The 55,014-nt window shown below is 60.2% G+C and carries 59 protein-coding genes (2 of these 59 only partly in view); 26 read left to right on the top strand and 33 right to left on the bottom strand.

Features of this window, described 5'->3' with window-relative positions:
• The 12 genes from ACN0SY_RS18890 to ACN0SY_RS18835 form a co-directional block, all read right to left on the bottom strand.
• Window positions 1-350: the beginning of an LrgB family protein gene (locus ACN0SY_RS18890; RefSeq protein ID WP_417689941.1), read on the bottom strand. Its footprint begins 370 nt before the window's first position; only the first 350 of its 720 coding nucleotides appear in the window; its start codon is at window positions 348-350; its stop codon lies beyond the left edge, outside the window.
• Window positions 343-846, bottom strand: coding sequence for a CidA/LrgA family protein (locus tag ACN0SY_RS18885; protein WP_417689939.1), 504 nt, complete (start codon window positions 844-846; stop codon window positions 343-345). The genes ACN0SY_RS18890 and ACN0SY_RS18885 overlap by 8 nt, the downstream gene beginning before the upstream one ends.
• A gap of 34 nt (window positions 847-880) precedes the next feature.
• Window positions 881-1,495, bottom strand: a complete 615-nt coding sequence (locus ACN0SY_RS18880; RefSeq protein WP_417689937.1) for a YeeE/YedE thiosulfate transporter family protein — start codon at window positions 1,493-1,495, stop codon at window positions 881-883.
• Between the two features lie 11 nt (window positions 1,496-1,506).
• The gene (locus ACN0SY_RS18875; RefSeq protein ID WP_417689935.1) at window positions 1,507-2,022 is read right to left on the bottom strand and encodes a YeeE/YedE thiosulfate transporter family protein; all 516 of its coding nucleotides are present in this window, start codon (window positions 2,020-2,022) and stop codon (window positions 1,507-1,509) included.
• 118 nt (window positions 2,023-2,140) lie between these two features.
• On the bottom strand, window positions 2,141-4,015 hold the full coding sequence (locus tag ACN0SY_RS18870) for a diguanylate cyclase (protein WP_417689933.1): 1,875 nt from the start codon (window positions 4,013-4,015) through the stop codon (window positions 2,141-2,143).
• Window positions 4,016-4,148: 133 nt separating this feature from the next.
• Window positions 4,149-4,646, bottom strand: coding sequence for a L,D-transpeptidase (locus tag ACN0SY_RS18865; protein WP_417690066.1), 498 nt, complete (start codon window positions 4,644-4,646; stop codon window positions 4,149-4,151).
• A gap of 198 nt (window positions 4,647-4,844) precedes the next feature.
• Window positions 4,845-5,945, bottom strand: a complete 1,101-nt coding sequence (locus ACN0SY_RS18860) for a branched-chain amino acid ABC transporter substrate-binding protein (protein ID WP_417689931.1) — start codon at window positions 5,943-5,945, stop codon at window positions 4,845-4,847.
• Window positions 5,946-6,109: 164 nt separating this feature from the next.
• Window positions 6,110-6,478, bottom strand: a complete 369-nt coding sequence (locus tag ACN0SY_RS18855) for a DUF6867 family protein (protein WP_417689928.1) — start codon at window positions 6,476-6,478, stop codon at window positions 6,110-6,112.
• A gap of 9 nt (window positions 6,479-6,487) precedes the next feature.
• Window positions 6,488-7,219 (bottom strand): ABC transporter ATP-binding protein, encoded by a 732-nt coding sequence (locus ACN0SY_RS18850; protein ID WP_417689926.1) that lies wholly within the window; start codon window positions 7,217-7,219, stop codon window positions 6,488-6,490.
• Window positions 7,209-8,060, bottom strand: a complete 852-nt coding sequence (locus tag ACN0SY_RS18845) for an ABC transporter ATP-binding protein (RefSeq protein ID WP_417689924.1) — start codon at window positions 8,058-8,060, stop codon at window positions 7,209-7,211. The genes ACN0SY_RS18850 and ACN0SY_RS18845 overlap by 11 nt, the downstream gene beginning before the upstream one ends.
• Window positions 8,057-9,391, bottom strand: coding sequence for a high-affinity branched-chain amino acid ABC transporter permease LivM (gene livM / locus ACN0SY_RS18840; protein WP_417689922.1), 1,335 nt, complete (start codon window positions 9,389-9,391; stop codon window positions 8,057-8,059). The genes ACN0SY_RS18845 and livM overlap by 4 nt, the downstream gene beginning before the upstream one ends.
• Window positions 9,392-9,394: 3 nt before the next feature.
• Window positions 9,395-10,330: an ABC transporter permease subunit gene (locus ACN0SY_RS18835; protein ID WP_417689920.1), complete on the bottom strand. Its 936-nt coding sequence runs from the start codon at window positions 10,328-10,330 to the stop codon at window positions 9,395-9,397.
• A gap of 379 nt (window positions 10,331-10,709) precedes the next feature.
• Here ACN0SY_RS18835 and ACN0SY_RS18830 point away from each other — a divergent pair, with 379 nt between their 5' ends.
• Window positions 10,710-11,246: a flavin reductase gene (locus ACN0SY_RS18830; protein WP_417689918.1), complete on the top strand. Its 537-nt coding sequence runs from the start codon at window positions 10,710-10,712 to the stop codon at window positions 11,244-11,246.
• Window positions 11,247-11,326: 80 nt separating this feature from the next.
• On the top strand, window positions 11,327-12,331 hold the full coding sequence (locus ACN0SY_RS18825; RefSeq protein WP_417689916.1) for a P1 family peptidase: 1,005 nt from the start codon (window positions 11,327-11,329) through the stop codon (window positions 12,329-12,331).
• Between the two features lie 87 nt (window positions 12,332-12,418).
• Here the strand turns inward: ACN0SY_RS18825 and ACN0SY_RS18820 are convergent, their stop codons facing one another.
• Window positions 12,419-15,937 (bottom strand): indolepyruvate ferredoxin oxidoreductase family protein, encoded by a 3,519-nt coding sequence (locus ACN0SY_RS18820; RefSeq protein ID WP_417689914.1) that lies wholly within the window; start codon window positions 15,935-15,937, stop codon window positions 12,419-12,421.
• Window positions 15,938-16,085: 148 nt separating this feature from the next.
• Here ACN0SY_RS18820 and ACN0SY_RS18815 point away from each other — a divergent pair, with 148 nt between their 5' ends.
• The gene (locus ACN0SY_RS18815) at window positions 16,086-16,565 is read left to right on the top strand and encodes an Lrp/AsnC family transcriptional regulator (RefSeq protein ID WP_417689912.1); all 480 of its coding nucleotides are present in this window, start codon (window positions 16,086-16,088) and stop codon (window positions 16,563-16,565) included.
• A gap of 78 nt (window positions 16,566-16,643) precedes the next feature.
• Here the strand turns inward: ACN0SY_RS18815 and ACN0SY_RS18810 are convergent, their stop codons facing one another.
• Window positions 16,644-17,486, bottom strand: a complete 843-nt coding sequence (locus ACN0SY_RS18810) for a 3-keto-5-aminohexanoate cleavage protein (protein WP_417689910.1) — start codon at window positions 17,484-17,486, stop codon at window positions 16,644-16,646.
• 95 nt (window positions 17,487-17,581) lie between these two features.
• Window positions 17,582-18,829: an NAD(P)/FAD-dependent oxidoreductase gene (locus tag ACN0SY_RS18805; RefSeq protein WP_417689908.1), complete on the bottom strand. Its 1,248-nt coding sequence runs from the start codon at window positions 18,827-18,829 to the stop codon at window positions 17,582-17,584.
• Between the two features lie 139 nt (window positions 18,830-18,968).
• On the opposite strand from ACN0SY_RS18805, the gene ACN0SY_RS18800 reads away from it, so the two are divergent.
• Window positions 18,969-19,922 carry a sodium:proton symporter gene (locus ACN0SY_RS18800; protein ID WP_417689906.1) on the top strand — a complete coding sequence of 318 codons (954 nt, stop codon included), beginning with the start codon at window positions 18,969-18,971 and terminating at the stop codon, window positions 19,920-19,922.
• A gap of 172 nt (window positions 19,923-20,094) precedes the next feature.
• A complete protein-coding gene (gene rpe / locus ACN0SY_RS18795; protein WP_417689904.1) occupies window positions 20,095-20,766 on the top strand; it encodes a ribulose-phosphate 3-epimerase in 672 nt (223 codons plus the stop codon).
• 67 nt (window positions 20,767-20,833) lie between these two features.
• Here rpe and ACN0SY_RS18790 read toward each other — a convergent pair whose 3' ends face one another.
• Entirely contained in the window at window positions 20,834-21,172 is a 339-nt protein-coding gene (locus tag ACN0SY_RS18790) for a hypothetical protein (protein ID WP_417689902.1), read from the bottom strand.
• 246 nt (window positions 21,173-21,418) lie between these two features.
• Here ACN0SY_RS18790 and ACN0SY_RS18785 point away from each other — a divergent pair, with 246 nt between their 5' ends.
• The 5 genes from ACN0SY_RS18785 to ACN0SY_RS18765 all read left to right on the top strand — a co-directional run bounded on the left by ACN0SY_RS18785 (window position 21,419) and on the right by ACN0SY_RS18765 (window position 25,210).
• The gene (locus tag ACN0SY_RS18785; RefSeq protein WP_417689900.1) at window positions 21,419-21,865 is read left to right on the top strand and encodes a hypothetical protein; all 447 of its coding nucleotides are present in this window, start codon (window positions 21,419-21,421) and stop codon (window positions 21,863-21,865) included.
• Between the two features lie 93 nt (window positions 21,866-21,958).
• A complete protein-coding gene (purB, locus tag ACN0SY_RS18780; RefSeq protein ID WP_417689898.1) occupies window positions 21,959-23,266 on the top strand; it encodes an adenylosuccinate lyase in 1,308 nt (435 codons plus the stop codon).
• Between the two features lie 190 nt (window positions 23,267-23,456).
• Complete coding sequence (locus ACN0SY_RS18775) at window positions 23,457-23,903, top strand: BA14K family protein (RefSeq protein WP_417689896.1); 447 nt, start codon at window positions 23,457-23,459, stop codon at window positions 23,901-23,903.
• 155 nt (window positions 23,904-24,058) lie between these two features.
• The gene (locus ACN0SY_RS18770; RefSeq protein ID WP_417689894.1) at window positions 24,059-24,616 is read left to right on the top strand and encodes an RBBP9/YdeN family alpha/beta hydrolase; all 558 of its coding nucleotides are present in this window, start codon (window positions 24,059-24,061) and stop codon (window positions 24,614-24,616) included.
• A gap of 156 nt (window positions 24,617-24,772) precedes the next feature.
• Complete coding sequence (locus tag ACN0SY_RS18765) at window positions 24,773-25,210, top strand: BA14K family protein (RefSeq protein WP_417689892.1); 438 nt, start codon at window positions 24,773-24,775, stop codon at window positions 25,208-25,210.
• Between the two features lie 53 nt (window positions 25,211-25,263).
• On the opposite strand, the gene ACN0SY_RS18760 is transcribed toward ACN0SY_RS18765, so the two are convergent.
• Window positions 25,264-26,040, bottom strand: coding sequence for an HpcH/HpaI aldolase family protein (locus ACN0SY_RS18760; RefSeq protein WP_417689890.1), 777 nt, complete (start codon window positions 26,038-26,040; stop codon window positions 25,264-25,266).
• Window positions 26,041-26,195: 155 nt separating this feature from the next.
• Entirely contained in the window at window positions 26,196-26,519 is a 324-nt protein-coding gene (locus ACN0SY_RS18755; RefSeq protein WP_417689888.1) for a DUF1476 domain-containing protein, read from the bottom strand.
• Between the two features lie 302 nt (window positions 26,520-26,821).
• On the opposite strand from ACN0SY_RS18755, the gene purC reads away from it, so the two are divergent.
• The 5 genes from purC (at window position 26,822) to ACN0SY_RS18730 (ending at window position 29,174) form a co-directional block, all read left to right on the top strand.
• Window positions 26,822-27,619, top strand: a complete 798-nt coding sequence (gene purC / locus ACN0SY_RS18750; RefSeq protein ID WP_417689887.1) for a phosphoribosylaminoimidazolesuccinocarboxamide synthase — start codon at window positions 26,822-26,824, stop codon at window positions 27,617-27,619.
• Between the two features lie 157 nt (window positions 27,620-27,776).
• Complete coding sequence (gene purS / locus ACN0SY_RS18745) at window positions 27,777-28,016, top strand: phosphoribosylformylglycinamidine synthase subunit PurS (protein ID WP_417689885.1); 240 nt, start codon at window positions 27,777-27,779, stop codon at window positions 28,014-28,016.
• Window positions 28,017-28,145: a phosphoribosylformylglycinamidine synthase-associated small membrane protein gene (locus ACN0SY_RS18740; RefSeq protein WP_417689883.1), complete on the top strand. Its 129-nt coding sequence runs from the start codon at window positions 28,017-28,019 to the stop codon at window positions 28,143-28,145.
• A 43-nt stretch (window positions 28,146-28,188) separates the two neighbouring features.
• On the top strand, window positions 28,189-28,857 hold the full coding sequence (gene purQ, locus ACN0SY_RS18735) for a phosphoribosylformylglycinamidine synthase subunit PurQ (RefSeq protein ID WP_417689881.1): 669 nt from the start codon (window positions 28,189-28,191) through the stop codon (window positions 28,855-28,857).
• Window positions 28,858-28,919: 62 nt separating this feature from the next.
• On the top strand, window positions 28,920-29,174 hold the full coding sequence (locus ACN0SY_RS18730) for a DUF2164 family protein (protein ID WP_417689879.1): 255 nt from the start codon (window positions 28,920-28,922) through the stop codon (window positions 29,172-29,174).
• A 7-nt stretch (window positions 29,175-29,181) separates the two neighbouring features.
• Here the strand turns inward: ACN0SY_RS18730 and ACN0SY_RS18725 are convergent, their stop codons facing one another.
• A complete protein-coding gene (locus tag ACN0SY_RS18725; protein ID WP_417689877.1) occupies window positions 29,182-29,988 on the bottom strand; it encodes a helix-turn-helix domain-containing protein in 807 nt (268 codons plus the stop codon).
• Between the two features lie 123 nt (window positions 29,989-30,111).
• On the opposite strand from ACN0SY_RS18725, the gene ACN0SY_RS18720 reads away from it, so the two are divergent.
• Together ACN0SY_RS18720 and ACN0SY_RS18715 are read left to right on the top strand one after the other, a co-directional pair.
• Window positions 30,112-30,648, top strand: a complete 537-nt coding sequence (locus ACN0SY_RS18720) for a peroxiredoxin-like family protein (protein ID WP_417689875.1) — start codon at window positions 30,112-30,114, stop codon at window positions 30,646-30,648.
• Between the two features lie 119 nt (window positions 30,649-30,767).
• Entirely contained in the window at window positions 30,768-31,724 is a 957-nt protein-coding gene (locus ACN0SY_RS18715; protein WP_417689873.1) for a calcium/sodium antiporter, read from the top strand.
• A gap of 26 nt (window positions 31,725-31,750) precedes the next feature.
• Here the strand turns inward: ACN0SY_RS18715 and ACN0SY_RS18710 are convergent, their stop codons facing one another.
• Window positions 31,751-32,149 carry a hypothetical protein gene (locus tag ACN0SY_RS18710; RefSeq protein ID WP_417689872.1) on the bottom strand — a complete coding sequence of 133 codons (399 nt, stop codon included), beginning with the start codon at window positions 32,147-32,149 and terminating at the stop codon, window positions 31,751-31,753.
• Window positions 32,150-32,336: 187 nt separating this feature from the next.
• Complete coding sequence (locus tag ACN0SY_RS18705; protein WP_417689870.1) at window positions 32,337-32,558, bottom strand: DUF1127 domain-containing protein; 222 nt, start codon at window positions 32,556-32,558, stop codon at window positions 32,337-32,339.
• 106 nt (window positions 32,559-32,664) lie between these two features.
• Between ACN0SY_RS18705 and ACN0SY_RS18700 the strand changes: the two genes are divergently transcribed.
• The 4 genes from ACN0SY_RS18700 to grxD all read left to right on the top strand — a co-directional run bounded on the left by ACN0SY_RS18700 (window position 32,665) and on the right by grxD (window position 37,275).
• Window positions 32,665-34,173 carry a PLP-dependent aminotransferase family protein gene (locus ACN0SY_RS18700; RefSeq protein ID WP_417689868.1) on the top strand — a complete coding sequence of 503 codons (1,509 nt, stop codon included), beginning with the start codon at window positions 32,665-32,667 and terminating at the stop codon, window positions 34,171-34,173.
• A gap of 172 nt (window positions 34,174-34,345) precedes the next feature.
• Window positions 34,346-36,544, top strand: a complete 2,199-nt coding sequence (purL, locus tag ACN0SY_RS18695; protein WP_417690064.1) for a phosphoribosylformylglycinamidine synthase subunit PurL — start codon at window positions 34,346-34,348, stop codon at window positions 36,542-36,544.
• Between the two features lie 84 nt (window positions 36,545-36,628).
• A complete protein-coding gene (locus ACN0SY_RS18690) occupies window positions 36,629-36,862 on the top strand; it encodes a BolA family protein (RefSeq protein ID WP_417689866.1) in 234 nt (77 codons plus the stop codon).
• A gap of 80 nt (window positions 36,863-36,942) precedes the next feature.
• Window positions 36,943-37,275 carry a Grx4 family monothiol glutaredoxin gene (gene grxD / locus ACN0SY_RS18685; RefSeq protein WP_417689864.1) on the top strand — a complete coding sequence of 111 codons (333 nt, stop codon included), beginning with the start codon at window positions 36,943-36,945 and terminating at the stop codon, window positions 37,273-37,275.
• 83 nt (window positions 37,276-37,358) lie between these two features.
• Here grxD and ACN0SY_RS18680 read toward each other — a convergent pair whose 3' ends face one another.
• Entirely contained in the window at window positions 37,359-37,850 is a 492-nt protein-coding gene (locus ACN0SY_RS18680) for a DUF3280 domain-containing protein (protein WP_417689862.1), read from the bottom strand.
• 332 nt (window positions 37,851-38,182) lie between these two features.
• On the opposite strand from ACN0SY_RS18680, the gene ACN0SY_RS18675 reads away from it, so the two are divergent.
• Window positions 38,183-38,455: an antitermination protein gene (locus tag ACN0SY_RS18675; RefSeq protein WP_417689860.1), complete on the top strand. Its 273-nt coding sequence runs from the start codon at window positions 38,183-38,185 to the stop codon at window positions 38,453-38,455.
• A gap of 30 nt (window positions 38,456-38,485) precedes the next feature.
• Here the strand turns inward: ACN0SY_RS18675 and ttcA are convergent, their stop codons facing one another.
• Window positions 38,486-39,424, bottom strand: a complete 939-nt coding sequence (gene ttcA / locus ACN0SY_RS18670) for a tRNA 2-thiocytidine(32) synthetase TtcA (RefSeq protein ID WP_417689858.1) — start codon at window positions 39,422-39,424, stop codon at window positions 38,486-38,488.
• A 205-nt stretch (window positions 39,425-39,629) separates the two neighbouring features.
• The gene (rpsD, locus tag ACN0SY_RS18665; protein WP_417689856.1) at window positions 39,630-40,247 is read right to left on the bottom strand and encodes a 30S ribosomal protein S4; all 618 of its coding nucleotides are present in this window, start codon (window positions 40,245-40,247) and stop codon (window positions 39,630-39,632) included.
• 586 nt (window positions 40,248-40,833) lie between these two features.
• On the opposite strand from rpsD, the gene ACN0SY_RS18660 reads away from it, so the two are divergent.
• A complete protein-coding gene (locus tag ACN0SY_RS18660; protein ID WP_417689854.1) occupies window positions 40,834-42,630 on the top strand; it encodes an EAL domain-containing protein in 1,797 nt (598 codons plus the stop codon).
• A gap of 38 nt (window positions 42,631-42,668) precedes the next feature.
• Here the strand turns inward: ACN0SY_RS18660 and murI are convergent, their stop codons facing one another.
• The 7 genes from murI to ACN0SY_RS18625 form a co-directional block, all read right to left on the bottom strand.
• Window positions 42,669-43,502: a glutamate racemase gene (gene murI / locus ACN0SY_RS18655; protein ID WP_417690062.1), complete on the bottom strand. Its 834-nt coding sequence runs from the start codon at window positions 43,500-43,502 to the stop codon at window positions 42,669-42,671.
• Window positions 43,483-44,307, bottom strand: a complete 825-nt coding sequence (locus tag ACN0SY_RS18650) for an RNA methyltransferase (protein ID WP_417689852.1) — start codon at window positions 44,305-44,307, stop codon at window positions 43,483-43,485. The genes murI and ACN0SY_RS18650 overlap by 20 nt, the downstream gene beginning before the upstream one ends.
• A 54-nt stretch (window positions 44,308-44,361) precedes the next feature.
• Window positions 44,362-44,898 carry a GNAT family N-acetyltransferase gene (locus ACN0SY_RS18645; RefSeq protein ID WP_417689850.1) on the bottom strand — a complete coding sequence of 179 codons (537 nt, stop codon included), beginning with the start codon at window positions 44,896-44,898 and terminating at the stop codon, window positions 44,362-44,364.
• Window positions 44,895-45,473, bottom strand: a complete 579-nt coding sequence (locus ACN0SY_RS18640) for a helix-turn-helix domain-containing protein (RefSeq protein ID WP_417689848.1) — start codon at window positions 45,471-45,473, stop codon at window positions 44,895-44,897. Before ACN0SY_RS18640 ends, ACN0SY_RS18645 begins: the two co-directional genes overlap by 4 nt.
• A 122-nt stretch (window positions 45,474-45,595) precedes the next feature.
• Window positions 45,596-46,084 (bottom strand): ferritin-like domain-containing protein, encoded by a 489-nt coding sequence (locus ACN0SY_RS18635; RefSeq protein WP_417689846.1) that lies wholly within the window; start codon window positions 46,082-46,084, stop codon window positions 45,596-45,598.
• A gap of 138 nt (window positions 46,085-46,222) precedes the next feature.
• Window positions 46,223-47,485 (bottom strand): beta-ketoacyl-ACP synthase II, encoded by a 1,263-nt coding sequence (gene fabF / locus ACN0SY_RS18630; RefSeq protein WP_417689844.1) that lies wholly within the window; start codon window positions 47,483-47,485, stop codon window positions 46,223-46,225.
• 81 nt (window positions 47,486-47,566) lie between these two features.
• Window positions 47,567-48,016: a MarR family winged helix-turn-helix transcriptional regulator gene (locus tag ACN0SY_RS18625; RefSeq protein ID WP_417689842.1), complete on the bottom strand. Its 450-nt coding sequence runs from the start codon at window positions 48,014-48,016 to the stop codon at window positions 47,567-47,569.
• A gap of 236 nt (window positions 48,017-48,252) precedes the next feature.
• On the opposite strand from ACN0SY_RS18625, the gene ACN0SY_RS18620 reads away from it, so the two are divergent.
• Entirely contained in the window at window positions 48,253-50,469 is a 2,217-nt protein-coding gene (locus ACN0SY_RS18620) for an NADP-dependent isocitrate dehydrogenase (protein WP_417689840.1), read from the top strand.
• Window positions 50,470-50,566: 97 nt separating this feature from the next.
• Here the strand turns inward: ACN0SY_RS18620 and ACN0SY_RS18615 are convergent, their stop codons facing one another.
• Window positions 50,567-51,313, bottom strand: coding sequence for a helix-turn-helix transcriptional regulator (locus ACN0SY_RS18615; RefSeq protein WP_417689838.1), 747 nt, complete (start codon window positions 51,311-51,313; stop codon window positions 50,567-50,569).
• Between the two features lie 100 nt (window positions 51,314-51,413).
• On the opposite strand from ACN0SY_RS18615, the gene ACN0SY_RS18610 reads away from it, so the two are divergent.
• Both ACN0SY_RS18610 and ACN0SY_RS18605 read left to right on the top strand, forming a co-directional pair.
• A complete protein-coding gene (locus ACN0SY_RS18610) occupies window positions 51,414-53,918 on the top strand; it encodes a vWA domain-containing protein (RefSeq protein ID WP_417689836.1) in 2,505 nt (834 codons plus the stop codon).
• Window positions 53,915-54,796 carry a hypothetical protein gene (locus tag ACN0SY_RS18605; protein ID WP_417689834.1) on the top strand — a complete coding sequence of 294 codons (882 nt, stop codon included), beginning with the start codon at window positions 53,915-53,917 and terminating at the stop codon, window positions 54,794-54,796. Before ACN0SY_RS18610 ends, ACN0SY_RS18605 begins: the two co-directional genes overlap by 4 nt.
• 99 nt (window positions 54,797-54,895) lie before the next feature.
• Here the strand turns inward: ACN0SY_RS18605 and ACN0SY_RS18600 are convergent, their stop codons facing one another.
• Window positions 54,896-55,014, bottom strand: partial view of an aldo/keto reductase gene (locus ACN0SY_RS18600; RefSeq protein ID WP_417689832.1) — the 3' portion only. It continues 886 nt past the right edge of the window; the window shows 119 of its 1,005 coding nt (coding positions 887-1,005); the start codon falls outside the window, past its right edge; it ends in the stop codon at window positions 54,896-54,898.

Below are 55,014 nucleotides of genomic sequence, written 5' to 3'. Positions count from 1 at the left end.
CTGATCGCGGCCGTTGCCGATCCGGCCAGAAGGCTTGCCAGGACCGCAAGGGCAGATTTCCTCACCTTCTCGAGCTGACGGTAGAGCGGCAGGGCAAGCGCGACCGTCGCCGGCCCCAGCATGAAATGCACAAACTGGGCACCCTCGAAGTAGGTCGCATAGTCCGTCTTTGTGACCAGCAGGATAGACACGAGCACGATGACGGCAATCAGGACCGGATTCAGGAGCGGATTGCGTCCGCCCTTCTCGTAGATCCAGAGCCCGAGCTGATAGCTGGCCAGCGTCAGTGTCAGTGCCAGAAGCGGGCTCGCGGAGAGATAGACCCATATATCGCGCAGCCCCTCACCCATCGCTCTTCTCCGAAAGGGTTGCCCGGGACAACGCCCGCATGACCAGCGCTGTCACTGCGATTGTCGCAAGCGTGCTGCCGACGAGCGCGAGGGTAATGGCAAGAGCCTGTTCACCGATCAGCGAGATGTGCAGCATGACGCCAACGCCGGCCGGAACGAAAAGAAGCGACAAGTTGGACAGAAAGCCGTCGCCTACTTTCGCCAAGTTGTCCGGAATGCTGCCGCGGACGATGAGGATGGCAAGCAGCAGGACCATACCGATCACTGGACCGGGAACAGGAAGATCCAACGCGACCTTTGCCAATTCTCCTGCCAGTTGGCAGGCGAATATCAGCGTCAAATAAAAGATCATCAGCTCGGCATCCCCGATTCCCTTTTCATCCTGCACGAGAGTGAAACGCCTGTCCGCGTATGGCAAGGGACGCGGTCGGCAAGGCGCCAAAATGGAAAGGCCCGCTTCCTCAAGGCTTGGGGCTGCCTGTCGGAAACGGGCCATTCAACCAGGTCTCCCCGGTTACTCCGTATCAGCGCTACTCAGCGGGATGGGCGTGTGGCGCATGTCCGCCCTGGCTCGCGTCCATCTCCACATCGCAGCGCTCATTTTCCTGTCCTGCCGGAGACAGTTTCTCAAGAAGCACCATGAGTGCAATGAGACCTCCTGCCGCAACCACTGCCAGCGCCCAGAACGGCAGCGGTATCAGGTCGGCAAAGGTGATCTTGCCGGCATCGCCCCAATCAAACAGGGCCATGATCCAACCGGAATTGTAGCCATAGAACATGGCGCCTGCGATGCCGCCGGCAACAACCGCCCAGGCATCCTTGTAGCCTGCGCCGACCTGAGCCAATGCGGTTCCCGGACATGCCCCGGCGATCGCAATGCCAACGCCGAGGATCAAACCACCGATGATCACAGGCCCCCATGCAGCCGCCTTGGGATGTAACGGAACGTCGAACGCGCCATTGAGCACAGCGAGAAGGACCAGCCCGGTCGCGGTTGCAGCCAGGAACATCTTCAGCATGATGAAGTTTCGGAACTGGAACTGGCCAACAAGCACACCCGGCTCCATGACGCGGCTCTTTTCAAGCGCGATACCGAACAGGAGGCCCATTGCCAGGCCGAGAATAATCAGGAAAAACAGGGACATCTTCATTCTCCTCAGATTTTCCGGAAGGCGGCGGACATCGCAATGCCACCAGCGAACATTGCAGCTACCGCGACAGTCGAGCCAACGGCAAGCTGGGCCATTCCCGAAATGCCGTGACCTGAAGTGCAGCCCCCGGCAATACGGGCACCAAGAAGCAGGATGAAACCGCCGGCGAACCCCATGACCATACGCGTCGCCAGTGAGCGCGTACCTGTCAGCCTGGTCCATGCCGGAGAGAAGGATTGGCGCCGAGTTCCCGAGGCGCGGGCCGAGAGCAGCGCTCCAAGCGCGATTCCGACGACCAGAGCCGACTGCCAGAGATACTTTCCGCTGACCATATGCTTGGCAAAATAGTCGATCTCGGTAGCGGCCGGATCAAAGACGCTTGCGATCCAGGCGGCTGCCGTCACGAAGGACGACGATGCCCCAAGCGCGGTATCCACCAGCAGGAAGGCCGGGATCTGCAGGAGGCCGATGACGACACCGGCAACATAGGGTGACCATGATTTCTTCGAGAGTGCATCCATCTTGTCCTCCTTGAACGTTTCCTCAGGACAGGCACTATAGATTCATACTTTCATATATTTGAATTTAATATCCGGAAGAACACGAATAACCTGCGCCGGCGACCGATCACGCCGGAGGTCAGATGTCGGTATAGGCCGTAGACCTGTTCCTGCCGGAACGCTTGGATGCATAGAGAGCTTTGTCAGCCTGCACCAGCAACTGGTCCACACGCACAGTCGTGTGCCCGCCTGGCGCCGTCACGACGCCGGAACTGATTGTGACGGTGAGGCGCTTGTCACCAAGGTCAACATTTTGCGCCTCTATGGCCCTGCGGATCCGCTCGCTCACCTGCATCGCGCCTTCTGCATCGGTCTCAGGCAACAGCAGGGCAAATTCCTCGCCGCCAAGTCGTGCGGCGAGATCAATATTCAATCGAATACCCTGATCTAGGCACTTCGCGACCGTTCTGATCGTTTCGTCCCCCACATCATGACCATGAATATCGTTCACCGACTTGAAATGATCGATATCGATTGTAACCAGAGAGAGAGGATGTCCGAAGCGCTCGCTGCGTTGCAGTTCGTTGCGTATCACTTCAATGAACTTGCGCCGGTTTGCTATGCCAGTCAGTGGATCCGTCATGGCCTGCTCTTCAAGGCGAGCTTGCAGGGCTCTTTCCTTGGTCACGTCGACCACCGCACCCACGGTTGAGACAACCGGATCGCCTTCGAGTTCCATACTTGTCTTGTGAACGACAACATCACGGGTTGAACGCCCATCGGGAGCTAAAACCTTTTGCTCGTAAACCTTGATTTTCCCGGGTGAAGCAATGAGTTTGGCATCTACTTTGCGGATCTGCTCTGCAAGCTCGTCGCCGAGAAGCTCTTGCACCGTCTTCCCCTCGATCATTTCGATCGGCCGGCCGAGGAACTTGGCATAGGCACCGTTGGCCATCTCCACACGCCCCGCCCGGTTTCTGAAGATCGGCATTGGCACCAGGTCGATGAGTGTTCGCAGTGCGGTCCTGTCTCCAACAGATTGGGCAAGCAGTGCCTCATTTTCCAGAACGACACGACGGCGCGCGCGTTCAGAAGCGAAATACCACCAGGTGAACGTGACCATCATCATGAAGACCACAAACACGGCAGTTCCCGTGAGCCATTGGATCTTCGCCGTTCTCACCTCCAGAAGGTCAAGCGACGGCAGATAGGCAACCTCCCAGCGTGTGCCACTCACCGCCAACCTGAAGGGGATACGCTCCAGTTCGGCTTCTGAAAGCGTACCGGCGCGGTCAATATTCTCCCGCCATCCTTTTGAGGTAACCTCGATAAGCTCTGGCCTGTCCTCGCGCAGCAGCAACAAGCCATGTCCCGGTGTCTCGTGGGCCGCAAGGATCTTGACAAGCTGACTGGGAGGAAAACTGATCATCAGCAATCCTGCCCGGCCGTTTTTGCTGGCCCAGTGTGAAGTCAGGTCGAAATGGAAATTGAACGGTTGGGGATGGATGAAAGGTTCATAAAGAACCGAGTCTTCACGCAAAATCCTGCCACCACCCGACAGACCGTTCAGCACATCGGAATAGGTATTGATGTCCATCCGACACGCGTCCCCGACAAACTCGCCAAGATCATCGGGAACAAAATCACCATCGGGGTGCTTGGCAACAAAGGCGAAGTGCGTGGGGAAATATGCGGAGACCAGGTCCTGTACAGAGTTCTGCAACATGAGATCGTCGGGGAAGGCGAGCATTTGCTCCAAAAGCTCGGAATGATCTTCCGCAAATGCCCCGACAAGTACATTTCGCTGCCTTACAAACTCTTCGACATATGTACGCGCTTTGGTCGCCGACTCCTCCAGCGACATTGCCTGATCGTGACGGAAGTTTTTGATTTCCCTATTTCCAAGAAAAAGAGCAATCATAATCGCGACAACGCCAGAGATCATCGCGAAGGCGTACAAGGGAAACGTACTTGTGATCTTCATCGGAACAATAAAACTCAGCGCGTCCGTCAACTAAATACACGGTTCATGTCCGATAAGAGGCATCACCGGTAAACAACTTGCTATCAAAAAAATAAAACGATCATGAAAACATAAATTATCAAGATTCATACATGTAAAATATAGCAATAAAACTTCTTATAGGTCAGCGAAGGGCGACGACAGGCGTGTACACACCGACACGCTGGAAGAGATCCCGAACATCCCTGTTGGACATACGAATACAGCCATAGGAGACAGCCCGGCCAATCGAACCGGGACGGTTCGTACCGTGGATCGCGTAGTTGCCATTTGAAAGCGTCATCGCGGCCGCGCCCATGGGATTATTGGGGGCGCCCCCCTTGATCAATCTGGGCAAGTTGGGGTGATCGCGCCGGACTTCCGCAGACGGAGACCAATCGGGAGCAACATATTTGGCTGTGATGAACGCGGATCCCGTCCACGATTTGCCGTTCTTCCCGACCGCCACCTTGTAGCGGATCGCCTTGCCTTGCCCCAAAATCAGATAAAGCCGCCGCTCGGAGTTCTTGATCACGATCGTGCCTGGGCGATACCCGCGACCGTCGAAACCGACGAGTTCAGCGGCACTGGATGGGAGCGCTGTCAGCGTCGCTACCGTAGTCAGAGCGAACCAGACGCACATAACAGCTAAGCCACGCAATACAGAAGACACCATCAGCGGTCACCAGGAACATTACCTCCAACAGGCTACCCGCTCACGCCACCAAGGAAAGGCCCGGCGTGGAGTTTCTTAAAGCAAGGTTAAAAAGAAGACCCCGTCCGGATTGCTCCGGACGGGGCCCAGATCAGGCCAAACCTGATCGATCAATGCCTGAACGACTTACTGGTAGTCGTACTTGCCGTCTTTCCACTCATACCAGACATAGCCCGGCAGGGAGACATCGCCCTTGTCGTCGAAGGACAGGTTCCCCAGAACGGTGGCAAATTCACCTTCGTTTAGAGCGCCGACAACTGCGTCGAAGTCGGTCGAACCGGCAGCACCTGCTGCTGCGGCCCAAGCCTGGATCGCTGCGTAGGTGTAGAGAGCGTAGCCTTCTGCGGTCTTTCCGGCGTCTTCCAGAGCCTTGACGACCGGAGCAGCTTCAGCGTTCTTGCGCGGATCCGGGGAGAAGGTCATCAGAGTGCCTTCGCCGGCCGGGCCAGTGATGGACCAATACTCGTCGGTCACGAGCGCGTCACCGGAAACGAGGATGGTGCCCATGCCCTGGTCGACCATCTGGCGCTTGATGAGGCCGGCTTCGGTATGATAGCCGCCGACATACAGAACGTCGATGTTCTCGGACTTCAGCTTGGAAACGAGAGCCGTGTAGTCCTTTTCACCAGCCGTGAAGGCTTCGTAAAGCGTCTCGGTCTTGCCAGCACCGTTCATGACAGCCTTGGTCGCATCGGCAAGGCCTTTGCCGTACGCGGTCTTGTCATGGATGATTGCGATGTTCTTGTCCTTGAACTCGGTCGCGAGGTAGTTGCCTGCGGTTTCACCCTGCTGGTCATCGCGGCCACACACGCGGTACGTGCCCGGTCCCGGACGCTCGTCGGTGTACTTAGGGTTGGTGGATGCCGGAGTGATCTGGACGATGCCTTCTTCGGAGTAGACGGCACTTGCCGGGATCGAGGAACCCGAGCAGAAGTGACCGGCCATGAAGACGACGCCCTTGCCGACCATCTGGTTCGCAACGGCAACGGCCTGCTTGGGGTCGCAAGCATCATCGCCGATTTCGAGAACCAGCTGTTCGCCGTTCACGCCACCTGCAGCGTTGATGTCGGCGACAGCCTGTTCGGCACCTGCCTTCATCTGCGCGCCGAACGAGGCGTACTGACCAGTCATCGGACCTGCGGTTGCGATCACGATCTCCGCCAGGGCTGCACCGGACATGGCCATGCCGGCAACAGCTGCAACGCTCGCCAAAAGATACTTTTTCATCATATAACTCCCCTGGTTCCAGTAGATCTGGACCAAACATACGACGGGATTTCTCCCGCCTGGAGGCAAGGCCTCCGAGTGACCCTTCGCCTTGAGATTGTTGTTATTTCCCCAAGACGTCGGGCCGGTTCCCCATCGGTACCGAAGCACCGCTGGTATTCGGATCAATCCGCAGCGTAGCGATCCTCTTGCCCTTCGCGCAAGCGCCAGTTGAACGGATTTGTTTTTTCGTAAAGCCAAACGTACTGCGTCGTCATCTGGCTCGCCCGGGTGTGACGCCAACCGGCAAGGCCGATTGCAATCAGCACTGCATAGTCGACCAGCAGGTACTGGATCGAAAGCAGCGGCTCCTGGAAGAGCGAGAAGCTCAGGAAGCGCACTCCGAGAGTCAGCAGGAAGATGAACCATGCCAGAACGTAGAGCGGGCGCCAGGTCAACGCGACGGCACGCCCGGTCATCCAGGCGGCACCGCCGCCCAGGATGCAGACCAGAATGACAAACACACCGGCGCTGGATGCATAAAGAATTCCCATGACAGCCTCCTAGTGCGCCCCGCCTTCAAGGTAGGCGGCCTGCACGTCCTCACGTGCCAGCAGCTCCTTGCCGGTTCCGGACATGGTGATCTTGCCGTTGACCATGACGTAGCCACGGTGCGCCAGCTTGAGTGCGTGATAGGCGTTCTGCTCGACGAGGAACACTGTCAGCCCGTCGCTCTGATTGAGGTCGCGGATCGCGTCGAAGATCTGCTTGACGATCAGCGGCGCGAGCCCGAGGGACGGCTCGTCCAGAAGCAAAAGTCGCGGCTTGGACATGAGCGCGCGCGCGATGGCCAGCATCTGCTGCTCGCCGCCGGACAGGGTACCGCCGCGCTGGTTCTTGCGCTCCTGCAAACGCGGGAAGAGGTCGAAGGCACGCTTCAGGCTCTCGTCCACGTCCTCGTTGCCGGCTGTTTCGGCACCCATGATCAGGTTTTCCATCACGCTCATGCGCGGGAAGATCCTTCGCCCCTCCGGAGACTGGGCAATGGACTTGCGCATGATCTCGTGGGTCGGCAGCCGCGTGATGTCTTCACCGGCGTAGGTGATGGTCCCCGAGCTCGCCTGAGGCGAACCGCAGATCGTCATCATGAGTGTCGACTTGCCGGCGCCATTGGCACCGATCAGCGTCACGATCTCGCCGGAGTTGACCGTCAGGTCTACTCCGCGAAGTGCAATGATCTTGCCGTAATGTGTTTCCACGTTACGGACATCGAGAAGCGGTTGGTCAATGCTCATAACCGACCTCCTGCTCGACTTCATCAACTTCGTCGTCGGCAACGCCGAGATAGGCTGCAATCACCTTCGGATCATTCTTGACCTGCTCGGGTGTCCCATCGGAGATCTTCTCGCCATAGTCCAGAACGACCACATGGTCGGAAATTTCCATCACAACGCTCATGTCGTGCTCAATCAGGAGGATCGACGTGTCATGTTCGGCACGGATTGACTTCAGAAGTGCGTTCAATTCCGCACTCTCTTTCGGGTTCAGACCGGCTGCCGGCTCATCAAGACACAGAAGCTCCGGCCCCGAGCACATTGCACGGGCGATCTCCAGGCGTCGCTGGTCTCCATAGGGCAGGTCCGCGGCTGGTGCATCGGCGCGATCGATGAGATCGATCTTCTCCAGCCAGTATTTGGCCTTCTCGACCGCCTGCTTCTCAGCCTTCTTGAAGGATGAGAGCCCTAACACACCGCCGATAGTGAAGCCCGAAGCGACCATCAACGGGTTGTGCTGGGCGACCATCAGGTTTTCCAGAAGCGTCATCCCGCCGAACAGGCGGATATTCTGGAAAGTTCGGGCAACCTTGGCCCTTGCCGAGATCTGGAAATCCGGCATCCGCTCCAGCAAGTGATGCTCGCCGTTCGAGCGGTTCATCACGATCCGCCCTTCCGTCGGCTTGTAGAAGCCCGTTGCGCAGTTGAAGACTGTCGTCTTGCCGGCACCATTCGGGCCGATCAACGCGGTGATATCGCCGCGCCCGACATTGAAGGAAAGGTCCCCGACGGCAACAAGGCCGCCGAAACGCATGGTCAGATGTTCGACCGTGAGGACCGGGTTATCATTCCAACGGGTCATCCGTGGCCCTCCTGAACAAGATCCGCGCTAATGCCCTTGGCCTTGCCGGAGAGCGATATGGACGGGGTTCTGGTCGAAATCAGGCCACGGGGTTTCCAGACCATGATGGCGACCATCAGGAGACCAAAGACAAGCATGCGATACTCTTCCAGACCGCGGAAGAACTCGAACCCGCCGATCATGACGACAGCTGCAATCACCACGCCGATCTGACTGCCGAGGCCGCCGAGAACGACGATGGCCAGGATCACGGCAGACTCGATGAAGGTGAAGCTTTCCGGCGAGATGAAGCCCTGGCGCGTTGCGAAGAAGGAACCCGCAAAGCCACCGAACATTGCGCCCAGCGCGAAGGCCGTCAGCTTGGTGTTGGTGGTGTTGATGCCGAGCGAACGGCAGGCGATCTCGTCTTCACGCAATGCTTCCCAAGCCCTCCCGACCGGCAGCTTGCGCAGCCGCATGGTCACGAAGTTGGTGACCAGAGCCATGATCAGGATAAGGTAGTAGAGGAAGATGATGCGGTGGATCGAGTTGTATTGCAGCCCGAAGAAGTCGGCAAAGCCACCCTCCCCGCGCTCGAACTCGAGACCGAAGAACGACGGCCGGGGAATGCCCGAGATGCCGTCCGGACCACCGGTGAAGTCGTACCAGTTGAGAAGGACGACGCGGATAATCTCACCGAAGGCGAGCGTCACGATCGCAAGATAGTCACCTCGCAATCTCAGAACCGGAAAGCCCAGGATAATGCCCCAGAAAGCCGCCAGGATGCCGGCGAGCGGCAGGCAGATCCAGAAGGAAAAGCCGAAATACTGGGCCAGCAGTGCGTAGGAATAGGCCCCGACCGCATAAAACGCGACATATCCAAGGTCGAGAAGACCAGCGAGCCCGACCACGATGTTGAGGCCCCAGCCGAGCATGACGTAGGTCGTCACGAGGATCGCGAGATCAAGATACTGACGCGAGCCGCGCGTACCCAGCCAGGACACCAGGATGAACGGCAGCACAACGGCAAGGACAAGGAAGATCGGCATGGCGTATTTGCCAAGACCCGCAAAGCTGCTCGCCTTCGGAAGCAAGTTGCCAAGCCCCTGGGTAGCGGGCTTGTCGGCTTTCCAGACAAAGAGATTGAGCAGGAGCCGACCGACGAAGACGATGGCAACGGCTACGATGACTGCCAGCCAGCGATACTCGATGCCGAGCTGACCGCCAAGGCCGCTTGCGACCTCGGCCTTCATGCCGATGAGAAGAGCGAAGAGTGCCAGGGCGATCACACCGCCAGCCGCAGCATCCTTCAGGGAATCCGCGAATAGGGATTCAGACTTGTTGGCCGCCATGGATCAGACCTTTTCCACTTCCGGCTTGCCGAGCAGACCTTCTGGCATGAAGATCAGCACGATTGCGAGGATCGAGAACGCAGCGACATCCTTGTATTCCACGGAGAAATAGCCCGACCAGAAGGTCTCGATCAGACCGATCAGGAGACCACCGAGCATGGCGCCCGGAAGCGACCCGATGCCGCCAAGAACCGCCGCGGTAAACGCCTTCACCCCGGCAAGGAAGCCGATGTAGAAGTCGATCACGCCGTAATACAGAAGGAACATCAGACCGGCGACGGCAGCAAGCGCTGCGCCCATGACGAACGTCAGGGAGATCGTCCGGTCGACGTTGATGCCCAGGAGCGATGCCATCTTGCGGTCCTGCTCACAGGCGCGCTGGGCACGGCCGAGCGACGTCTTGTTGATCAGGAGTGTGAAGCCGATCATCAGAGCCGTCGTGACCACGATGATCAGGATCTGCGAATAGGACAGCTGCACAATGAAGCCGCTGCCGTCAGCACCCCCGTCGCTCAAGGTGAAACCGCCGGAAATCAGAGGCTGCAGCGGCTTGTTGCGCGCACCTTGCGAAATCTGGACGAAGTTTTGAAGCGCGATTGAAGCCCCGATCGCCGTGATCAGCGGAGCAAGGCGGAACGAGCCGCGCAAGGGCCGGTAGGCGATGCGTTCGACCGTCCAGCCCCAGGCAGCGGTCAGCGCCATTGCGACGATCAGCACGGCAATGAGCGCCAACACAAGCAGCGCGATCGGCAGGCTTGCGGTAATGCCGAAAGCAACAATCAGGATCAGGGAAATAAAGGCCCCGACCATGAAGATGTCGCCGTGGGCGAAGTTGATCATGCCGATGATCCCGTAGACCATCGTGTAGCCAATGGCGATGAGTCCATAGATGGACCCCAGCGTCACGCCATTGATCAGCTGTTGAAGGAAATATTCCATATTGTTTGTCAGACCCCCGGAAGGCTGCAGCCGTCTCGTTGTTGCGGGCTTATTTTTGCCCATTGGAAAAATTGTTACCAAGCGCTGGTTGGACAGACAATTGGCCCGTGCTCGTGAACAATATAAAAACAAGAAATTCCCGTGAAAACCGCCAAACGAGATTATATTTCCGGTCGTGACAGGATTTCAGCTGCATCCCGGCTCGACCTGCCAAGGGTTCCTTAAGAGGAATCTTGTAGTGTTGCACCTATCGCCCCGCCAGGCGTTCCTCCCTATATGAAGCTGAACCTGTATGTCTCAGGTGCAACCGCATCCGGAACACATGGCGACTGAAGGACACGGCCGCCCTGATTGACGAGAACGACAAGGATCCAGCTTCGTGACGAGCAAACTTGCAGCAAATCAGGCCATCGCGCCTACGCAGGATCGGGAGCTCGATCAGGCCGCCTTCCGCGAGGCGATGAGCCGGATCGCGACGGCCGTTCATGTCCTGACCACCGACGGTTCCGGTGGTCGAATGGGTGCAACCGTCTCTGCCGTCTGCTCGGTGACCGATGAGCCGCCGACCGTTCTCGTCTGCGTCAATCGTTCGAGCCGCGTTCATGCAGCGATCCTCGAAAACCGGGTTTTCTGCATCAACACACTTGATGACGATCACCGGGACACCTCGGACGCCTTCGCCGGCCGGGGAAACATGGCAATGGATGATCGCTTTGCCCGCACGGCCTGGACCCCGCTTGCAACCGGCTCTCCTGCTCTCGACGAGGCGCGCCTGAGCATCGACTGCGAGGTTCACAACATCACCGAGGTCGGAACACATTCCGTCATCATCGGCACTGTTGCCGACATCCGCATGAACGAACCGGGCAACTCTCTCCTGTATGTCCGGCGCGGCTACCAGAGCCTCGGCAAATAGCTCGACCTTTTTCATGCTTTGGGTCTAGGCTGTCATCATCCCTGCGCCATCGTGGTGCTTCGGATGCCAGCGAGTGATCCATGCCCGGCCAGCGAAATCTCATCACCGACGTACCCGGCCTCCGGGTCGGCCACGCCTCGAATCCGGACCTGAAGTCGGGAGTTACCGTCCTTTTCCCCGATGAATCGGCGGTCGCGTCGGTAGCAATCCATGGCGGAGCGCCTGGAACGCGCGAAATTGCCCTGCTGGAACCCGAACAGACTGTCGAGAAGGTCGACGCCATCGTCCTTGCGGGCGGGTCCGCCTTCGGTCTCGATGCAGGAGCGGGCGTTCAGGGGCGCCTTGCGGAACTCGGTCACGGCTATGCAGTCGGGCCGGTGCGCGTGCCGATCGTCCCGACGGCTATCCTCTTTGACCTTCTGAACGGAGGCAACAAGGGCTGGGGCTCCCATGCCCCCTATCGGGACCTCGGCCGTGCGGCTCTGGACGATGCCCGCCACGATTTTCAGCTGGGAAGCTTTGGCGCCGGAACGGGTGCAACAACAGCAAACCTGAAAGGTGGTCTGGGCTCCGCCTCCGTCGTACTGGACAACGGCATAACCGTCGGAGCGATCGTTGGAGTCAACGCCCTGGGACGGGCAACCATCGGCGACACCGGGCATTTCTGGGCCGCGCCCTTCGAACAGAACGGCGAGTTCGGCGGCCTCGGCCTGCCTCATCCGCTCCCGGCCAACGCCGTCGATGTCAAAACCAAACTCGACGCCCTGAAAGCGGGAGCAAACACCACGATCGCCGCTGTCGCCACCGACGCCATCCTCACAAAATCGGAAGCCAAGAGGCTTGCGGTAATGGCCCATGACGGTCTGGCACGTGCCCTTTGGCCCGCCCACACCCCACTTGACGGCGACCTGGTCTTTGCTCTCTCCACGGGTCAGCGACGCATGGACCGGGCACTGGAAGACATGGTTCAGATCGGCGCCGCGGCAGCTTCCTGCCTCGCCCGCGCCATTGCACGTGGCATCTACCACGCAAGGGCAGCTGAGGGAGATCCGGTACCAACCTGGTCCGCGAAGTTCGGCAAGTAGGCGGGGCCGGATCCCCGCAGAAGCAGAATACGAAAAAGGGCAGCCTGAACCGCCCTTTCCCCATTCGGTCTGCAGACCGAAAAACAACTATTCTGCGGCTTGCAGATAGGCTTTCTCCGGCTGATCGTCCCCGCTCCGGTCGCCGCCGCTTTCCAGTTGCTGCAGCAACGCTGCGCGTTTTTCCATCGCCTTTTCAAGGTTTGCTTCCTTGACCGGGCCGAAACCGCGAACCATGTCCGGGACCCGGGCAATCTCGACCAGCAGACCATAGCTGCCGGTCTCGATGCGGCGAAGGATCTCTTCAAGATCGGAACGATAGCTGGCGATCAGCGCCCGCTCTGCCTTGCGTTCTGTCGTCTTTCCGAAAGGATCGAACCAACTTCCGCGCATGCCCTTCAGACCGGCAAGCAGCCTGAAGGCTGTGAAAACCCAGGGGCCAAAAGCGATCTTTTCCGGGCGGCCGGTCTTCGGGTCCTTGTTGTGCGCGATCAACGGCGGCGCCAAGTGAACCTTGAGCTTCTTCGGATCGGCGAACCGAGCCATCAGCTTGGCCTTGAACTCCGGATCTGAATAAAGCCTCGCGACTTCGTACTCGTCCTTGTAGGCCATCACCTTGTAGAGCATCTGGGCAGCGGTTTCCGTCAGGCGCTGTGTTCCCGGTCCATGCTCCAGATCTGCCTTGCGAACGCGTTCGATCAGATCCCGGTAGCTCTTTGCATAGTTCGCATCCTGATAGATTACGAGTTCAGCCTCGAAGTCGGAGATCTTCTCCTCGAGCGTCTTGGCGACAGCCGAATTGGCTGCCTCTTTGCCCGGCAGATGGGTAAGGATCGCGTTCGGATCTGCGGCCAGCACCCGTCCGGCACGGAAGGCCTGGATGTTGGAATTGACCGCAGTTCCGTTCAGCTTGAGAGCCGCCTCGACGGCATCACCGGACACCGGCAGGCTTCCGGACTGATAGGCCATGCCGATCAGGATCATGTTGGCATAGATGGCATCGCCGAGGAGTTTCTCCGCGATCCCTGCCGCATCCATCGCCAGGTAAGCCTTCGAGCCATCGCGAAGGGCGACATCCATCCGCTGTTCGTTGAACGACAGCGTCTGCTTCAGGACGAATTCCGCTGTTGGTGCAACACGGGTATTTGCAAAAGTGCTGGTCGTGTCACGATTGACCAGCGCCAGTTGCTCCGCATTGGTTGCGACAACCATGTCGCTGGCCAGAAGTACATCAAGGCTTGCGGTCGGAACCCGCGGCCCCTCGATGCTCCGGTCACCGGCGGCAAAGCGGACGTGGGAGGTCACCGGACCGCCCTTTTGCGCCAGACCGGTCATGTCGAGCGTCGAGGCGTGGTTGCCGTCGATATGCGCTGCCATGGCCAGAACCGCGCTCAACGTGGTGACCCCCATGCCGCCGATACCGGCAACGAGCATGTTGCGGGTTCGCTCGAGCGACGGCAGTTCGGGCTCGGAGAGCTTTGCCACCAGCGCGTCGATATCGACTTCGGCACGATCGGCCTTGCGCAGGGCCGCACCTTCGATCTCCACGAACGACGGACAGAAGCCCTTCACGCAGGAAAAGTCCTTGTTGCAACTCGACTGGTTGATTTGACGCTTTTCACCGAAGGCGGTCGCCAGCGGCTCGATGGAAAGGCAGTTGGACTGAACCGAACAGTCGCCGCAGCCTTCGCAGACGCGGTCATTGATGAACAGACGCTTGTCCGGATCGGCCATGAGACCGCGCTTGCGGCGGCGGCGCTTTTCCGTTGCGCAGGTCTGGTCATAGACAATCACCGAGACACCGCCGAAGGTCTGCAGGTCCTTCTGAACGTTCATCAGCTCGTCACGGTGACTGACCCGCGTTCCCGGTGCCAGGTCACTCCAACCTCCATAAAGGTCCGGCGTCTCGCTGAGGACCTCGATGCGCTGGACGCCTTCGGCCTCGAGCTGGCGCGTAATCTGCGGCACGGTGAGCTGACCGTCGACCGGCTGACCACCGGTCATGGCAACCGCGTCGTTGAACAGGATCTTGTAGGTAATCGGAACCTTTGCGGAGACTGCCTGCCGGATGGCGAGGATGCCGGAGTGGAAATAGGTGCCGTCACCCAGATTGGCGAAGACATGCTTGTCGTTGGAGAAGGGCTGCTGCCCGACCCACAGGACGCCCTCGCCGCCCATCTGGATCTGGCCGTCGGTCGAGCGACCCGCCAGTTCCGTCATGGCATGACAGCCGATGCCGGGCATGGACCTTGCCCCGTCTGGGACCTTGGTCGACGTGGAGTGCGGACAGCCGGAACAGAAATAGGGGATGCGGGCTGCACGCTCGGCGTGCCCCTGTGCCCACATGACCTGCTTGTTCATGCGCTCGGCAACACCGCGCATATCATCGGTGACCGCCTCTTCCGGCAGCCAGTCGAGAACGCCCTGAACGATCTCGGCGATGGAGAGCTCCAGAACGTCCGAAAGATACGGAGCGCCGTTCGGCCGCTTCTTGCCCCAGATCTCCGGTCGGCTCTCTGCCGGCATGTGGTAGAAGGCTTCCTTGATCTGCGGTTCCAGGAACGCACGTTTGTGTTCGACCACCAGGAGACGCTCGGCACCGCGGGCAAACTCCGAAATGCCTTCCGGGTCCAGCGGCCACGCCAGGCCGACCTTGTAGACCGCGAGACCGAGCATGCGGGCTCGTTCCTGGTCAATTCCCAGAAGATCAAGTGCCTGCATTAGGTCACGGTAGGCCTTGCCTGTCGCGACCAGAGCAAGGCGAACACGCCGGGCGTTGCCGAAGGACACGCGGTCCAGCGAATTGGCCCGGGCGTAGGCCTGGGCGGCCGGCAGGCGCAGGTCGCGCAGGAGACGCTCGGTTTCAAGTCGGTTGCCAAGCAGAAGGTCGCGATTGATCGAGAAATCCTTGCGCGGATCGCCCACGGGCGGCCGCAGGAAGTTGAGGCGCGCATCGTCAACGCTGACGGTCGCCGAGGCGTCCATTGTGTCGGCGACGCAGATAAGTGCGCTCCAAAGTCCCGCAAAACGGGACATCTCCAGGCCATGCAGACCGAAGTCGAGAACGTCCTGAATGTCGGAGGGATTGAGAACCGGCATCTCCGCATGGGCGAAGAAATATTCACTCTGCCCTGGCAGGACGGAGGATTTTGCGAGGTGATCGTCACCCGCGAGCGCCAGCACGCCGCCATTGCGATCTGTACCGGAGGCATTCGCCTGCTTCAGCGCATCGCCTGCGCGATCGACACCGGGTGCCTTGCCGTACCAGATACCGAAAACACCGTCATAGTCACTGCCTTCGCCGTGACCGCGCAGCTTCTGCGAGCCCCATACGGCGGTCGCTCCGAGCTCTTCGTTGACGCCTGGCTGGAAATGAATGTCGTAGGGAGCAAGGAAACGCTTCGAGCGCGTCAGTTCGGTGTCATAGCCGCCAAGCGGGGAGCCACGATAACCTGAAATAAAGCCACCAGTCTTCAGCCCTGCCGCGCGATCAAGACGTGCACGATCAAGGGGCACGCGGACCAAAGCTTGAATGCCTGTCAGATAGACCTGCCCCTGCGTCGCGACATATTTGTCGTCAAGCGTGATCTCGGGCACATGGACATTCATACGATTTCCTCCTCTCCAAACGGAATTGCGCCGGTTCCGTCCCACGCGTCAATTCCTTGGACAAATATCATCCTTTTCGATGGCAAATTCCGTGCTATTGTCCCCTTCAACTCACGAAAGAATGCGATTTTATTTCCAGCGGGACGCAATGACCGAAAAATATCTACTCGATCCGTCCGACATCCGGGTTTTGCGTGTCCTCCAGCGCGACGCCTCCCTCTCGATCGCCGAGATCGCCAAGGAAGCAGGCATGAGTCAGACACCTTGCTGGCGGCGAATCAAGAAACTCAAGGAACAAGGTATTATTCGCCAAATCACGGCGATAATCGACAGAGAATCCGTCGGTCTCGGCTTCGTTGCCTACTCCTTCGTAAAACTAACGGTGCCCAGTAGAGACAATATGGAGACGTTCGACAAGCTCGTTCATCACTGGCCTGAAGTCGTTACTTGCGAGAGAATTACGGGTGCCGTCGATTACCTGATCAAGGTCGTGACGGATGACATCAAGACCTATGACAATTTTCTCAGGTTGAAGCTGCTGGACAACACGCTCGTTTCGGATGTGCAGTCCCGAATCGTCGTCGCAACGGTCAAGGACACCGTTGCCCTGCCCTTGCGGGAAAACTGAGTCCGGGACCGGCAAGGTTTCCGGCCCCTGGGCTTGATCGCAGTCAGCCTATTGGGTGCCCGAGGCTTGTACTGGCGCCTAGATGCCGGCTGGCATTGCAAGGCCCAGTATGCTTCGTGCGTCCTGCCAGCTCGCAACCGGCCGCTCGCACTTGTCGCAGATCTCGACCGCGCGGCGAACCAGTGCGGCATTCGAAGGAGCGAGCGTGTCGCGATCGATGCGGACGTTGTCCTCCAGACCCGTTCGCGCATGACCGCCTGCGGCGATTGCCCATTCATTCAGGACAATCTGCTGCGACCCGATCCCGGCCGCACACCACGGGGCGTCTTCCCCGAACAACCGGCGCACCGTGTGAATGTAGTAGTCGAACACATCCCGATCGACCGGCATCGCGTTCTTCACACCCATGACGAACTGGACATAGGGGGTCCCGGCCAACTGTCCCTTGTCCGCCATTTCCTTCGCCTTGAGGATATGGCTCAGGTCAAAGGCTTCTATTTCCGGCTTGACGCCGTAGGTCAGCATTTCGGACGCGAGCCATTCCACCAGATCCGGCGGGTTCTCGTAGACACGCGTCGGAAAGTTGTTCGATCCAACCGACAAGGATGCCATGTCGGGGCGAAGCGGCAGCATACCGCCACGGGTCTTGCCCGCGCCGGAGCGCCCGCCCGTCGAGAACTGGATGATCATTCCCGGGCAATGTTTCTCGAGCCCTTCCTTCAGGGCCGCAAATTTTTCGGGGTCGGAAGAAGGGGTTTCGTCGTCATTGCGCACGTGAGCGTGAACGATGGTCGCGCCGGCCTCGAAGGCCTCCTGCGTCGATTCGACCTGCTCGGAAACCGTAATCGGAACCGCAGGGTTGTTGGCTTTCGTCGGCAGGCTGCCGGTAATTGCTACGCAGATGATGCAAGGCGTCGTCATGTGACCTTCCGGGTTTGGAACACCGCTCGAACGGTTTTGGCGATTTTAGGCCAGTCATAGCAAGGATCGGGACTTCTCACGCTGTCAAATAGTCGCTAGGTCAGAAATCTCAACGGCGACAATGGTGCAGTATCGAACCCCGCATCGCGTTCGGTGATCATGTCGGCGAGGATCCTGCCGCTGAGCGGTCCGAGTGTGAAGCCTGCGCCGCCGTGTCCGAAATTGTACCAAAGGCCCGGCCGACTTGCCGAAGCCCCAATGACGGGAAGCGAATCCGGCATGTGGCCACGGCTTCCCATCCACGGCGCATCAGGCACGCCGCCGCCGAGCGGAAAGATATCGCGAACCCGCTTTTCCGCCCGCTCCAGCTGTATCGGGTTGGCGATTGCATCGCGGTCGGCGATCTCGAGCCCGGTCGTCAGCCTGATCCCGCCCTCCATGGGCGACAGAGTGTAGCCGTGATCGACATCCATGACCGGGCGCGACAGCGAGGCGCCGGACCGTGGACGAAAATGACCGTGGTATCCGCGCGTTATCGCCATCGGAAACTGTTCGCGGAACCGCATCGCGAAGCCAGCGCTCCATGTGCCCAGCGCGACGACAACCTGCCGGCCTGCCACTCCCTTGCGCGCCGTCGCGATCCGCCATCCAAGGCGCCGCTGCTCGAGCGCGAAGGCATCGCCGTTCAGGAAGATGCCGCCCTCCTGAATGAAATAACGCCAGAGTGCCTCCACCACGCCTGCCGGGTTGGAAACGCTCTCACTCTCCGGCCAGTAGACACCGGTCAGATCTCGCGACTTCAGCCCCGGCTCGACGCTGTTGAGATCGCCCCCGCTCAACTCGCGATAGTCGATACCGAAGATGCGGGCGTAGTGCCGTTCGCGTTCGTCGGCCCGGAATGTCGCCTCTGAGCGATAGACCTGGAGCCAACCGCTCTTGCGATAAAACCGCTCGGCATTGGCCCGGGCAGCGAGCACGTGATGCTCCCTGGCTGATTGCGCACGTAGCCGCTCCATCATTCTTGCAAGATGCTGGATGCCGCCTCGCCCATTGTGCCGGAAGTAATGACGCAACCACGGCGCCAGCCGGACCATTGCGCCATAATCGCAATGAAACGCTGTCGACTGTTTCAAGGCGATATCGATCAGGTCGGCGCTGCGTCTGGGCAGGGAAATGGGGCAAAAGCCGTTGCGTGCAATCAGCCCGGCATTGCCGAACGAGGCCTCTTCGCCCGGATGCCGACGATCGATCAATGCGACGCTGAGACCACGCTTGCGCAAGTGCACCGCCGTCGAAACCCCGACGATCCCTGCCCCCAGCACGATGACGTCGACCTGATGCAAACTTGCCCCTTGGAAACCAGTAAGATTTGCCCCTACTCTAGGCCATACTGCAGATTCCCTCGGGACAACAAACCATTATACACAATTATCGCCTTCTTTTCGGCCTGGCCGCCGAAGCATTCTCCGGAACATTGATGACATGACGGCCAACCCTCTAGCGGCCCTGGGCTGGATCGGACAGCGCGGCACATACGCGCTCACAGCCAGCATCCTGATTGGAATGACCCTGCCGTCCCTGTCGGCCATTGCCCGGCCATACCTGACGCATGCCGTGTTCCTGCTGCTGGTACTGGCATTTCTCAGGGTTGACCCGGTAGCGGTGCGCGCACGTATCAAGCGTCCACGCCTGGTGCTTCTGGCCGCACTCTGGATGATGATTGCCCTTCCGGCCGTTGCCATCGCCGCAGTTTATGTCATTGGGCAGGCATCTGTCCCAAGCGATGTCCTCCTGATCGTATTCCTGATCGTCTGCCCGCCTTCGGTCATGTCGGCACCGGCCTTCATCTATCTGATGGGGATGGACGGTGCTCTCAGCCTCACGTTGCTTGCCCTTGCAACCCTGCTGGCACCGCTGACCGCTCCCTTTGCCGCCGAACTTCTTCTGGGGTCTGCCGTCCACCTCGAGAGTTTTGAGCTGGCGCTCAGGCTCGTCGGATTGTTGGGAGGTTCGGTTGTCATCGCGGCGCTGCTGCGTACCTTCATTCGCCCGCACCGCATTTCCGCGGCCCGCAGTCACATCGACGGTATCAACGTTCTCATCCTGCTGTTCTTCGCAGTCGCCGCCATGGACGGTGTGGCGGCAAGCTTCGCCACACGCCCGAGCTTCACCTTCCTGATTGCAGCCCTGACATTTGCCGCCGCCCTCGGTCAGATCGCCATTACGCTCCTTGTCTTTGCACCGGCATCGCGCACAGATGCCTTTGCAATCGCCCATTCGGCGGGTAGCCGCAACATGGGGCTCATGGTGGCAGCTCTCGGCGGCTCCCTGCCGGATCTCGCCTGGCTCTGGTTCGCGCTCGGGCAGTTGCCGATCTACATGCTGCCGATGATCCTGAAACCGTTCGCACGGGGTTACTGCAACCGTCCCGATTAACGCGCTTGCAGATATTTCACGCCATCACGATGAAGCGCCGACAATCAAACCGATTAGTATTGGGCGCAGGACTTGCCCTTGTGACAGCCTCATGATAGCCGCCGGGAAGAGCCATTCTCGGGACCCAGCTGGGCCAACCAGCCGCAACGGTCCACTCACGCCGGAGACTCCCATGAGCCGTGACATTCTCATTGCCCCTTCCATGCTCGCTTCCGACTTTGCCAAGCTCGGCCAGGAAGTGCGGGACGTCGTCGAAGCCGGCGCCGACTGGATCCACCTCGACGTCATGGACGGGCATTTCGTACCGAACATCACATTCGGCCCTGATGTCATCAAGGCCATGCGCCCCCATACGGACAAGATCTTCGACACGCACCTGATGATCGAACCCTGCGACCCTTACCTCGAGGCCTTCGCCAAGGCCGGGTCCGACATCATCACTGTCCACGCGGAAGCCACAACCCATCTGGACCGTTCGCTGCAGGCGATCCGCTCATTGGGCAAGAAGGCAGGTGTGTCGCTCAATCCGGCCACCCCGGAAAGCGTGCTTGAATATGTTCTCGATCGCCTCGACTTGATCCTGGTGATGACCGTGAACCCTGGCTTCGGCGGCCAGAAGTTCATCGAGGCCATGGTCGAAAAGACACGCCGCATCAAGGACATGATCGGCGACCGACCGATCGACATCGAAATCGACGGCGGCGTAACCCCCGAAACGGCTCCGCTTGTCGCCGCAGCTGGCGCAAATGTGCTCGTCGCAGGCTCGGCCGTCTTCAAGGGCGGCAGCATCGAGAGTTATGCAACAAACATCTCGGCTATCCGCAAGGCCGCCGAAGAAGCCTGAGCTGAAGGCTTGACCGAGTGAAAAAAAGGCCGCGCCGGACATCCTGCGCGGCCTTTTCGTTGATGGATCAGGGCAGGTAGGTCAGGCTTTCGAGAACCGGCTTGTCATCCCAGAAAAGAAATTTCGCGACCACGCTCTTGTCGTACATGGTCTCGTCTTCCTTGTCGTAATACTGACAGGACACGAACAAATGATCCGGATTCTCTTTACCCATGGCTTCGTCGTAAGAGATCCCCCACCACAGCTCCGTATCGCATTGTCCGAGTCCGGCGACGGCCGCCGCAACCCCTGCTGCGCCCGCAGGGGATGCGAGGAACCGCTTAAAGTCGACTTCCTGCCCCTTGGCACCACCGGCAGCCAAAGCCGTGACGAGGCAGCATGAAGCGGCCAATTTCAGAATTCTCATTTTCCCATCCCTTCCGTAAAATCAGGTCGCAAGGTTGGACCACACACAGTGTCAACGGCAGGTAAAATTGCTCTACAAACGACTACATTAAGATCAATTGCCCCCGGACAAACGTTTCTAAATCATTTGCCGGTAGATCTGCCAAGCATGACAGCGACAACTGCGCCAGATCAGAACGACCAGCCGAAACGCGTACACCGGCCCGCAGCCTCGGCTTTGCCCGCAGGAACCTTGCTCGGATTCTCCATGACATGGGCAATCCTGATAGGGGGGCTCGTCGCACTCAAGCTGTTAATCGGCGAACAATCCCTGTCGTTGCGCAGCATCGCCGTGGTTTTGGTCTTCCTTGCCGGCAGTTTTCTCGGCGCGCTCCTTGCTCGCATGTTCACCGGCCTGGTCTGCACGGCGACGAGCACGCCGTCTGCGCGGTTTTCAGCCATGTTCATCGGTCTGTCCTGCGGCACGGTCGGGATGACCGCACTTCTTCATTTCCTCCATTTCGGCCTTTACTACCTTCCCACCCATGTCGATGCGCCGGTCATCTATCTCCTGATCGATGTCCTTATGACAGGCGCCAGCGCTGCCTACATTTTCGTGGTCAGCGGCATGCAACTGCTCCTGCCATGGGGACTGCCGCTGCTGTTTGCCGCCGCCTTCGACTACGCTCGCAGCGGGACCGGCTTGAAAAGATAACGCTCAGGCCCCGATTCCCGGGCTGTCGGATTGAGAACCCGTGACATCTCTGCTAGACCGCGCGCGAGCACTCCCAAAATACGAGGACCCGCGATGATCCCGCGCTATTCCCGCCAAGAAATGGTCGATATCTGGTCGCCCGAAACCAAGTTCCGCATCTGGTTCGAGATCGAGGCCCATGCCTGCGACGCAATGGCCGACCTTGGCGTCATTCCGCGCGAAAACGCCCAGGCGGTGTGGAAAGCCAAGGATGTGGAATTCGACGTCGCGCGCATCGATGAAATCGAAGCGGTGACCAAGCACGACGTGATCGCGTTCCTGACCCATCTGGCCGAACATGTCGGAAGCGACGAAGCCCGCTTCGTCCACCAGGGCATGACCTCTTCCGACGTTCTGGACACTTGTCTCAACGTTCAGCTCGTTCGCGCAGCCGATATCCTCCTCAAGGACATGGACAACCTGCTGGCCGCGCTGAAGAAGCGCGCGATGGAGCACAAGGACACCGTCCGCGTCGGCCGTTCGCACGGCATCCACGCCGAGCCCACCACCATGGGCCTGACCTTTGCGCGCTTCTACGCGGAAATGGACCGCAACAAGGCACGCCTGTTGCAGGCCCGCGAGGAAATCGCAACCGGCGCAATCTCGGGCGCCGTCGGCACTTTCGCAAACATCGACCCGCGCGTTGAAGAGCATGTCTGCAAAGAGCTTGGCCTGCGTCCTGAAACGATCTCGACCCAGGTGATCCCACGTGACCGTCACGCCATGTTCTTCGCCGTGCTCGGAGTGATCGCTTCCTCGATCGAGAACGTTGCGATCGAAATCCGCCACATGCAGCGCACTGAGGTCCTGGAAGGTGCGGAATTCTTCTCGATGGGCCAGAAGGGCTCTTCGGCCATGCCGCACAAGAAGAACCCCGTCCTGACCGAGAACCTCACCGGTCTTGCGCGTCTGGTCCGCATGACAGTGATCCCGGCGATGGAAAACGTGGCGCTCTGGCACGAGCGTGACATTTCCCATTCCTCCGTCGAGCGCGGCATCGGCCCCGACGCCACGGTGACCCTGGACTTTGCTCTGAACCGCCTGACCGGCGTCATCGACAAGATGCTGATCTTCCCGGAAAACATGCTGGAGAACATGAACAAGTTCCCTGGCCTGGTCATGTCGCAGCGCGTGCTTCTGGCACTCACACAGGCAGGCGTATCGCGCGAGGATGCCTACGCCATGGTCCAGCGCAACGCCCTGAAAGTCTGGGAAGAACGCCTCGACTTCCAGGAACTGCTGCTGGCCGACAAGGACGTGGTTGCGGCCCTCGGCGAAGACGCCATCAAGGAAAAGTTCGACATGGGCTACCACACCAAGCATGTCGACACGATCTTCAAGCGGGTCTTCGGCGAAAGCTGAGCGTCGTGTCTCGTCGCCGCACCGTGCGACGCGATCCCCCTCTTTGATCGATCACACCCCCAAAGGCCCTGCCTATCGGCAGGGCCTTTCTCGTTTGTCTTGCTCTGCTGACTACACATTTGTCGATCGCATCGGGAACCAATTTCCCCTCCGTGGCTTTACCCCGGAGAAAGCAGAAGCGGAGATACCGATGACATTCAACGACATCATGATCGGCGCAGTTGCCGTGGTCGGGATTGCCCTGACGTCCATCACCGGCGCAAAGTCGGCCCCGCTTCCGCTGGCGAACCTGACGATCGGCGCGCAAGCACCTATTGATCTCACTCCCATCAAAGACCCGCGCCGCGGCTTTTATCGCCACAACGACTCCTACTGGTACAACGGTCATCGCGGCGAGCGTCACCCGCGCCGCGGCTGGCGCCAGCACCGTGGCTACTGGTTTCCGCCAGCGGCCTTCACTTTCAGCTTCGGCACGCCCCCGCGCCGCTACGCTCCGCCGCCGCGGTATTCCCGTGCGCTGCCGGTGGAACACTACCAGTGGTGCGACAATCGTTATCGCTCCTACCGGGCTCGCGACAATACCTTCCAGCCTTACAATGGTCCGCGCAGGCAATGCCGCTCGCCTTACGCCCGTTGATAGCTAAGCCGCCCCATCACCACAGATTTCGAAGGCCGGTCTCGAACCGGCCTTTCTCGTCTTTTGCCGGTCGCGGCGCGAGAATTTGACAAGCAGGGTATTCCTCGCCATGAGACGGCACGTGCCAAGCTCTCAATCGCGAAGGGTCCCGAACCGTGAAGATCTCAGAAGCCGACATTCTGCTTGTTCCAGGATATGGCGATACGCCCGACGGCCACTGGATGAAGCGCTGGCAGGCCAAGATGGCGAACGCCTGGGTACTGGAGCAGAAGGACTGGTTTCACCCTGTCCGCAAGGTCTGGGAGGACTCGCTTCTCGCCCGGCTGGAGAAAACCACAAGGCCGGTTGTTCTTGTGGGCCATTCCCTCGGCTGCACGCTGATCGCTCACTCTGTGCATCACCTGCCAAAGGGCAAGGTCCGCGGTGCATTTCTCGTCGCTCCGACCGATCTTGAGCGCAAGAAGCCGAAACCGAAGTTCGACGTCGGCGACTTTGTTCCGCTTCCCGTGTCCCCGATCCCGTTTCACGCGCACGTCGTAGCAAGCCGCACCGATCCCAACTGCGCCTATGAGCGGGCCGAGAGCTTCGCAAAAACATGGGGTGCGACCTTTCAGGACGCAGGTGACGCAGGCCACATCAACGTGGAAAGCGGACATGGCCCATGGCCGGAAGGACTTATGTCCTTCGCCTATTTCATGAAGCGGCTGGGCTAACCGAATTCCGGCCTGCCGCAAAAGCCTTTGGCCGGATTTTCGCATGCCTGCAGTGTGCTTAAGTTCAGCTGTTTGCTCGAAATCAAAGGCAGACCCAACCATTCTCCGTACCTTGAACCGTGGGGCTGGATCCATCTGATTGGTGCGGAGGATGTCATGTTCAAGAGAGTTTTGAAGACTGGTTTCGGAAGTGCGCTGGCAGCAGTAATCGTTGCGACCGGCCTTGTTTTGCCCGCGGGCGCGTTCCCATCAACGTCGAACCCTGGTCAGGGGCTGGCAGGAAATTTGGACCTGGTGACCAACGCCAGGTCAACGGTTCGCTTTGGCTTTTACGTTTACAACGGGCATCCCTACTACAGCGGGCACAGGGGCTTCCCGTACCGACGGCCCGGTTGGCGGCACTATAATGGCTGGTGGTTCCCCCCGCAGGCCTTCGGTCCGGCCTATCGCCCCGGATATCCGGTCGCCAGACACCTCAGCCGCGCACATTATGACTGGTGTTTCCGCAAATATCGTTCCTACCGGGCACGCGACAACACGTTCCAGCCATACCATGGGCCACGCAGGGCCTGCAGATCACCGTACTGGCGCTAATCAATCGACGGAAACGGAAGGACCGGAAGGCGCAACGCATTCCGGTCCGCAGTTCAACTCTCGCAGGCTGATTGTGCTGCCCGCAGCGCCTGTGTGACCGCTTCGATGAACAGGGACATGTCGATACCGTAGTTGAGCAAGCGGAACCCTGCCTGCTGCGCCCACGCGATATCCTCGACCGATGTGCAGAACTTGCCGGCAATTTTGCCGGCCGCACGGGTCTTTGCGGCAATTTCCGCCGCTGCCTTTCGCACCGCCTCGCCCTCGGGCGCAAGCTCTGCCCCGTTGGACAGCGTCAGGGACAGATCAGCCGGCCCGACGAAAACCGCATCTATTCCCGGCACCTTGAGAATGTCATCCAAGGCGGCAAAGGCTTCCGGTGTTTCGATCATCGCGAAGGCAAGCGTCTCGTCATTCGCCGTGCGCAGATATTCCGGAGCAGTTTTTCCGGCCAGCATTGCGCCACGGTGCGGCCCCCAGCTGCGCGCTCCAAGCGGCGGGTATTTCATCGCATCGACAAAGGCCCGCGCATCCTCGGCAGAATTGATCATGGGAGCGATGACCGCCTCCGCGCCAAGGTCCAGAAGACGGCTTGCCGTGGCATAATCACCGACAGGGATCCGGGCCACCCGATGGGCCCCACCGAGCGTAGCTGAGGCAAAGCCGTCACGCACCGAGGCAATATCGTGCTGCCCGTGCTGCATATCCAGTGTCACGGTGTCGAAACCGGAGCGGGCGAGCAATTCGACCATGATAGGTACGGGAAGCCCCGACCACACCGTCAGAACCGTTTCGTCGTCTCTCAGTTTACTGGCCAAAGTCGCCGGCATGATATTCGCTCCTCCCACTTGCTACCCGCATCAAAGCTGCGCTGATTGCATGTGGCAAGCGGCCTCTGCGGTCGAGCGGTACGCATTTGCGCACAAAAAAGCCTCCGCCAGACCTGGCGGAGGCTTTTCGATAAACGAGACCTTGAACCGAGCTATCAGCCTTGGGTCTGGATCTGCTCGACGGCCGTGTGCATCAGCTCGTCCATGGTGCGGCGAATCTGATGATCGGACTGGTCGATGTTCTTTGCATCGAAGTCACCACGGATCTTGCGGAACACGTCCTCATCGCCCGGCTCTTCGAAATCTGAGCGGACAACTTCCTTGGCATAGTCCTCGGCGGCATCACCCGACAGGCCAAGCTGCTCAGCAGCCCAAAGGCCCAGAAGCTTGTTGCGCCGAGCGGTTGCCTTGAACCTCAGCTCCTCGTCATGCGCGAACTTGCTCTCAAATCCCTCTTCGCGCTTGTCGAATGTGCTCATCCTGGTGTCTCCTGAACTGCGGAAAGCCTGTCATGCTCCGAATATAGGAGCGATCTGGCCTCTTCCATATCCCCCGAACGCGTTCAAATCAACGCGGGAAACCCCCTATGCCCCAAAAGCATGACCTTTGCGCGAATTGACGCTGCCGAGTTGATTGTACTTTTCGCGCGCTTCGGGTAAGTTCCGCGCCGCTGACGCAGGGCGACGGCTGATGACACCCCATCTCATGAAGATTCGATGTCTCTGACGCCCGGCCGATGGCGACTGGGGGGAAACATGACTAATTGGAAGAACCCCGCTTAATGGATTTCCTCAAGCAAACACGGTACGTGCCCATGAACCGCCGACGCCGCATCTATGAAGGCAAAGCCAAGATCCTCTATGAAGGCCCGGAACCGGGTACGCTGATCCAGCACTTCAAGGACGATGCCACCGCCTTCAACAACAAGAAACACGAGATTGTTGACGGCAAAGGCGTGCTGAACAACCGGATCTCCGAGTTTGTCTTCAACAACCTGAACGCCATCGGCATCCCGACCCACTTCATTCGCCGCATGAACATGCGCGAGCAGCTGATCCGCGAAGTCGAGATCATTCCGCTTGAAGTCGTGGTCCGCAATGTCGCAGCCGGCTCGATCGCCAAGCGCCTCGGCCTTGAAGAAGGCACGCAGCTGCCGCGCTCCATCATCGAGTTCTACTACAAGAACGACGAGCTGGACGATCCGATGGTTGCCGAAGAGCACATCACCGCGTTCGGCTGGGCAACTCCGCAGGAACTCGACGACATCATGGCGCTCGCCATTCGCGTCAACGACTTCCTGTCCGGTCTGTTCCTCGGCGTCGGCATTCGCCTCGTCGACTTCAAGATCGAGTGTGGCCGTCTGTTCGAAGGCGACATGATGCGCGTCGTCGTCGCTGACGAGATCTCCCCGGACAGCTGCCGTCTGTGGGACATCGAGACCAACGACAAGATGGACAAGGACCGCTTCCGCCGTGACATGGGCGGAATGCTGGAAGCTTACCAGGAAGTGGCAAAGCGTCTCGGCATCCTGAACGAGAACGACCGCCCGAGCACTTCCGGCCCGACGCTGGTTCAGTAAGACAATCACGAGCCCCCGAGCGAAAGCCGGGGGTTCTTTTTATAGCGCCGCCCCCCGTTCCATTTGCGGGCGAGCTGGTGTAAGCAGCACCCAATCGGATCCTCACAGTTACAGAGAACGAGCGGCCTGCCGGCCCGTTCGCGGAGAATGCAAGACCATGAAGGCACGTGTCATCGTCACCTTGAAAAACGGCGTCCTCGATCCTCAGGGCAAGGCCATTGAAGGCGCGCTCGGCGGGCTCGGTTTTTCCGGCATCGAGCAGGTGCGTCAGGGCAAGGTGTTCGATCTGGAACTGGCAGCCACGGACAAGACGGCAGCTGAAGCTGAAATCGCCCAGATGTGCGAAAAGCTTCTCGCCAACACCGTGATCGAAAACTATTCGATCGAGATCGACTGATTGCAAGGTCCTCAGCCGGACATGGACGAAGAGGCAAAGAAGGCAATCCGCTTCATGGCCGTGAAGGCCGCCGTCTTCATCTTCCTTCCGGCCCTTGCCGCACTTATCGCCGTAATGGTGATGCTTTGAACGTCAACGGGATGCATTGCCGAGCCATCCCTGGAGAGCGCCCATGAAAACCGCCGTCATCGTCTTCCCAGGCTCCAACCGCGATCGCGACATGTTCCATGCCCTGGAACTGATCACCGGCACCCGCCCGCAGAGCGTATGGCACACCGAGGCCAGCGTTCCGGACGTCGATCTGGTCATCGTACCGGGTGGTTTTTCCTATGGCGACTACCTGCGCTCCGGCGCCATCGCGGCGCGCTCCCCGATCCTCAAGGATCTGGTCAGGAAGGCCGACGCAGGCGTCACGGTTCTGGGCGTGTGCAACGGCTTCCAGATCCTGACCGAAGCCGGCCTGCTGCCGGGTGCCCTGATGCGCAATGCCGGCCTCAACTTCGTCTGCAAGGAAGTGAAGCTGGAAACCGTCAACGACGCGACCCGCTTCTCCTCCTCCTTCAAGAAGGGCCAGGTCTGGCGCTGCCCGGTTGCCCATCACGACGGCAACTACTTCGCCGACGCGGACACTCTGAAGTCCATCGAAGATAACGGTCAGGTCGTCTTCCGTTATGCGGACGGCACAAACCCGAACGGTTCGATCAACGACATCGCCGGCATCATGAATGCCAAGGGCAACGTTCTGGGCATGATGCCGCACCCGGAAAACCTCGTTGAAGAACTCAACGGCGGCACCGAGGGACGTCTCCTGTTCGAAAGCCTTCTGAGCCAGGCGGCCTGATCAGAGCTGACCTTTTCGCAGCCGGGTTGCCGTGGTTTGATAGCCAATAATGGGAGATCGCCATGGCAGAACTTGAGCTGAGCAAGGACGAGCGGGAAGAACTTACTCGGGTTATACAAAATGCCCTGCATGAAGAGCTCGACCACGATGTTGGAAACATGGAAGCCGGTTTCCTTCTGGACAGGCTTCTCGTCCCTCTCGGCCACACGTTCTACAACAAGGGCCTGCGTGACGCCGCCGCAGTCGTTGCCCGGCGTGCCGATGACATGACCGACGACCTCTACGCCTTGGAAAAATCCGGCGTTTCTGCTCGCTGACACGCTATCAGGCGACGACCTTGCGCCGCTCCGCCTTCGGCGTATGGCCGAAGCGGCGGGCAAACGCACGGGAGAATGCGGCCGGCGAGGCGAACCCGCACATGCGGGCGACCTTGCCAACCTGCTCGCCGCCCTCCAGTTCGGCCCGCGCCATATCCAGACGCCAGTTTGACAGATATGCACCCGGCGTCATGCCGACAGTATCCTTGAAGCTGACAGCAAACTGTGTGCGCGACATCCCGGCCTCCTCCGCGAGGCTCTCGAGGCTCCAGGCAGTCTCCGGGTGTTCGTGAATGGCGACGATTGCCCGGGCAAGCCTCGGGTGAGACAGCCCCGCCAGCGCCCCGAAATCCGCCGCGCCCGTCTCCAGGGCGTGGCGCAGGAGCCGGATGACGACAATCTCGCTCAGGCGATGCACGACCGCCTGCCCGCCACAGCGCGGTCTTTCGATCTCTGCCACAAGCGGCAGGACGACGGCCGCGATATCCGGGGCATCATCCAACTCGATTGCAATACACTTCGGCAGAGCTGCTATGAGGTGATCGCCGGCACCACTCACCGATATCCGGGCCGCAGCGGCAAGTGTCTCCCCCGACTGCACCCTTTCACTGTCGCAAGGAATATCGCCGGGTTGCCGGTTCGGCGAAAAAGCCAGCCGCATTCGACCTTCAGCATTGCGAAACACGAACAACCCGCCCCGTTCTTCTATCGCGTCATCGAGCTGGATCACCTGTGCAAGGATCCTGAACCGCTCGATGAGCGCCGACAGGCGATCGAGTCGCCGAGGTGGAGTGCAAGCCGATGCCGTTTTCATTTCCGTACTCAAGATCACAAATAAAGAACGATAGATTGCCCAACGTTCATTATCCTACTGGACAGCGTTTCGGAAGAGGCAAATTGACCGAATCCGATTTAACAGCCAGCCCGGAGTTATCACATGCTCGTTCCCCGTCAGCAGGTCCCGACACTATCGATCGAGACGCTGAGCCACGGCACATTCGACATTGCGTCCGACAAGGGCGATTTCGGCACCCTTGTGGTGTTCTATCGCGGTCTGCATTGTCCGATTTGCGCCACCTACCTGAAAGAACTCGAACGCCTGACGCCCGAATTCGCAGAGCGCGGCGTGAAGACCATCGCCCTCTCGTCAGACACGCGCGAGCGGACGCAACAGATGGCTGAGAAGGTCGGAGCGGAAAGCCTGCGCTTTGGCCATTCCTTGCCGCTGGAAACCGCGCGAAACTGGGGCCTGTTCATCTCGACAAGCCGCGGCACCACGTCGATCGGCATCGAGGAACCGGCCCTCTTCTCCGAGCCGGGCGTTTTCCTGGTGCGCGGCAATGGCGAACTCTATTTCGCCTCAGTGCAAACGATGCCCTTCGTGCGACCGCACTTCAAGGAGATGCTCGGCGCGCTCGACTTCGTGAGGGCAAACGATTATCCGGGCCGCGGCGAATACACCGGGGCTGTCTGATCGTGATCGGATGGGCGGCGCCGCTGCCCATCCGTTTCCGGAGAAATATCTTCGGAGGGATATTGCGCGGACCTCTCTGCCGCACCAATTGAGGGTCACTCATCCTTGGAGTGACTAATATGCTCGCTACTGAGCTTGTCGCCGGTCTGGCTCTTCTTGTGCTGGGCGGCGACGTTTTGGTGCGTGGATCCGTCGGACTGGCGGAACGCATGAACATTTCCCCCCTTTTGATCGGTATCGTTCTCGTCGGCTTCGGCACATCGACGCCGGAACTGATGACCAGCCTGATTGCGGCCTTGAACGGATCGGCCGGCATCGCCGTCGGCAACGTCGTCGGCTCAAACACGGCCAACATCCTGCTGATCCTCGGGATTGCCGCGCTGATCTATCCCCTGCGCGCAGACCCCAGGGCGCTTATGCGCGACGGGCTCGTCATGACCCTCGCGGCACTTGCCTGTCTCGCTCTTGGCGCGTTCGGGACGATCGACCGCGTCTCCGGCGTCCTGCTTCTGCTTGCACTGGCCATCTATCTTCTCGTCACCTATCGGGCCGAACGCGGAACCCACACGCCCTCCGCCGAAATGCACCGGGCGGAAAGCCAGGCCGTGACGGCTCATCCGTGGACCAGATCCTACCCGGCCCTTGTCGTGATGGCCTTGTCCGGGCTTGGGCTGACGATGCTCGGCGCCAAGTGGCTGGTCGGAGCCTCCGTCGAACTCGCACAGCAGTTCGGTATCAGCGAGACCATCATCGGCCTCACCATCGTCGCCGTCGGCACTTCCCTTCCCGAATTGGTTACCTCGGTGATCGCTGCCCTGAAACGCCAGCCGGATATCGCCTTTGGCAACATTCTCGGCTCTAACATCTACAACGTGCTTGGAATTCTCGGCTTTACCGCCCTGGTCAAGCCGATCGATGTTCCAGAGCAGATCATGCGTTTCGACGTCTGGGTGATGCTGGCAGCAACCATCCTTCTGTTGATCTTTGCCAGAACGGGCAAGCAGATCTGCAGGATTGAGGGCGGGCTTCTTCTCGGCGCCTACGCGCTCTATGTTGGCAAGCTGGCCCTTTCCTGACGGATTGGACCCGCTCGCCGGCCGGACTAGCGGACCGTCACATTGACGAAATCCGCATAGACCTCGACCGTGATCCAGACATTGCTGTTGACGATCCGCCGCGCTGCAGTCCGGTCGATCGTTCCACGCAAGATCATCTGTTCCATCCGGTTGCGATTGGCGATCGACCCGAAAAAGCGGTCGCCCTCGTCGCCGCGATCGCGAATTCCGAACTTGTGAAAGTTCGCCCTGTCCTGGCGGATCACCTGCCAGGGCTGGGTCAAGCGCGCCCCCTTGGAGTTGAAGTGATCGTCTGGCCCAAGAAAAGCCGTGTAGACTTCAAGAAGCGGTCCCTGCGCCTGCGTGTCAGCCGCTACGGCCAGCGACATGGCTAGCGGCAGGACTATTGCAAGTGCTGCAGCTCGAACCCTCTTCAATCCCTTCATCTCACGATCCCTCTCGATGGTGGCCGATGAGCAAAGGCTAGCGGCTTTTGTAAGATGGTAACTTGAGGAGCATCAAGACCGGCTTGGCTTTTCAAAGGCTGCCAGAAAAGCCAAGCCGTCTCTCACCGGCGCGGGGGCAGGCCGGGATGGCAAATCGGGCCGCATTCCGCGGACCGGTGAACGTTCCCTATGAACGGTGACTGTCCCAGAACGGCCGAATGGCTTCACCGAGCGCCGCATCGCGGGTCAACCCAATGTCCGCAAGGGCATCGTCGGACAGATGTGCCAGGGCACGCCGCGAGCGGCGAATGCGTCGCCAGAGCGAGATGCGCGCCCAGACAAATGAGGTCACCGCCTTTATGGAGGTCCTCAGCCCGCTCCTTTCTTCGAAAATGGTATCAATTGCCATAATATTGAACCTTATATTGATACAATCTGACCAAAAATGACTCTATTGTGTCGGTTCATTCATATGAATTGACTCAATATCCGGCACAAGATACTAAATTGTCACCATGACAAATTGGCTTCCTGCAGTTCCGGCTGGCGCCGGCCCGATGTACCTCAGACTGGCAAACAGGATCGCAGACGACATCGTCTCAGGCGCCCTGCCGGTCGGGGCAAAATTGCCCCCGCAACGCGACCTCGCGTATGACCTGGGCATTACTGTCGGGACCGTGGGCCGTGCCTATGCGCTGGTTCGCGAAAGGGGGCTGGTGAGCGGAGAAGTCGGTCGCGGGACCTATATTCTCGGGTCAAGCGGCGACATCGTTCGTGATAGCGACGGAGCCAATGAGACCCGAACGGAGAACGGCCGCGAATCCGCGCTGATGGACGCCAAGTTTCCGAACTCGCGGTCAGCCAGACCCGCGCCTCAGATCGAGGATGTCGACTTCGGCGGCACCAGATTGATCTCGCCACCGGCGGAAACAACGAGGCTCGACAGCACCTCGGCCCCCGAAATCGGCCAATCAGCTATCATCGCCCCCTTGCTTCAGGAAATAAGCGCAGATTGTGGGTACGAAATTGCCAGCTACACCCGGATTGTGCCCGACAGCTGGAAAGAGGCAGGCCGCCATTGGCTTGGCCGCAGCAACTGGACACCCGACGCCGACAGCATTGTGCCGACATTCGGCGCACAGGCGGCGATCATGGCGATCATATCCGCCACCACCAATCCGGGAGACCGCATCGTTTTCGAAGAGGTGACATACAGTTCTATCGCGCGTGGAGTGACCCTTGCGGGGCGGCAGCCGGCCGGCGTTGCTCGTGATGAAGAAGGCCCCCTTCCCGAGGCACTGCAGAAAGTCTGTGCACAAAAGCACCCGAAGGTGATCTTTCTCATGCCGACCTTGCACAATCCGACATTGTCGACCATGTCCGAGCAGCGACGGCGCGACATCGTCGAGGTCGCCCGGCAGAACAATCTCTGGATCATCGAGGACGAAGTCTATGGGTCGCTGCGCCAGAACGATCTGCCGACCATGGCATCACTCGCTCCCGAGAGAACGTTTCACGTGGGCTCACTGTCGAAGGCAGTCGCCGCCGGCGTTCGTGGTGGATGGATTTCAGCTCCGCTTTCGCACACACAGCGCCTGATTACCGCGCACAAGATGATGACAGGCGGGATCTCCTTCCTGCTGGCGGAACTCTCCGCCCGACTGGTCCTTTCCGGCGCCGCCGACGAGTTGCGCGGCCGTGTACTCACCGAAATCAGCCATCGTCACGCGCTGACACGAGACTACCTTGAAGGTCTTGAGGTCAGCTCAGCTTCAGACGCGCCCTTCCTCTGGCTGAAACTTCCCGAACCCTGGTTGCCCGGCACCTTCAAGGCGGCAGCGGCTGCAGCGCGGGTGCTCATTGACGACGAGGACGAATTCAAGATCGGCCGTTGCGAGCGCATCTACCACCGTGTGCGCATAGGGTTCACCAACCCGTTGACCCGGAAGGAAACAACTTCGGCTTTTGCCATTCTGAAAGGCCTGCTCGACAACGGCACGAGCGCCTACGACAGCTTCGAGTAGGGCCTGCAGGCGCGGGACCCGCCGATTTTGGATCGCCCCCGTAAAAAGCCGTTACCATCAACCAAAGATTCGGCGATTTAACGCCAATCCCGGTCTCCCATTCGCTGCGGTGATCTGCTAAACCGGCGCAAATCAGCCCCAGGTGCAGCGCGCCGCAAAGATCCGGACCGACATGATCCCGAACGACATCAAGATCACGCCCGACCTTATCGCTTCCCACGGCCTGAAGCCGGACGAATACGATCGCATTCTCGAACTGATCGGGCGCGAGCCGACCTTCACCGAACTCGGCATTTTTTCGGCCATGTGGAACGAGCACTGCTCCTACAAGTCGTCCAAGAAGTGGCTGAAGACCCTGCCGACCACGGGCCCGCGCGTTCTTGTCGGGCCTGGCGAGAACGCTGGCGTTGTCGACATCGGTGACGGTGACGCCGTGGTCTTCAAGATGGAAAGCCACAACCACCCGTCCTACATCGAGCCCTACCAGGGCGCTGCGACCGGCGTCGGCGGCATCCTGCGCGACGTATTCACCATGGGCGCACGCCCGGTTGCCGCGATGAACGCGCTGCGCTTCGGCGAGCCTGATCATCCGCGCACCCGCCATCTCGTGTCCGGCGTCGTCTCCGGTGTCGGCGGCTATGGCAATTCCTTCGGCGTCCCCACGGTGGGCGGCGAAGTCGAGTTCCACGCCAGCTACAACGGCAACTGCCTCGTCAACGCATTTGCGGCCGGCCTTGCGCGCACCGACGGCATCTTCCTGGCCAAGGCAGAAGGTGTCGGCCTGCCGGTCGTCTATCTCGGCGCCAAGACCGGCCGTGACGGCGTCGGCGGCGCGACCATGGCCTCGGCCGAATTCGACGACACGATCGAGGAAAAGCGTCCCACCGTTCAGGTCGGCGATCCCTTCACCGAAAAGTGCCTCCTGGAAGCCTGCCTCGAGCTCATGAAGACTGGCGCGGTGATCGCGATCCAGGACATGGGAGCGGCCGGCCTGACCTGCTCGGCCGTCGAAATGGGCGCGTCAGGCGACCTCGGTATCGAACTCGACCTCGACAAGGTGCCTTGCCGCGAAGAGCGCATGAGCGCCTATGAAATGATGCTCTCGGAAAGCCAGGAGCGCATGCTCATGGTCCTGCGTCCGGAAAAGGAAGCGCAGGCCGAAGCCATCTTCAGGAAGTGGGGCCTGGACTTTGCAATTGTCGGCAAGACCACGGACACTCTGCGCTTCATCGTCAAGCATCAGGGCGAAGTCGTGGCCGACCTGCCCATCAAGGAACTGGGCGACGAGGCGCCGGAATACGACCGTCCCTGGGTCGAATGGGAAAAGCTCCCGGTTCTGGACGAAGACGATATTCCGGAACCCGCTGACTATGCCGAGGCTCTGACCAGGCTGGTCGGCGGTGCCAATGGCTCGTCACGCCGCTGGGTCTACGAACAGTATGACACCCTGATTCAGGGCAACAGCGCGGCAACGCCGGGTGGAGATGCGGGCGTCATCCGCGTCGAGGGCTCCCGCAAGGGCCTGTCGTTCTCGGTCGACGTAACCCCGCGCTACTGCAAGGCCGATCCGTTTGAGGGCGGCAAGCAGGCGGTTGCCGAAGTCTGGCGCAATCTGACCGCAGTCGGTTCCGAGCCGCTCGCTGCCACCGACAACCTGAACTTCGGCAACCCGGAAAAGCCGGAAATCATGGGCCAGTTCGTCGGCTGCATCAAAGGTATCGGCGAAGCCTGCCGTGCTCTCGACTTCCCGATCGTTTCCGGCAACGTCTCGCTCTACAACGAGACCCACGGCGAAGCGATTCTCCCGACCCCGGCCATCGGCGGCGTCGGCCTTCTGCCCGACGTGACCGTGCGCGCCTCCGCCTCGTTCAAGAATCCGGGAGATGCGATCGTCGTGATCGGCGGCAAGGGAACCCATCTGGGTGCTTCCCAGTATCTGGCCGACATTCTCGGCCGCGAGGAAGGTGCTCCTCCCCCCGTCGATCTCGAAGCTGAAAAGCGCCGCGGCACGCTCGTGCGCCAGTTCATCGGCGCAGGCCGGCTGACCGGTGTGCATGACGTTTCCTCAGGCGGTCTGGGGGTTGCGCTGGCAGAAATGGCCATGTCCGGCGGCATCGGAGCAACCGTCAAGGTCGACGGCCCGGCCCATGCTGCGCTCTTTGGCGAGGACCAGGGCCGCTACGTGCTGACCGTCTCTTCGGACAATCTTGACGCTTTGCTGGAAGACGCGATCGATGCCGGTGTGGACGCACAGCAAATCGGAACGACCGGAGGCACGGAATTGACTGTTGAGGGTATCCTCACCATATCCGTTGCAAAGCTGAAGGAAGCGCACGAGAATTGGTTCCCGAACTACATGGCGGGACACTGACGCCCCGCCCTGTCGGCTTGCAAGCGAACGCATAGCCAGACCGTAGGTCAACGCCAGAATTCAAGGGAAGAGGACCCGACCGACATGCCAATGGACGCGAACGAGATTGAGGCCCTGATCAAGGCAGCCCTGCCCGATGCAAAGGTCGAAATCCGCGATCTTGCCGGAGACGGCGACCATTATGCGGCCAACGTGGTCTCCGAAACCTTCCGCGGCATCAGCCGCGTGCAGCAGCATCAGCTGGTCTATCAAGCCCTGAAGGGAAACATGGGCGGTGAACTCCACGCCCTGGCGCTTCAGACCAAGGCTCCCGATTGACCTGAGACCGTAGATCGACGGCACACGAACATGGTTCCGCCCGCTGCGGCGGCAGAAATACCCGAAAGGACAGACAGATCATGAGCATCCAGGATTGGATCAAGAACGAAGTCGACACCAATGACGTCGTACTCTTCATGAAGGGCACCCCGAACTTCCCGCAGTGCGGTTTCTCGGGCCAGGTCGTGCAGATCCTCGACTACGTCGGCGTCCCCTACAAGGGCATCAACGTGCTGGAAGACGACGACCTGCGTCAGGGCGTCAAGGAATTCACCAACTGGCCGACGATCCCGCAGCTCTACGTCAAGGGCGAGTTTGTCGGCGGCTGCGACATCATCCGCGAGATGTTCCAGAACCAGGAACTTCAGGCTACCTTTGCTGCCAAGGGCATCGAGGTACAGCAGAGCGCCTGATCCGCACACGCGAATGAGGACACGAAAGGCGGATCATCTGGTCCGCCTTTTTTCTTTGCGGTTGTCAGTTTTCATTGCGGATGTCAGCGCGAACCGGCCAGCAAACGATTGTCGACCAGCCACTTCAGGCCACGCTTCCAGGCCTCGTCCGTGTTGCCTCGAATATCGGTCTGGTAAAGCTGCAGCACCCTGCCCGTTTCGGCATCCCGCTCCCGCAAGATGATGGTCTGCACCAGAACCGACAGCTTCTGTACGGCGCCTGTAATGGACGTTGGCGCGCCGAGCTTGCGGGCAAGCTTCTCCTCACACCGATTGCAGGAAAAAACGTCGCCATAGCGCTCAGCGTCGGCGCCGAGCGGGGCCAGATCCACCGGTTCGTAGTCACCACTTTCAACAAGCAGCTCTCGCAGATAGGCGGAGAGCATCTCGATGCGTCTATATTCTGCCTCGTTCTTGGCCCCGTATTCGACTTCCTGCGAGAAGTTGATGAACTCCATGTCGAAGACGGCAACAGGCTTTGCCTGAACATGGACGGTCGAAAGAAGTACAACGCATATGAATATGAAAAGTCGCATGGGCAGCTCCCGGCAATCGAAAGCGGTTTGAAAATATCAAAAGCCTAACTCGAGCCAAGGTTGACCACCACCGGGAAGAAGGTCTGCAATTGCGAGTCGCATCGGGCGGCTTGAGCAGAAACTGAACAGTCTATTTCCTGTAATGGGAAATTTCGACTTTATCCAAGATTTGAAAACGCTGCGTAAGATCAGCCACTCGGCAAATTTTTCCGAATCGCCTATCCTGAACGGAAGGTGAATGCCGGTTTCAGGATCAGTACACTCGCGTCCCGTCATTCTCCGCCCATCGCTTCAAAGGCCGCCACCGGCCGAAGAATGGGAAGGGGGACAAAATGAAAACAATCGCTGTTGCCACGATCTGCTGCGCATTTGCAGCGCTGATCTACGACCTCTTTGACACACGTCCGGAACCTGATCTGACGCGGATCGATTGCGTGGAAATCGCGGTTTTCGCCCCGCAGGCAAGCATCAAGTCGGCGGAGAACCTGTGCCGCAACTACGGCGGCATCGCCAAAACCGACGCTCAGCCCAGCACCGAAGGGCTCGTCATCCTCGTGCGCAATCAGCCCGTCGGCGGGTTTTCCGGCCAGAACTGGATCCGCTGATAGCGCGCTCGTCCCCTTCGCGTTGAACAACTATTCCGCGGCGAAGAGACCTGCCGTCATCGCCAGCCCTGCCCCGCATGGCTCCTCCGCCTCGCCCGATGCATCATCTGCCGCAGCAGAACCAGGTCGAAGGTTCGCGAAATCATAAAGCGTGCGATCCAGAAGATGGGACGGCCGGGTGTGTGCCAGGGCCCGCGCCATGACGCCGAGGCGCCCCGGGCTTTCCTTTTCCCATGTCTGCAGCATCTTCTTCACTTCTTCGCGCTGAAGGCCATCCTGCGAGCCGCACAGGTTGCACGGAATGATCGGGAACTCCATTCCGGCAGCAAACTTGGCGATATCGCTCTCGGCCGCATAGGCGAGCGGACGCAGCACCAGAAGATCGCCTTCATCATTGACCAGCTTCGGCGGCATGGACGCGAGGCGTCCGCCATGGAACAGGTTCATGAAGAAGGTTTCCAGGATGTCTTCACGGTGGTGGCCGAGCACGATTGCCTCGCAGCCCTGTTCGCGGGCAACGCGATAGAGAATGCCCCGGCGCAGACGCGAGCACAGCGAGCAATAGGTCCGGTGCGCCGGGATCTTGTCCGTCACGATGGAATAGGTGTCCTCGCGAATGATCACATGCTCGATCTCATTCTTCTCGAAGAACTCCGGCAGGATGTGTCCCGGAAAGCCGGGCTGAGCCTGGTCGAGATTGCAAGCGATCAGCTCGACCGGCAGCAATCCACGCCACTTGAGTTCGACCAGGACAGCCAGAAGTGCGTAGCTGTCCTTGCCTCCGGATAGGCAGACAAGCCATTTCGGCCGCGTTGTGGAGGCATCGGGGGCGACCATCGCATAGTCACTCATTGCCTCGCGCGCCTGCCGAAGGAGGCGCTTGCGCAGCTTCTTGAACTCCACGCTCGAGGGTGCGTTGCGCAGAAGCAGCGGAACGTCTGCGGCTGAGTCCTGGGCGATGTCGTTCATGGGGTGTTGCCTTGCTTGCATCTCGACGTCTCCGGAGGCTGCTGTCCGAAGCGGTTTTGACCAGACGCTCACATACCGGATCGCCGGAAAAAGGCCAAGACCAAAGGCGTTTGATCAACGTGATACGCTGACCTTCGGAGCGCAAGGCATAAAAAAGGGGCTGCCAGAGGCAGCCCCATTCCAAGATCCCCGAAGGGAAATCGGATTAACGCGAGTAGAACTCGACGACCAGGTTCGGTTCCATCTGCACCGGATACGGTACATCGGAGAACGCCGGAACGCGGGAGTAGGTCGCGGTCATCTTGGAGTGATCGACGTCGAGGTAATCCGGAACATCGCGCTCTGCGGACTGGACAGCTTCCAGAACCAGTGCGAGCTGCTTGGACTTTTCACGAACCTCGATGACGTCGCCCGGACGAACACGGTAGGACGGGATGTTGACCCGCTTGCCGTTGACCTTGACGTGACCGTGGTTGATGAACTGACGCGACGCGAAGACGGTCGGAACGAACTTTGCACGGTAGATGACGGCATCAAGACGACGCTCGAGCAGGCCGATGAGGTTTTCGGAAGTATCACCGCGCATACGGGACGCTTCGTCATAGACCTTGCGGAACTGCTTTTCGGAGATGTCGCCGTAGTAACCCTTCAGCTTCTGCTTTGCACGGAGCTGAACACCGAAGTCGGACAGCTTGCCCTTGCGGCGCTGACCATGCTGACCCGGACCATATTCGCGCTTGTTGACCGGGCTCTTCGGGCGGCCCCAGATGTTCTCGCCCATGCGGCGATCGATCTTGTACTTAACGCTGTGGCGCTTAGACATCGCGGTTTCCTTTTGTAACGCGTTGTTCTTCTACAAGGAAACGCGCCCTCCTTTATCCTGACCCAAGGCTTGCGCCATGACTCGGGATCGACAGGGGCTCGGCTAGACGGCGCCGGCCGAACGCCCACGGGTGCGTAATGCCCGGACCGAGTTATCGCTCCGGACGCGCGGGTACTACCTGACGGGGGGGCAAAAGTCAATTGCCGGCGCCGGCGGAAGGAACACCACTGAGCCTCGGCCAATGGAGGCCGGTCAATACCGCTTTCGGCGCCCATCCGATGCTAGCGGGAATGGCGACAAGCCAGGAGATCCGATTCTCTCCAGCATTTTCGCCACCCTTCCGTGCAACAGTCCCGCAGCAATTCCATCAAAAAAAGAGCAGAAAGGAAAAACAAATTATTTCAGCATCTTATTCTTTCCCTGATACAACCAGAGGACGTTTTGACGAAAATTAATGCATTAATTCAGGAATAATTAATTGCCAATTTTCACAATGCCTCTAGGAAACTCGCAATGAGAATTTTAGGGATGGCCATATTTACGGATGGCTCCTCCCTGTCTGGATGCGTTCCGGAGACCGTAGCATATGGCAACAGTTCATCGAGTGCTCGACGAAGCAGGCAGCCCTGCCTGTTCGGACCAGCCGCTCACAGTATCGCAGATCCTTGATGCGACCTGCTACGCATTCCAGCCGATCGCAGATTTCGGGACAGGCGTCGTCTACGGCTACGAAGCGCTCCTGCGCCACCACGAGAGCCTTGGCTTCGGCACCCATGCGGAGTTGTTCGACGCAGCCTGGGAAAGCGGAATACTCCCCGAACTGGAAGCGGCCCTTCTGGCAGCTGCGCTGGATGCCTATTCGAAACTGCCCACGGCACGCGGCACCAAGCTGTTCTTCAACCTCGATGGCCGTGACCTGGGTGCCGGCGAAGACCGCAGGGTGCGCCTCGGCGACATCGTGACATCGAAGGGCTTCAGCCCGACACAGGTCTGCCTCGAGCTTTGCGAAACCCACCGAAACGGCACATCGGAAATCACCGATCACGTCCTGAACAATCTGCGTCGAACGGGCTTCATGTTCGTTCTGGATGATTTCGGCAAGGGCTTTTCGGAACTGAGACTCATTCACGACCTCGGCCCGGACTACATAAAGATCGACCGCTTCTTCCTGAACGGAATCGAGACGGATGCGCGCCGCAAGCTTTTCGTGACGACCGTCGCCAATCTCGCGCACGTTCTGGGTGCTCGCGTCATTGCTGAAGGTGTTGAGACGGAACGCGAGTTCAAGGCCTGCCGTGACGCCGGATGCGATCTTGTACAAGGCTTCTACGTCGCCGAGCCGTTTATAGAAAAGCGCGACGCCCGACTGTTCTACGACCATGTCCGGGTCAGCAGCATGGGCACCACGCGCAAGGAGGAAGAGCGCCGCATCCGCAATGAGCTTCAGCAGCTGTCCACGGTCAATCATGACGGCTCGATGAGCACCCTGCTCGACATGTTCCTGACCGACCAGGAAGTCAGCCTCGTTCCGGTCATCGACGCCAACAATGAACCGCGCGGGCTGATCCATGAGCGCGATCTCAAGGCTTATCTCTATGCAGGCGGCTTCGGCGAGGACGACTACCACGCCGCCCTTGATCTGCCGCTGCGCAATTTCGTGCGATCCTGCCCTATCGCCGACATCGATTCCAACGCGGACATGCTTCTGGTGACCTTTGCCTCGTCGCTCAACTCCGACGGCATCATCATCACCGAGAACTTCCGTTATGCCGGGTTCCTGTCTGCCACGTCCTTGCTGAAGATCATTCATGAGCGCCGTCTGGAAGAAGCCCAGGACCAGAATCCGCTGACCCGCCTTCCAGGTAACGGCGCGATCAACCGCTTCATAAAGGACGCGGCAAAGCCCCGCCCGGCACCACGCCATTTCTGCTACTTCGACTTCGACAACTTCAAGCCCTTCAACGACACCTACGGCTACCGTCAGGGCGACCGGGCCATCATCCTGTTCAGCGAGTTGATGCAGCAGCATCTGACCGGAACAACAACCTTCCGTGGTCACATTGGCGGCGATGACTTCTTTGCCGGGTTCATGAACGGCGACCAGACGGAAATCGCCACCCAACTCCTGAGCCTGAAGCGCGCATTCAAGTCCGACGTGGAAAGCTTCTACAGCGCCGAACATCGCGAGTGCGGCTACATCGAAGCGGCCGACCGTTTCGGCTCGCCCCGTCTCTTCTCATTGCTGGACTGCTCGATCTCGATGATGACGCTCGAATCGAACGTGGCTCTGGCTCCGGACCAGGTAACCGCCGAGATTGCTGAATTGAAGCGGGCGGCCAAACGCTCCGACGACGGCATCGCGGTCAAGACGATCTCGGGCTGATTGCGTGCAAGGGCTAACGCCCGCCAAGTCATGGCCAGTCAATCGGCGCAAACAGCCAATCCAAAGCCATTTAGAAGCCTCTCGGTCACGGGCGCACAACACCCGGACGTCAGGATAGCACGGTCGGGACGGCTCTCTCCCTTTGCGGAAGCATCTCGGATTTCCGCGCGTTGCTGCGTCACCCGCGCCAGCTGCCGGGCAATCGCCTCCGCCGGATCGAGCCAGTCGACCGGCCATGGCGCAACCTCCCGGAACCGGTTGGCCAAAAAGGGATAATGGGTGCAGGCAAGGACCACGATGTCGGTCCTGCGCCCGCCCTCTTCCAGGAAACAGCCGCCGATTTCCCTCAGCAGATCCGTGTCGTCAAGATTGTCGCCGCGCAGATGCGCCTCAGTCATTTCGGCAAGCTGGTCGGATCCGACCAGGCGCACATGACAGTCACGCGCGTGGGCGGCGATCAGGTCCCGCGTATAGGCCCGCTGAACGGTGCCCGGCGTTGCCAGAACGGAGATCAGGCCAGACCGGGTTCGCGCCGCCGCAGGCTTGATCGCAGGCACTGTGCCCACGAACGTACGGTCCGGAAACGCGGAACGCAGAGCTTCCCCGGCCAGGGTGAAGGCTGTGTTGCAGGCAATCAGGATCGCCTTTGGATCGTGCCTTTCGATAAACGCGCCGACGAGATCGACGAGCCTTTGCTTCAAAGGCTCTTCCTCCCAATTCCCGTAGGGAAAACCGGCATCGTCAATCACATAGACAAGGCGTTCGAAGGGAAGCTTGAAGCGCACCTCGCGCAGGACGGTGAGGCCGCCGACCCCGGAATCTAGGATCAGGATAGGACGGCGGTCACTCATCTCATGCGTCGCTTTCGATATCGCCCGAAGCCGTGTCCTGATCGGGCCGCGGCCGAGTCCGGCGTTTTTCCAGGGCGGCAACGACGCCGCGCAGGGCACGCACTTCCTGGTCCGTCAGGTTTGCCTTCTGGAAGATGTTGCGCAGGGTCCGCACCATGTGCGGGCGGCGCTCCGGCGGGCGAAAGAACGTGACGTTGTCCAGCGCGCCTTCGATATGCTCGAAGAAGCGCATGACGTCATCCTTGGAGGCCGGCGGGTTCTCGTCTTCGGACAGGCGGAATGGCAATGCGCCCTTGGTCGCGATCTTGCGCCATTCATAGGCGCAGACGAGCACCGCCTGGGCGATGTTCAGCGAGGCGAAATCAGGATCCACCGGCAGGGTCACGATCTCGTCGGCCAGTGCCACTTCGTCGTTGTTGAGACCCCAGCGTTCGCGGCCGAACAGGTAGCCTGTCGCCTGGCCGGAAGCGCCAAGACCAACAACACGTTCGGCGGCCTCGTCCGGCCCACGCACCGGCTTGGGCACTTCGCGGGACCGGGCGGTCGTCGCGAAAACGAATGTCAGATCCGCGATTGCTGCTTCAACGCTGTCGAAAACCTGCACCTTGTCGATCACATGATCGGCCCGGCTGGCGGCGGCACGCGCCTTTTCGCTCGGCCAGCCGTCGCGCGGATTGACGATTCGAAGATCCGTCAGGCCGAAATTCGCCATGGCACGGGCAGCGGTACCGATGTTCTCGCCAAGCTGCGGCTCGCACAGGATGACGGCGGGCGGGCGCACATCGATCTGGCGCGCCTCGTCGCGGATATTTGTGTTTCTCGTCATGGGCCGGATTTAGCCGAAGAGCACGATTTTGGGAAGGGTCGACAGACCAGTCCCTCAAAGCTGCTTGCAGAACACTGTCGTGGCGCCCATTCGGCCGTCCGGGAAAAGGGCGTAGCCGGGGATCACCCCCACCTTCTCGTAGCCGCATCTGGGATAGATTGTTTCGGCGAGTTCTCCGGTGGATGTGTCGAGCACCAAAAGAGAACGTCCGAGCGAGCGAGCCAGCGCTTCCAATGCCTCCAGCAGCTTTCTCGACAATCCGCGGCCTCTTGCATCCGGGTGGACCATCAGCTTGGCGACTTCTGCCCGGTGCAGACCGTTGGGTTGCTGGGCGAGCTCGAGCATCACCGTGGCGACGATGCGCCCGTCGAGGCGCGCCACCAGGAGATAACGCTCATGCCTTTCGACCCCTTCCAGCTTCGATGCCCAGAAGGTCTCCGCCTCTGCTTGTGAAAACGGCAGGACAAACCCGACACCGCCCCCGCCCTCAACACAGGCGCGAAGCACATCGCCAAGATCGGCAAGGCCTGCGCGGGCAGCATCAGCGGTCAGGAGTTCTATCGGCGCGGCGGCTTCAAAAGCATGGGTCATGGTGAAATTACCGTCAGAACATAGCGCGCGGTTTCCGGGCCGGGCGCAAAATAACTGTTGCCTTCCGTCAGTTTGAAACGAAGGCAGTCCCCGGCGGACAGGCGATGAACAAGGGATCCTATCCGCATTTCCAATGCGCCCGATTGCAGCCAGAGATGGTGCTCAAGCTCCGGGATCGGCGTATCCGGATAGGAGATGGTTGCCCCCGCAGGCAGCTCTCCCAGGATAACCGCGCCCTTGTAGCCCGGGCGAGCAGGAGAAAGACTGCGCCGGCGAAAGCCCGAATGCGGATCCGTCCACACCGATTGTTCAGAGGCTGGTACCAGATCCAATCCGCGATCCTCGCTTGCCGAGAAGAGCACCGCCATCGGGACCTTGAAGGCTTTGCACAGGCGGCCCAGAACACTTGCTGTCGGGCTGATTTCGCCGCGTTCAATCCGTGACAGGCTGGCACGGCTGACACCTGATCGTTCAGCGGCATCGTCGAGCGTCCAGCCCTGATCCTTGCGCAACGTTGCCAGCCGTTCCGCCAGCCGCCTGTCGAGATAGTTGGTGTCGCTTTCATTGATTCTCATAAATGATACTAAATCTCATTTATGAGATTTTGAAAAGACTCATTCGAAGGCACGAATGAAAACGGCCCCGCCGTGAAGCGGGGCCATACTCAAGATCGGAGATCCATAGCAAGAAAGGCCGTTCAGGCTGCCTTCTTGTTCAACTTGTCTTCGGCAAGCCGGGACAGCTTGGCGTCCGCGCTCTTTTCCTCTTCCATGTTGTCACGCAGAAGACTGATGGCATCATCATGACCGAGCAGCTTCGCCCAGGTCAGGAGTGTGCCATAGCGCGTGATCTCGTAGTGCTCGACGGCCTGAGCAGCAGCGATCAGCGCCGCATCAAGGGTTTCCTTGTCATCGATTTCCTCGATGAGTTCCTCGGCTTCCTTCACAATGCCCTCGATCGCCGGACATTCTTCGCCCGAAGGCTTCTTGCCGATGACTTCGAACACCTTCTTGAGGCGTTCGATCTGCGTCTTGGTTTCCGCGTGATGATCCTTGAAAAGCGACTTGAGCGCCGTGCTCGAGCTCTTTTCGATCATGGTCGGCAGGTTCTTGTTGATGTGATTTTCAGCGAAGTACACGTCCTGAAGGGTGTGCTCGAAAAGTTCAGACAGATTGGAAATAGACATCGTAACCGCTCCTTTCATGGCACGCTTGGCGCGCATCTGACCTCACATCAACCGCGTGCATGGCACTTCGGTTCCAACCCTGCGGCAGTTTCTTTCACCCTCGCGATGGACGCCGCGCGGACGCGGCGCAACCGGCATCTAGCTGCGCGAAAAGACTGCGCTGGCATTCACCCCGCCAAAACCGAAGCCATTGGTCAGAATGTGATCGACAGAGCGCTCAATGGCCTTGCCGGGGATCAGCTCGAAGCGAGAGATCGCCTCGTCCGGCGTGTCCAGATTTCGGGATGGCGGCAGCAAGCCGCTGGTCAGCGCCTTCACGCAGGCAATGGCCTCGACCGCTCCCGCTGCCCCCAGCAGATGACCGAACATCGACTTCGAAGAAGATACCGCCAGATCCTTTCCCCGCCCTTCGAACAAGGTATCGAGTGCTGCGATTTCCGCTGCATCGCCAACCGGCGTCGAAGTGGAATGGGCATTCACATAGCCGATGTGTCGGGGTTCGAGATTGGCCATGCGCAGCGCCCCGCGCATGGCGCGCAGGCCCCCTTCCCCATCCGGCGACGAAGCTGTCACGTGATAGGCATCGCCCGAGGTTCCGTAGCCCGACACGACCGCCAATATCTCGGCGCCCCGGGCCTTGGCATGGGCCTCACTCTCCAGAACGAGAATGCCGGCCCCTTCACCCATGACGAAGCCGTCCCGGTCCTGATCGAACGGCCGCGAGGCGCTCGCCGGATCATCATTCCGCTTGGTCGACATGGCCTTGGCGGCGGAAAAACCGGCCAATGATACCGGATCGAGACAGGCCTCCGCCCCACCAGCCACCATGAGGTCAGCCTCGCCGTTCCGGATCAGGCGCACCGCGTCTCCGATGGCCTGCAGACTTGCAGCACAGGCCGTAACGGGGGCGCCTAGCGGCCCCTTCAGGCCATGGCGAATGGACACCTGCCCGCTGGCCAGATTGGCCAGAAACGAGGGAACCAGAAACGGCGAAACCCGGCGCGGACCGCGCTCGGCAACAAGCCTGGTGCCCGCTGTCATCGCCGGAAACCCACCAACCCCCGTCCCGATGATGGTGCCTGAACGCTCTTTCTCGTCACTCGACTTGGGCGACCACCCGGCCTGGGCGAGCGCTTCGTCGGCAGCGGCGATGGCAAAGTGGATGAAGCGGTCCATGCGCTTTTGTTCGCGCGGCTCAAGGTAGCGATCGACGTCGAACCCTTCAGGATCTTCGGAAATCGTTGGAACCTCGCCGGCAACCTTGCAGGCGAGCTGCTCGCTGTCGAAATGCGTAATCCGGCGAATACCGTTCGCCCCGGCCACGACCTTGCGCCAGAAGGCCTCGACCCCGACACCCAGTGGAGAAACGACTCCAAGCCCTGTCACAACCACGTTTGTCATCTGCCTTGATCCTTATCCAATCACTATTGTGTAATTGCACTTTTCATTGTGCGAAGTGTTGCATGTCACCGGCAGCGTTTGTTAGAGCGTCGCCAGCACCTTCAGTGCCTTCACTGTTTCACTGAAATTGTCCGCCCCGATTTCGCGGGCCAGTTCCGCCTGGGCCTGACGCCAGAACGGTAGCGCCTCGTCAAGCATTGATGAGCCGGAAGGGGTCAGCTCATAGAGCCGCGCCTTGCCGCTCTCTGCCTTGCGGGTGGTCACCAGGCCCTTGCGCTCGAGACCGGAAAGATTGCGCAGAAGAGTCGTGCGCTCCATGCAGACCGTTTCGGCCATTTCCGAGACGGTCTTGCCATCATGTTCCCGCACCAGGACCATGACCGAGAACTGAGCGGCCTTGAGGCCGAAATGGGTGACATACCGGTCATAGCGACGGCTGATCGCCCGCGCGGCCTTGCGCACGTTGAACAGCATGCAGACGCTAAAATCGTCCGCATCCTGATCTTCAGTCCTGAAGTCATTCCCGATCATGGGCGTGAGTTAATAGTGCAATTACACACTTGTCAATCGGCTCATTCACACCGCTTCACCCCCTTTCGTTCGATTGCCTTTTGGCGGCCGTTTGATAGAACTCGTGCAACTTGCCGGCCGGCGTCACTGAGGGGCTGGCAATTGATTGCGTACAATTGTATACGCAGTTCCGGATTTCATCGGGAACGGCACCACGTTCCCCATTCGCCAAAGTTCGAACTCAGGAAATGTGAGACATGGCCGACATTATCTACACCAAGGTCGACGAAGCCCCCGAACTCGCAAGCGGCTCGTTCCTGCCGATCATCAAGGCCTTCACCAAGGAAGCCGGCATCACCATCGGCACCAAGGACATCTCTCTCGCCGGCCGCATCCTGGCCGTGTTCCCGGATTTCCTGACCGACGCGCAGAAGCAGTCCGACGACCTGGCCGAGCTTGGCGAACTGGTGAAGACCCCGGACGCCAACGTCATCAAGCTGCCGAACATTTCCGCGTCCCAGCCGCAGCTGAACGCCGCGATCAAGGAACTGCAGGACCAGGGCTACAAGATCCCGGACTATCCGGCTGATGCCTCGACCGACGCCGAAAAGGACATCAAGGCCCGCTACGACGCGATCAAGGGCTCGGCGGTGAACCCGGTCCTGCGCGAGGGCAACTCCGACCGCCGCGCGCCGAACGCGGTCAAGGAATACGCCAAGAAGAACCCGCACTCGATGGGTGCCTGGGCGTCCAGCTCCAAGACCCACGTCGCCACCATGGGCGAGAACGACTTCCGCTCCAACGAGAAGTCCGTCACCGTCGCAGCTGGCTCTGCCGGCACCGCGAAGATCGAGTTCGTTGCCAAGGACGGTTCGGTCAAGGTTCTCAAGGACAACTTGAAGCTTGCAGAAGCCGATGTCCTCGATGCCACCTACATGAGCGTCAAGGCGCTCTCCGCTTTCCTGGAAAAGGAAATCCAGGCCGCCAAGGACGCAGGCATCCTGTTCTCCGTCCACCTGAAGGCCACCATGATGAAGGTCTCCGACCCGATCATCTTCGGCCACGTGGTCAAGGCGTTCCTGAAGGACGTTTTCGCAAAGCATGAAGCCACCTTCGCAGAGCTCGGGGTCAATCCGGACCTCGGCCTAGGCGATCTGGAAGCCAAGGTCGCGACCCTGGCCGGCGACAAGGCAGCCGAGATCCAGGCAGACATCAAGGCAGCGCTCGACAACGGCCCGGCCATGTACATGGTGAACTCCGACAAGGGCATCACCAACCTGCATGTTTCCTCGGACGTCATCATCGACGCCTCCATGCCGGCCCTCATCCGTGCAGGCGGCAAGGGCTGGGGCCCGGACGGCAAGGAAGCCGACGCAGTCTGCGTCATTCCGGACTCTTCCTACGCCGGCGTCTATGATGCCGTCATCGAGTTCTGCAAGAAGAACGGCGCTCTTGACCCGTCCAAGATGGGCACCGTGCCGAACGTTGGCCTGATGGCCCAGAAGGCCGAGGAATACGGCTCGCATCCGCAGACCTTCAAGGCAGCAGCCGACGGCACCATGCGCATTGTCGATGCGGCCGGCAACACGCTCATTCAGCATGACGTGGAAGCTGGCGACATCTGGCGCGCCTGCGTGACCAAGGACGCTCCGATCCGCGACTGGGTCAAGCTTGCCGTCAACCGCATGCGCCTGTCGGGCATGCCGGGCGTCTTCTGGCTGAACTCCGAACGCGCCCATGATGCAGAGCTGATCAAGAAGGTCGAAGCCTACCTGCCGGAACACGACACCACCGGTCTGGACTACCGTATCCTTGCGCCGACCGAAGCAGCGGCCTACACCACCGAGCGCATCGCCCGCGGTGAAGACACGATCTCCATCACCGGCAACGTTCTGCGTGACTATCTGACCGACCTCTATCCGATCCTCGAAGTCGGCACCTCGGCCAAGATGCTCTCCATCGTTCCGCTGATGAACGGCGGCGGCCTGTTCGAAACCGGCGCCGGCGGTTCGGCTCCCAAGCACGTCCAGCAGCTGCAGGAAGAAAACTACCTGCGCTGGGACAGCCTTGGCGAGTTCTGCGCACTTGGCGCTTCCCTTGAGCACCTTGCCAACGTCAAGGGCAACAAGAAGGCCCAGATCCTTGCCGACGCGCTCGACAAGGCGGTCGAAGGTCTGCTCGACAACGACAAGTCCCCGTCCCGTCGGGTCGGCGGCCTCGACAACCGCGGCAGCCACTTCTACATCGCCCTCTACTGGGCCGAAGCGCTCGCTGCCCAGGACAAGGACGCCCAACTGAAGGCTCACTTCGCTCCGATCGCAGAAAGCCTGCGCTCGAACGAGGAAAAGATCGTCGCCGAACTGATCGCCGTTCAGGGATCTCCGGCGGACACCGGCGGCTACTACCACGCCCCGGCCGACAAGGTTGCCGCTGTCATGCGCCCGAGCGCAACGCTCAACGGCATCATCGGCTAAGGCCCTCGGCAAGAACCTAATTGAAAAGGGCGGCTCTTCGAGCCGCCCTTTTTGTTTATCCGGGTCGGTAAACGGCAAATCTCCTGACCGCCAATCTCTATTCGCCGTCGCGCTCCTCACCCTCGACGCAGAGCGCTGCTATCGCTTCGGGATGGTCAGGCGTTCGCAGACGGGAATAAAGCGCGACAGCGTGTTCGCGGGTCGCAGCGCCGAGCTTCAGCCGCGCGTTCCTCAGGTGAAGTTCCACCGTCACGCAGGCAATGCCGAGTTCATAGGCGATCGTCTTGGTGCGAAGCCCCTGTCCAAGCAACCTTAGACACTGGCTCTCACGTACACTCAACGGATCGAGGACCGGACCTGATAGCCGGGTACGAAGAGCGGCAAGGCCCAGTCTCAAGCCGGATCCATTTTCCGCTCTGATCTTCTCGACCTCGGAACGTGAAAGTGTCGACCCGACATTCCACGCCTCGCAACCGGTCTGATCGCGCCGGGTGACGACGGAAAAGCCTGCCTGAAACCCGGCTTCTCCGGCAGCCCGAATGACGTCGGCCTGCTGTTCCGTCAGATACTCATACTCCGACAGGTAGGCCGCCCCGGTCGAAATCGGGCCCGAAGCCGGAAGGCAATAGGTAAGAAACGGATCGTGCTGCTCGAAATTGCGGTCGCGGTAATAGGTTTCGAAATCCTGCCCGAGCGTCGTTCGCACCGAGACCAAGTCTCCAGAAACAGACAGATGAAGGACCCGGTCGAAGCCATGGCCGGTCAGCCACTCGCCCGCGAGCGACCAGAGGCGATCGGCATCCGTCTCCACCGCTATGGCATCCGCGAAGTCGTCCGTTCTCATGCATGACCTATGGATTTCCTTAGATTGAGGTTAGCGGAGCCCCTACGTAACTTCAACCATGCACGAGACTCCCATTTCGACAAAGCGACCAGACTTCAACATGATTTCAAGACCTTGGCTGACCGTTGCCCTTACCGTCCTGCTCTTTGCTCCCGCCCTTGCCCAAGACCGCAGCACCATCCTCGTCCTTGACGAATCCGGCTCCATGTGGGCCCAGCTACCGGAGGGCCGCTCCCGTACCGAGGTGGCGCGCGACGTACTCGGATCATTCCTGACATCGCGCGATCCCGGTCAACCGCTCGGGGTCATTGCCTATGGCCATAACCGGCGCGGAGATTGCGGCGACATCGAAACCATCGCGGCCACCGGTATCCAGGACGGAGCAGAACTCGCCGCACGGCTTCGAAAGCTGATGCCGCGCGGAAAGACGCCATTGGCGGCGTCACTCCGGCGCGCCGCCAGCGAGATCCCCTCAACCGCCGAGGAAGCCGACATTGTACTGGTGACCGACGGGCTGGAAACCTGCGGCGGCGACCCCTGCGCCGTGGCTGCGGAACTCGCCCGCGAAGGTATCCCGATTCGAGCGCATGTGGTCGGCTTCGGGCTCAGCGAAGGCGAGGTCAGGCAGATCTCCTGTATCGCCGAACAGACCGGCGGGATGGTTCTGGCGACCCAATCCGGCGCTGAACTCGCAGACGCGCTGGTTCGTACCTCCCAGCCGGTCCAGCGCGAAGCGAAGGCCCCGGGCAAGGCGGCGCTCGACCTGACGATCCAGGCCGATTTGGCCGGTCGCCCCGACAGCGTTCGGTTTTCCGCAAGCAACCTCGACACCGGAGAGACGCTGGACCTGGGTCTCCTGACCTTCGCACAGCAGTGGGCGCTTCCGGTCGAGCTGGCGCAAGGACGGTGGCAGCTCTCGGCAGAAGCCGGGGACCAGGGACGGGGCGAACTGGAGATCGCCGTTGCCGCTGGCGACACCCGGACGGTCTATGTACCTTTCGCCGGTTTGATGCCAAGCCTCGTGATCGATCAGGCGGGCCCTTATCGTGCAGGCGCCAGCGCCATCTTTCCTGCCCGCATTACCCGGGAGGGCATAGCCACCGGCGGCGCCGATTTCGTCCTGACACTTCTGCCGCCGGATGCACAGTCCCTGGAAGACCGGCGCATCGAATGGTCGATGCAGGAGGGCCGCGAAGGCGCAGCCGTTGCCCAACTGAACATGCCGGCAGCACCGGGCCGCTACCTTGCCGCATGGCACCGCTACGGCGAAACCGACCTGTCCAAGGCCGTCGCGCGCCTTGAAATCGAGGTCCAAACGCGCCCGGACGTAACCCTTGCCGCACCGGCGACCGTGGAACCTGGGGCGCTGGTCAAGATCGCCGCGCAAGGCGGAGGCGCCCACAACGACAGGATCGAGATCTGGCGCGACGGTGCTCTCGTGAGCTGGGACCAGAGCGGCTACCTCAACGAGATGTTCGACAACGCCTATGGACCGGCCAAGGTCTTGACCGCTCCAGCCGAGCCGGGCAGCTACGAGATCGTCTACCTGTTCGCAGACATCGACGGACCTGACGCCATTGCCACCCGCCTGCCGCTGCGTATCGGCACGCTCACACCCGCAGACGAGGAAGGCGGGCCGGAAAAGCGCGCCGAAGCGGGCGGCGAATGGCAGGGGGACAACGACCCCACCCACGGACCCGACGAGGTTCTGGCGCCGCAGGACGTCGGATACCGCTGCAAGGAACAGTTCCAGTGCGTGATCGAGGATGCGGCGACGGGCCTGCTCTTCATCCTCCCCGCCGGGTGGTTCACCGACCAACCAACCCGCGAGGCGGCCACGGCTGGCGGCGAACCCGGTCTTCCAAGGCTGACGTTCTACAGCCCGTTGGAAGTACCCGATACCATCGTGCTCAACCCTCACCAGTGGACCGAGATGAACGGTCCCTGCATCGATGTTCAACCCGGTCGCCTCTGCCGCTTCGAACCGGCCAGCGGCAAGATGGACGAGGGCTGGGAGATGGTCCGCCGGTCGATCCGAATGACCACCCCGCGGCGCTCGCCCTCGCCCGCCGAAGCCATGGCCGAGGCAATGGCAAAACTGGCGAAGGACGATCCTGCCGCCGCGGCAGCGATGGGAGCCCTTCTCAACGCCGCGGCTTCCACCTCGACGCAAGACGGCACGCCCGACATCGGTGCAATGCTCGGTGCCGCCATGAAGGCCGCGCAGGGCGAAAACGTGCCGCTCGCGACATGCCCGGAAACGACGGCCTGCCTGTTCTCGCAAGACAGCCCATCCGTGATGGGCATGATGCCCGCAGGCTGGACTGCCTCGACCGCAAGCGTCAGTGCCGACGGGCGCCCCTCCATGTGGTTCAGCCATGAGGACCCCGGAGGCAATCTCAAGAAGCTGGGGCTGAACCAGCCCGGCGGCGAGGCTTGCCAGCGGACGGCTCTCGGCGACCTCTGTGAGTTCACCCCCTACATCTCGACGCAAGAAGCCGACCTGATCGCCAGCCAGCTCAAGGCCGGGCGCGCGAAGTCGGATAGTGTCGGCGCCGGTGAGATCGACATGCTCAAGAAACTGATCGCGGTACAACAACAATGACCAGCAAGACGAAACTTGCCGCCCCCTCCCTTGCCGCGGCCCTTCTTGTCGCCGGCCTTGTCAACGCTGACAGCGCCCGTGCCTGCGGACCACTGGTGGTAATCAACGACCCGGACTCCGGCTCGGACCAATTGACCGTCGGAGATGCGGACGAGCACGTGCTCCGCGTCTATCAACCGGACGGCACAAAGCCGGAAGGCGCCTATATCCTCGTGGTAGAAGCGGGAAAACCGCCGGTCTGGGCGGCTCCCGGCGTCACTGTGGACGACTTCGTCACCGGTCTCGGCCGGAACGGAACCACCTACGCGGGACCGGAAGAATGCCTCGACCCGCCCGGCGGCCTGACTTTCACCAAGCGTGACGCCTTGCCCATTCCCAAGGGCGAGGACGATCTGACGTTCAAGCAGGACGAGGGGCTTCTGATAGACCCGAGAGGGCAGCCGAAAGACGGACTTTGGAAATCCGAAATCGGGCCAACCCGCATGGAAGGCTGTCCGGCGCTGATGCAGCAGATGTTTCCCATGTCTGCCGGCGCCCTGCCCGGCATGAACGAGGGAACGCGGCGTATGACCTTCCAACGGCCGTTCCATCCAGACAGCCTCGACCTGTCGAAAACGGCAAGGGTGCGCTGGGGTGGTGCGGGCCGGAACCGCTGGGTGACGACCGACCTTGGAGCAGAAACCTTTGCGCAGATTCCTGCCGGCGAAGGCGGAGGGTCGCATATCCGCTGGACAATGACAGTGCTGTCACCGGAAGAAATCAGCTTCGACCGGGCGATAGAGATCGTGCTCCCCGCCGAGGCGACGGTGATGCTTGGAGCAAGCCCCGGCGGCTGTCGCGTCGTCGGCACGGACCGTTGGACACGCGTCGGCGACTGAGGTTCCTTCCTTCTCAGTTGCAAAAAGGCCCCGCCTTGCCCGTTGGGCGGGGCCTTTTTCATGCATAGTCCGTTTATCGACCGGCGTTCGGTCGCCTGTCTAGGCCGCGAATTCTTCCGTGTCGATATCCGCCTGCTGGCCAGTCGAATAGCGGTGACCGACCACTTTGGCATGGTTGATGACCTCATCCAGCCGCGCCGCGATTTCGGGCGAGATCG

The organism is Roseibium sp. (assembly GCF_048261595.1).
In the GTDB taxonomy this organism is placed as follows: Bacteria; Pseudomonadota; Alphaproteobacteria; order Rhizobiales; family Stappiaceae; genus Roseibium.
This window is presented reverse-complemented; position numbering and strand designations above follow the sequence as displayed.

Excerpts from the sequence above, each read along its gene's own strand:
- ACN0SY_RS18885 (WP_417689939.1), bottom strand. The coding sequence starts at position 846 with ATGGCCCGTTTCCGACAGGCAGCCCCAAGCCTTGAGGAAGCGGGCCTT.
- ACN0SY_RS18880 (WP_417689937.1), bottom strand. The coding sequence starts at position 1,495 with ATGTCCCTGTTTTTCCTGATTATTCTCGGCCTGGCAATGGGCCTCCTG.
- ACN0SY_RS18875 (WP_417689935.1), bottom strand. The coding sequence starts at position 2,022 with ATGGATGCACTCTCGAAGAAATCATGGTCACCCTATGTTGCCGGTGTC.
- ACN0SY_RS18865 (WP_417690066.1), bottom strand. The coding sequence starts at position 4,646 with ATGTGCGTCTGGTTCGCTCTGACTACGGTAGCGACGCTGACAGCGCTC.
- ACN0SY_RS18860 (WP_417689931.1), bottom strand. The coding sequence starts at position 5,945 with ATGAAAAAGTATCTTTTGGCGAGCGTTGCAGCTGTTGCCGGCATGGCC.
- ACN0SY_RS18855 (WP_417689928.1), bottom strand. The coding sequence starts at position 6,478 with ATGGGAATTCTTTATGCATCCAGCGCCGGTGTGTTTGTCATTCTGGTC.
- ACN0SY_RS18850 (WP_417689926.1), bottom strand. The coding sequence starts at position 7,219 with ATGAGCATTGACCAACCGCTTCTCGATGTCCGTAACGTGGAAACACAT.
- ACN0SY_RS18845 (WP_417689924.1), bottom strand. The coding sequence starts at position 8,060 with ATGACCCGTTGGAATGATAACCCGGTCCTCACGGTCGAACATCTGACC.
- livM (WP_417689922.1), bottom strand. The coding sequence starts at position 9,391 with ATGGCGGCCAACAAGTCTGAATCCCTATTCGCGGATTCCCTGAAGGAT.
- ACN0SY_RS18835 (WP_417689920.1), bottom strand. The coding sequence starts at position 10,330 with ATGGAATATTTCCTTCAACAGCTGATCAATGGCGTGACGCTGGGGTCC.
- ACN0SY_RS18825 (WP_417689916.1), top strand. The coding sequence starts at position 11,327 with ATGCCCGGCCAGCGAAATCTCATCACCGACGTACCCGGCCTCCGGGTC.
- ACN0SY_RS18820 (WP_417689914.1), bottom strand. The coding sequence starts at position 15,937 with ATGAATGTCCATGTGCCCGAGATCACGCTTGACGACAAATATGTCGCG.
- ACN0SY_RS18815 (WP_417689912.1), top strand. The coding sequence starts at position 16,086 with ATGACCGAAAAATATCTACTCGATCCGTCCGACATCCGGGTTTTGCGT.
- ACN0SY_RS18810 (WP_417689910.1), bottom strand. The coding sequence starts at position 17,486 with ATGACGACGCCTTGCATCATCTGCGTAGCAATTACCGGCAGCCTGCCG.
- ACN0SY_RS18800 (WP_417689906.1), top strand. The coding sequence starts at position 18,969 with ATGACGGCCAACCCTCTAGCGGCCCTGGGCTGGATCGGACAGCGCGGC.
- rpe (WP_417689904.1), top strand. The coding sequence starts at position 20,095 with ATGAGCCGTGACATTCTCATTGCCCCTTCCATGCTCGCTTCCGACTTT.
- ACN0SY_RS18790 (WP_417689902.1), bottom strand. The coding sequence starts at position 21,172 with ATGAGAATTCTGAAATTGGCCGCTTCATGCTGCCTCGTCACGGCTTTG.
- ACN0SY_RS18785 (WP_417689900.1), top strand. The coding sequence starts at position 21,419 with ATGACATGGGCAATCCTGATAGGGGGGCTCGTCGCACTCAAGCTGTTA.
- purB (WP_417689898.1), top strand. The coding sequence starts at position 21,959 with ATGATCCCGCGCTATTCCCGCCAAGAAATGGTCGATATCTGGTCGCCC.
- ACN0SY_RS18775 (WP_417689896.1), top strand. The coding sequence starts at position 23,457 with ATGACATTCAACGACATCATGATCGGCGCAGTTGCCGTGGTCGGGATT.
- ACN0SY_RS18765 (WP_417689892.1), top strand. The coding sequence starts at position 24,773 with ATGTTCAAGAGAGTTTTGAAGACTGGTTTCGGAAGTGCGCTGGCAGCA.
- ACN0SY_RS18760 (WP_417689890.1), bottom strand. The coding sequence starts at position 26,040 with ATGCCGGCGACTTTGGCCAGTAAACTGAGAGACGACGAAACGGTTCTG.
- ACN0SY_RS18755 (WP_417689888.1), bottom strand. The coding sequence starts at position 26,519 with ATGAGCACATTCGACAAGCGCGAAGAGGGATTTGAGAGCAAGTTCGCG.
- purC (WP_417689887.1), top strand. The coding sequence starts at position 26,822 with ATGGATTTCCTCAAGCAAACACGGTACGTGCCCATGAACCGCCGACGC.
- purS (WP_417689885.1), top strand. The coding sequence starts at position 27,777 with ATGAAGGCACGTGTCATCGTCACCTTGAAAAACGGCGTCCTCGATCCT.
- purQ (WP_417689881.1), top strand. The coding sequence starts at position 28,189 with ATGAAAACCGCCGTCATCGTCTTCCCAGGCTCCAACCGCGATCGCGAC.
- ACN0SY_RS18730 (WP_417689879.1), top strand. The coding sequence starts at position 28,920 with ATGGCAGAACTTGAGCTGAGCAAGGACGAGCGGGAAGAACTTACTCGG.
- ACN0SY_RS18725 (WP_417689877.1), bottom strand. The coding sequence starts at position 29,988 with ATGAAAACGGCATCGGCTTGCACTCCACCTCGGCGACTCGATCGCCTG.
- ACN0SY_RS18720 (WP_417689875.1), top strand. The coding sequence starts at position 30,112 with ATGCTCGTTCCCCGTCAGCAGGTCCCGACACTATCGATCGAGACGCTG.
- ACN0SY_RS18715 (WP_417689873.1), top strand. The coding sequence starts at position 30,768 with ATGCTCGCTACTGAGCTTGTCGCCGGTCTGGCTCTTCTTGTGCTGGGC.
- ACN0SY_RS18710 (WP_417689872.1), bottom strand. The coding sequence starts at position 32,149 with ATGAAGGGATTGAAGAGGGTTCGAGCTGCAGCACTTGCAATAGTCCTG.
- ACN0SY_RS18705 (WP_417689870.1), bottom strand. The coding sequence starts at position 32,558 with ATGGCAATTGATACCATTTTCGAAGAAAGGAGCGGGCTGAGGACCTCC.
- ACN0SY_RS18700 (WP_417689868.1), top strand. The coding sequence starts at position 32,665 with ATGACAAATTGGCTTCCTGCAGTTCCGGCTGGCGCCGGCCCGATGTAC.
- purL (WP_417690064.1), top strand. The coding sequence starts at position 34,346 with ATGATCCCGAACGACATCAAGATCACGCCCGACCTTATCGCTTCCCAC.
- ACN0SY_RS18690 (WP_417689866.1), top strand. The coding sequence starts at position 36,629 with ATGCCAATGGACGCGAACGAGATTGAGGCCCTGATCAAGGCAGCCCTG.
- grxD (WP_417689864.1), top strand. The coding sequence starts at position 36,943 with ATGAGCATCCAGGATTGGATCAAGAACGAAGTCGACACCAATGACGTC.
- ACN0SY_RS18680 (WP_417689862.1), bottom strand. The coding sequence starts at position 37,850 with ATGCGACTTTTCATATTCATATGCGTTGTACTTCTTTCGACCGTCCAT.
- ACN0SY_RS18675 (WP_417689860.1), top strand. The coding sequence starts at position 38,183 with ATGAAAACAATCGCTGTTGCCACGATCTGCTGCGCATTTGCAGCGCTG.
- ttcA (WP_417689858.1), bottom strand. The coding sequence starts at position 39,424 with ATGAACGACATCGCCCAGGACTCAGCCGCAGACGTTCCGCTGCTTCTG.
- rpsD (WP_417689856.1), bottom strand. The coding sequence starts at position 40,247 with ATGTCTAAGCGCCACAGCGTTAAGTACAAGATCGATCGCCGCATGGGC.
- ACN0SY_RS18660 (WP_417689854.1), top strand. The coding sequence starts at position 40,834 with ATGGCAACAGTTCATCGAGTGCTCGACGAAGCAGGCAGCCCTGCCTGT.
- ACN0SY_RS18650 (WP_417689852.1), bottom strand. The coding sequence starts at position 44,307 with ATGACGAGAAACACAAATATCCGCGACGAGGCGCGCCAGATCGATGTG.
- ACN0SY_RS18645 (WP_417689850.1), bottom strand. The coding sequence starts at position 44,898 with ATGACCCATGCTTTTGAAGCCGCCGCGCCGATAGAACTCCTGACCGCT.
- ACN0SY_RS18640 (WP_417689848.1), bottom strand. The coding sequence starts at position 45,473 with ATGAGAATCAATGAAAGCGACACCAACTATCTCGACAGGCGGCTGGCG.
- ACN0SY_RS18635 (WP_417689846.1), bottom strand. The coding sequence starts at position 46,084 with ATGTCTATTTCCAATCTGTCTGAACTTTTCGAGCACACCCTTCAGGAC.
- fabF (WP_417689844.1), bottom strand. The coding sequence starts at position 47,485 with ATGACAAACGTGGTTGTGACAGGGCTTGGAGTCGTTTCTCCACTGGGT.
- ACN0SY_RS18625 (WP_417689842.1), bottom strand. The coding sequence starts at position 48,016 with ATGATCGGGAATGACTTCAGGACTGAAGATCAGGATGCGGACGATTTT.
- ACN0SY_RS18620 (WP_417689840.1), top strand. The coding sequence starts at position 48,253 with ATGGCCGACATTATCTACACCAAGGTCGACGAAGCCCCCGAACTCGCA.
- ACN0SY_RS18615 (WP_417689838.1), bottom strand. The coding sequence starts at position 51,313 with ATGAGAACGGACGACTTCGCGGATGCCATAGCGGTGGAGACGGATGCC.
- ACN0SY_RS18610 (WP_417689836.1), top strand. The coding sequence starts at position 51,414 with ATGATTTCAAGACCTTGGCTGACCGTTGCCCTTACCGTCCTGCTCTTT.
- ACN0SY_RS18605 (WP_417689834.1), top strand. The coding sequence starts at position 53,915 with ATGACCAGCAAGACGAAACTTGCCGCCCCCTCCCTTGCCGCGGCCCTT.